Origin of the sequence: Pseudoalteromonas sp. AS71 (genome assembly GCF_038900275.1) — a bacterium.
GTDB lineage: Bacteria > Pseudomonadota > Gammaproteobacteria > Enterobacterales > Alteromonadaceae > Pseudoalteromonas.
The window spans coordinates 1-57,671 of the sequence record NZ_JBBMQZ010000008.1 but is presented as its reverse complement, the minus strand read 5'-3'; the positions used below and the strand labels follow the sequence as shown (position 1 = coordinate 57,671).

Genomic DNA, 57,671 nt, shown 5'->3' with positions numbered 1-57,671 from the left:
TACGAAGGGATTGCTCATTACTTATGGTTAACTTTAACTCATGCATTAGAGCGTTTATACCATGCGTTAGCCTGCTTATTTCGTCTCGCTTACCTTGCTTAAATTCTAGCATTGTCATGGTTTCGGGATTAGTAGGGTCAATCGTCGCAAAGCTGTCTGTTAGGTTTTGAATAGGCTGAGTAAGCCATTTGCGTACAACTAACGACACAAAAAAAGCGATGACGATTGATTGAATCAGCATTAAAAGAAATTCTTTTATAAGTGATGACTGTGCTTGCTGTTCAATAAATTTATCGTCGGGGTATATGGCAAGTACACCTATAAAGGAGCCTTCTATAAAGGGGTGAATTAATTTAATTAAAACAGCTTCATTTTTTTTGTTAGTAGAACCACTTGCAATAAATAACTCCATTTCGCCTTTTGCATTTGCTTCTCCTTCTAGGCTTGCGCCTTGTACTAAATCGTTACTTAGTAAGCCATTAATAATTTCTTGGCTTAATTCACGATCGTTTAAGTAGGCAGCTATTGCGGCTGTTTTTCCCATTGTTTGTGCTAACTGCTGCACGAGTAGGTAATTGGTGTTTTTCTTTTCTTTAAAACCCGAGTAATAAGAAAGAGTTGACGATACTAACGTAACTACAATAGCGACAATGGCGATTGATAGAGCAACGCGTACGTAGAGTGCTTGGCTAATTTTAATCAAATGTGTATACCACTTTTACTGCGTCTGTAACCTGCGATTGGGGAATATAGCCAATTGCAAATTGTGATGCCGCTATTTTGTTTAACGCGTCTTCAACGGATGTTGAGGGTGTTGGGGGCTTTGCGCGCCCTGAAAACAATAACCTAGCCCAATAAGCATTAATTTTTTGCTCATCTTTGTTGACCAGTTGTAGGTAAAAGTCATTTTTTAATGTTGATTGCGCCGGCAAATCGAGTGGTTTAGAGGTTTCACCATCAGGGAACGTTAAATAACGGCCCATGTAAATATCAATAACTTCGCGCTTAGACAAGGCGTTAATTGTATTGCTTTTATTTACCACCACTACAAATTCTGTAGATTTTGCATTAACACTAACAAGGAGCAGGCATAGCGGCTGCAACAGATAAAGGAGTACGTTACGATAGCTCATCATTGTTAAAACACCATACTAGCGTTCAAACTTAGCATATGTACTTTGTGGCCTTCGTCTACATCAGCCGGATTACTAAGGCTCCATAACCCCGCGCCTACGGGCTTTATATCAAAGCGGTCTAGTTGGGCTTTTAGCACTAAGCGCTCCGATAGCTGCCATTTTACACCTATGTTAATTGAATGCTGATGAACATAAGGCACTTTAATAGCAGCTTGTGTTGCAAGTGCTAGCTGTTGTATTGGTTCTGAAATTTGCTCGGGTGTGCCTGGTGAAAAAACAGGATCGTTTACTTGTATAACATCATGACGATTTCTTGCTGCTGAAAAGCTCGTGTAAAATATTGCATTGTTTACCCTATACCCAGTGCTAATATAAGTGCTGAAAACTGATGGTGCAATTATCCAATCGGATTCTGAAATACCTACTTCAGATTGAATAAGCCAATTATCATGATCGTAGGTAAGTCCAAACGCGGCATATTCTATACTGTGGCCTTTGGTATTAAATTTGTTAGATATAGTCTCTGCTTGTGGCCATATACTTTGTGGGACAGCGTCTAGTAAAGCTAAAAACTCATCTAGTGAGTCTAGCTTATAGTCACCAAAATCAGACTTTGATAGTGAAAATCGCACTGTCCAAGAATCCAGTGAATAGGTAGCACTTAAGGTTGTTAAATTATCAAAATCTATAAAAAAGTCTTTGTTGTATGCTTGCAGCTTTGCAGTAGAGCTCCCATAGGCGAGCTTTAAGCGTAAAAATCCTTCATCAATGGCTTTACTGTATTCAATATCCACGCCGTCGTAATTTCCTGCAATGTTTGCAAAAGAGTAGTATTCGTGAGGAGGGCGTATCCATAAGTAGGCGTATCCTACATAAGGATATTCAGAGAGTAAGTAAAGATCGCTATTTAGCCGACCAGCACGGATAGCCCAATGGCGTGAGGGGCGGTAACGTACAAAGGCGAGCTCTAAAAAGTTATCAAGACTTTTAAAGGTATGATCTTGTAAAACGACTTGTACCACGGAGTCCCAGTTTTTTGAGAGTGAGATATTAGCTTGCCCACCTAAAATTGAATCACGCGTTGCTGAAAAGCCTGTATCGTTTTCGTTTAAGTAATTAGATGCAAAGGCGATATCTGAATCGTCAGTGTAACTGAGTGTTAAGGATGCAAAACCGCTAAATTGCACGTCTATTTCATTTGCATAGCTTTTATTAGCAGCAGAAATTACCAATATAGCTATGGCAATTGTACCTCGGAACAACATGTTAGCGCTTATTTTTATGATATAGATAATAAAAAGATAGCACATTTTTTTAAATTACCAACTTTACTAACATACGTTTTTACCATAGGCATTAGGATGGCATGGACAGGCAGCTTACATTCTTTAGTGTTGGTTTTTAATTTAACTTAAATTGTAAATTTAAAACATAACACTATTCTAAGTTTCACATAAAAGAGGCTATTTTAAGTTGGTTTAATTTTTACCTCTCAAAGTAATATTATATTAACTACGTAACGTTGTTTATCTTATTTATTGATTTACAATGTTATATTGTTGCAATACATATTTGATATAGTATAACATTCACTCCTATGTAATTTCCCTAAATAGAGTTTTAGTGTGACAACACCTACCGCGATTAATAAAACACCACCAATTGAACAAAAAACGTTTGATAAACACGTTAGCAACACAGGCGCCGCTTTAAACGATACGATGATTGAAGTGAGCTCTTTAAATTTTAGTATTAAAGATAACGCTATTTTAAAAAACTTAAGCTTTAGTGTGGCTGCAGGCGAGGTGTATGCGCTACTCGGTGGTAATGGTGCAGGTAAATCAACTACATTAAAAACGTTACTCGGATTTAATAAACCAACTCAAGGCTCTGTAAAAGTAGCCGGTAAAGAGGTTACTCAAGCGCTTGATTTTGTTCGTGGCAAAACCGCGTATCTGCCAGAGTCGGCAACACTTTACCCGCATTTAACTGCTCGCGAAAATGTTGAATATTTTTTATCACTTGCTGATATTAAAAAATCAGATGAACAAATTAACGCAGCTTTTAATCGTGTTGCATTACAGCGCGATGCGTGGGACCGCCACATGCAAACTTATTCAAAAGGCATGAGGCAAAAAACAGCAATTGCACTTGCGATACTGCGTGAAGCTCCGATATTTTTACTAGATGAGCCTACATCTGGTCTAGACCCTGTTGCCATTGATGAATTTAATCAACTTGTACGTGAGCTTGCATTAACTGGTGCGACTATTTTAATGGTTACCCACGATGTATATGGCGCGTGCCAAGTGGCAAATCGTATTGGTTTACTTAAAAACGGTGAGCTGGTGGGGGAGTTTGATGCGCCTCAAAGTGGGCGTATTGATACCGAGCAAGTACACGCTGCATTTGGGCATCACGCTAATAGAGGTGCTTAATGAGTATAAATAACTTTTCTAAGGTGGTGATTGTTGCCAAAGATGAGTGGCGTTATTGGCTTCGCTCAAAATTAGCAATGACCGTGCTTGCTATTGGTTTGGTGCTCACGGTTGCCTCGGTGATTGTAACGGCTATTACCATGATGGAGCTAAGCCACTCACGGCATGAATTACAGGCAACTAGCGATAAAAGCTTTGTTGATCAACCCGACCGTCATCCACACAGAATGGTGCATTATGGGCATTATGCATTCAGAACGCCTTCACCACTTAGTACGCTTGACCCGGGTATTGATGCCTACACAGGCAACTCTATATTTTTAGAAGGGCACAGACAAAATAGCGCAATGTTTGCAGATAGCCGCCAAGGAACTGCATTAACTAAATTAGGTAGTTTAACGCCTGCATTTATTGTACAAACACTCGCACCTTTATTACTGATATTAATTGGCTACAGCGGTATTAGCCGCGAGCGTGAGTCACAAACGCTCTCGTATTTGTTATCGCAAGGTACATCGGGCGCAACGCTTATTGCAGGTAAAGGATTGGCGCTACTTTCTGTTGTGGGTTTAATTTTAACTCCGCTGACGGTATCGGCTTTATTTACACTTGGCTCAGGCGAAGGCTTACTTGCGGTTGCAAGCTTTGTGCTTGGCTACGCTTTATATTTAATTGTGTGGGTGCTGCTTATTTTACTGGCATCGAGTGTGTTTAGTAAAAACAGCGGCAGCTTTACAGCACTTGCCTTTGTTTGGATTTTACTGTGTATTGTAATGCCACGTGTAGCAAGTACAACAGCCTCCACGGCAGTGCCATCAGCAGGCAAAATAGAAACCGACTTTGCTGTAAAAGCCGAACTTAGAAAACTAGGTGACGGCCACAACACAAACGACCCCGCATTTAAGCAATTTAAACAATCGCTCCTTAATAAATACAACGTTAGCAGTATTGATGAGTTACCCGTTAATTTTAGAGGGCTAGTGGCAAGCGAGTCTGAGGCTAAACTCACAAGCGTACTCAATAAGTTTGCTGAGCAGCGTATGCAAGCTGAACTTAAACAAACACAGGTATCGCGTTATTTTGGTTGGGTTTCACCTATGGTGGCTATTCGGTCGTTATCGATGATTGTGGTAGGTACGAGTATTGAAACTCATCATCGCTTTTTACGCGAAACCGAGCAGTTTCGCTTTGATTTTGTGCAAGGGCTTAACAAAGTTCATGTAGAAAAGCTTAGCTACCAAGACGACATGAACCGCAATGCTGATACTGCTGCAACCCAAAAGGCACGTGTAAGTGCTCAAAATTGGCAAATACTGCAAGACTTTACTTTTAATGTAGACAGCTCAAAAGCTAGAGCGCAGCGAAGCATACCTGCTTTTTTACAGCTACTACTTTGGATTGCGGTGCTGTTAGGCGGTATTAAATTTGTAGGGAGGCGTTTGATATGAGTTACCTATTAAAACAGCTTGCGCGTGAATGGCGTTTTTTACTTCGTCAAAAATACTTAGTGGTATTACTGGTGTGTACCTTTGTAATGTCGGGGTTTGCAGTTTTCAGCGGGCTTAGTGAAGTAACACATCAAAAGCAAACCATTGAGCGCTTAAAAGCCGCCGATTTAACAGACTTAACTAACGTTCAACATAAATACGAAGACCCAGGCTCGCTTGCCTATTACAGTTTTCACTTAACGTATTCATCGCCTTCAAATTTAGCGTTTGCTGCTTTAGGCGAGCGCGATATTTACCCGTGGAAACACCGCTTAAATTTACTTGCCCTAGAGGGACAAATATACGAAAGCGATGCGCAAAACGCAGAGCTAGCGCAGGCAGGTAAAATTGATTTTGTATTTGTAGTAAGTGCATTAGCACCGCTGATAGTTATTTTACTATTTCATGATTTATTTGCTAATGAGCGAACAAGCGGTAGGCATGATTTATTAGTAACTACTGCTAGGTCTTACTTTGCATTATGGGGGGCGCGAATAGCAGTGAGGTTGATTGCAGTAATAGTGTGTTTAATGCTGCCATTTTATATAGGTACATTGCTTAGTCATTCGGCCCTTGCTGATGTGGGGTTTGTTACTTTTATTTGTGTAATTTACATTGCGTTTTGGACTGCGCTCAGTGTGTGGTGGGGTAAAAACGCCAGCAGTGCGCCGCGTGTTGCTTCAACGTTAATTGGTTTTTGGGTGTTAGTTGCTTTTATTATTCCTATTTTAGGCGATTTAGTTATAAACAAAACGGTGCACTCACCAAAGGGCGGCGACATTGTGCTTACTCAAAGAGAGGCCGTTAACGATGCATGGGACTTACCAAAGAAGACCACAATGGATGCTTTTGTTGCTTCAAATCCACAGTGGAAAGATCACGTTGATATGCAAAGCGAGTTTGAGTGGAAATGGTATTACGCATTTCAGCAAGTTGGAGACGAAAAAGCAGGTGAACTTTCACATGCGTATCGTGATGCAGCGCATACAAAGTATCAATTAGCGGGAATTGTATCGTGGTTTTCACCGCCATTGCTGTTACAACGCAGTTTTACACGACTGGCGAGCACTGATGCTTTAGCTGCATTTAGATACGAATACCGTATGCGAGGATTTCATAAAAGTTTAAGGGAGTTTTACTACCCTTGGCTCTTTATAAAGGGTAACCCACCAAAAGCGGCGCTTAAGAATATGCCTAGCTTTAAAAAAACAATGCTTAATGAAATGGATGAGCCTGAAGTTACAGGCGTTAAGCTAAAAGAAAATTTATCAGTTAACTAATTAACAAGGTTTATAATGAATACCAATAATAAAGGGCTAAAGCTCACCTATTTAAGCGCATGCTTAGTCAGTTTATTTAGCAGCCATGCTATGGCAGTTGAGCAAAACCAAAAAGATGACAGCGTTAATAATAGCCCTATTGAAAGATTGGCTGTAATTGGTTCGCGTCAAGCGTATCAAGGTAAATTTAGTGCGTTAGAAACACCGCAATCAGAACTGAAAATAGATTTAGAAGCCCTTGAAAACGCAGGTGCGATAGATTTAAATCAAGCGCTTGATTTGTCGGCGTCGGTTGCTCGTCAAAATAACTTTGGTGGACTTTGGAATAGCTTTGCGCTGCGTGGTTTTGTAGGCGATGAAAACTTACCAAGTAATTACCTTGTAAATGGGTTTAATGCCGGGCGTGGTTTTGGTGGCTCACGTGATTTATCGGGTATTGAGTCGGTTGAGGTTTTAAAAGGCCCACGCGCGGCTTTATTTGGCCGTGGAGAGCCTGGTGGTACAGTAAATTTAGTTACTAAACGCCCAACGTTTGATACAAGTGGCGAGCTAAAACTAAGCGTAGGCAGCTTTGATACCTACCGCGCCGATGTAGATTACACAACACCTCTTAATGATGATGTGGCAATTAGACTGGTTGGTTTTTATGAAGACGCAAAAAGCTTTCGCGATACGATAGAAACAACTAAACAAGGCTTTAGCCCATCAATAACGTGGAATATTAATGATAATAGCCAACTAATATATGAGCTTGAATACAGCGACCAAGAAGTCCCTTTTGATAGAGGTGTATTAGCCATAGATGGTGAACTTGGTTTAATACCAGAAAGTCGCTTTTTAGGAGAACCAGGTGATGGCCCAATAGAGGCAGATGTACTTGGTCATCAATTAGAGTTTGTTCATGACTTTAATGATAACTGGAGCGTGTTGCTGGGCGCTAACTACCGAGATACATCGCTTGAAGGGTTTGCAACCGAAACCGGTTTTGCAGGTGTTGTTGATGGTGAGGTAAATCGTTTTAGGCGTTATCGTGATTACGATGCTAAATATCAGGTGTTTAGAGCTGAAGTAACCGGTAATTTAGAGGTTGCAGGGTTAGAGCATCGTTTAATAATTGGTGTGGACTCTGATAAATTCGAAAATGATCAATTTGTTCTTCGCGTGCGTGGCGATCAGTTTATTAATGTATTTAACCCCGTGTATGGTGCGTATGAGTTACCTACGCCAACGGCCAATACCGATAAGTTAGAAGTGCAAGAGTCGTTAGGTATATTTATACAAGACCAAATAAGCCTAACCGATAAGCTTGATATACGTATTGGTGCACGCTTTGATGACTACGAACAAACACTTAATAACCGCTTAGCGGATACTCAATCTAAGCAAAACGAATCGCGTGTTAGCCCGCAGTTTGGTGTTGTGTATGAGGCGAGTGAGTTTTTATCTGTTTATGCCGCTTATGGCGAAAACTTTAGGCCTTTATCAGGCACTGATACAAATGGCGATGGTTTTGAGCCAAATCAATCAACGTCGTCAGAGGTAGGCGTTAAATTTACTTTAAACGATGGCGCTCTGTTTGGCACCGTTGCTGTATTTAAAGTAGAACAAGACAATATGCTGGTAGTTGACGATCCGACTGCATTTACTTTTGCTGCAATTGGCGAAGCACAAAGCAAAGGCATAGAAATTGATATAAACGGTGATCTTACTGATGATGTAAGCCTTTGGTTATCTTATGCGTATGTTGATGCAACTATTGAAAACTCATTTTTTGATGCGAACTTTGGTTATACAGTAGAAGCGGGAAGCTCTTTATTAAATATTCCTGAGCATCAATTTAGTTTACAGCTAGTTAAATCGTCTGAGTTATATGGTAAAGCCGTTAAATTTGGTGGAGGCTTGGTTTATGTAGGCTCACGAAACGGCTTTTTTGGTACCGATTTTGAGCTGCCAAGTTATACAACAGCGCGTACATTTGTTGATGTTGACGTAACTAAAGCATTTGGTTTACGCGCAGAGGTAGATAACCTGTTTGATGAAACCTATTACACTAACTCATTTGCTGATGCGTGGGTTCAACCGGGGACACCGCGTAGCGTAAGGTTAAGTGCGAATTTTAAGTTTTAAACGTACACATTACAATGATACAAATGAAAAGGCTGCTTTATTTAAGCAGCCTTTTTACATTGGTCATACATCGTTAGGTTTTTAGGGTCTGTCTAGCGCTGTTTTGCATCAATAAGTAACACTTAACTTAATAACAAAGGCTTTATGAAATAGACGGTGGATAAGTAAACCATTATTATAAATTCCTTGTTTTGCCAATGTTATAGCTAGGATTTAATAGCAATATAAAATGGAGATTAATTGTGGAAGATAAATTAAAAGAAAAAAGTGTGACACAGAAATTTTTTGGTGAATATTCTTGGATGTATCAAGTTTCAGCGTTTCTTGCTTTTATTATGGTTATTTACATTAGCTTTAATGGAGAGGGAAGTGTTTGGACACAGCTTGTGAATGGTGATTTTAATTCTGCTTTGCTTGTTAGCATTGTTGGTTATTTATCTGAATTTAGATATCGATTTATTAAAGAATCTCGAAATAACTAATAAGATTAAAAAGCGACTAATTTAAGCGGCTTTTTAATCTTTTACAGTGAAATACCTAATTAGACGTAATTAATGAGTTGCTCTGTCGCCCCAAATATCTTCTAGGCGGCTATCTCGACCACAACGCCAGCGATAGGTATTGTATCGGATTGGGTTGTTTTTGTAGTAATCTTGATGAAAGCTTTCTTTTCCTTTAATAGGGTAAAAGGTACTTGCGTTTAGTATTGGTGTAACCACAGTTTGATTAGGGAACTCGGCAACTACTGCAGCTTTTGTTTTTTCAGCTAATTTACGTTGTTCGTCGTTTTCAACAAATATAGCACTTAAGTAACTAGGGCCTTTATCGCAAAATTGGCCTCTGGCATCAAAAGGATCAATATTAACCCAGTAATGATCAAGTATGCCTTTGTAGCTTACTATGGCTGGGTCGTAAGTAATTTCTACGGCCTCGTAATGGCCTTTATGATTACCATTGTACGTTGGGTTTTTAAGTTTACCGCCAGTAAAGCCCGATATTACATCGGTTACGCCTTCTAGTTTTTCAAAGTCGCTTTCCATACACCAAAAGCAACCTCCAGCTAAAACGGCTTTTTCGGTTTTAGCTGCATGAGTAAATGTGCTAAACAATATTGCGGCAGATGTTAATGCTAATGCGAGTGATTTTTTCATAAAATTATCCACCTGTGGAGTGAGTTTATAAATGCTTGTAAAGTTAGACCCGCTAAGTGCTAATACTATTTCATTGTAGAGGCATTGTATTAGCAGGCTAACACTTATCTATGGTGCAAAATAATGTGCTTAAGTAAGTTTTATAGTGATAGGGCTTGTCGTTAGATCACTTTATAAGTGAGCAGCATGGTTTAATTAGTTTAGCCATATAAGTGTTATTTATTGGGGTGTTGAATTATGCTGGCTTGTTCATTAAAGTGACAACATTCGAGATATAAATTAGCAGGTGATAAATGAACCAGTTAACTGAAAAATCAATAAGCTGCCCTTATTGCGGCGAAAGTATAGAAGTATTACTTGATGCAGCAGATATTGATGAGCAATACATAGAAGACTGCCAAGTATGCTGTAAGCCTATTTCGTTTGTAGTATTTGAAGATGAAGACGAGTTAAACGTTAATGTTTATAGCGAAGACGAAGCGTTTTAACTAGTTAATTAAATACTAGGGTCTGTTGATCTTTCAAGGTTAAATTTGCAGCAGTCTGTTTGGTATTTAGGCAAGGCAGAGCCTATACAGTGTGGTTATTCCCCATAAATAGGCGATAACGTAGCATTAATGCCAAACAGGCGCTGCCCAAAGGGTTCTTCCTAGGGGCTATTTACTCTTTGTTGCTCGGTTTTTACTTAGCCCACTAGGTTACAAACCTCGCGCCGCGATTAAATAGCCCCTAGTTTGAACAAATTTCAATCCGCAAAGATCAACAGACCCTAGGCTGCAATTTTGCAGCCTTTTTAATGCGTATGTGTTTGGTTAGCTATTTTGTTCTCGCGCTAGTTGGTTAGGGAGAAGTTCTTCTACTATTTCACGTGCTGGAAGTGTATAGCGTGTGCCGTCAAACATTACTGAGGTAAACTCGTTAATATTAGTAATGCCTGTTAAGGTCCAGCCTTCGCCGCGCTTTGGGCAATATACTGTGGTAGTGGGTTGTATTACTTTAAAATCGTCACTCATTACGTTATCTACTCTTTTTGCTTTAAAGATAATGCTTGTTAATGGGGTATGGTAAGTTAATAATGCTTGCCCATAAAGAGCTAATTTAACTAACCACTTAAATAAAATGTTTAATACCACAAAGCTTGAACGCGTTACGCTGCGCTTAATTACCCACAAACACGCTGCGTGTTTATTTAATATTTTAAATCATCCGCACGTGTCAGAATTTAACGACTACGATACACCCCTTACCAAAACACAAATTAAGCAACTAATACAAGATGATATTAGCGCCTATTACGAAGGCGAAGTGATTAGAGTTGCAATTGAACATAATATATCTGGAAAGTTAATGGGTACTTGTGGGCTTTATAATTTAACGCCCTGTAAAAGTAATGCATTTATAGGATTTGAGCTGCACCCCGACTTTTGGGATAAAGGTGTAATGTTTGAAGTAGTCACTGGTTTCACTAAAGAGTTACTTGAGCATATTCCGCTTAAACATTTATCGGCTGAGGTGAGTGCACACAATGCACGCTCTCATAATTTACTTATGAAGTTAGGCTTTAGTTTAAGAGAAAATTCTATTTGGCATAAATCGCTTTAACGTAAAACGACAAATTTTTAAATCTTTGCGAGTGTAAATAAAATACAAAAAATAACGGCTTTCTATTATAGTTAAGCGTAAGCAAATGAATTTGTTACCCGTGTTTTATTAAATATTTACGCTTAACAAGGATTTTATATGCTAGAAAAACTCTCTCAAGATGCACTTGTTATTTGGGCTACCATTGACCCAATAGGCACGATGGCGTTGTTTGCTGCGCTTACTTCTCACTTAACCGATAAACAACGTCGTAAAACAGCTTTTAAAACGGTGCTTTATGCAGGCTGTGTATTATTGGGTTCTATTTTAATAGGGCAGCTAATACTCAATGCGATGGGAATTAGATTGGTGTCGTTTCAATTAGGTGGCGGTATTATATTGTTTTTGTTTGGCCTGCAAATGATTTTTGGAAACGATTCTAACAAAGCTAAACAAGACCCTGAACACGATATTGCGGTGTTTCCGCTAGCTATACCAGCAACTGCGACCCCTGGTGCTATTTTGGCGGTGATACTACTTACCGATAACCACATACACCCAATTACCACTCAAATAGGCACAGCGCTTGTTACACTTGGTGTGCTTGGCATTACATTAATATTGTTGCTGCTTTCGGGTAAAATAATTAAGCTTATTGGTACTGGTGGCGCGTCTATTTTAACGCGTGTTATGGGGATGATTTTAGCCGCATTTTCGGTTGAGCTTATTATGACCGCGCTTGAAATAAAACAATGGGTTAAGCTCGATTAAATAACTCCTAAACATTTAAAGGAATGCCGCATGGCAATAAAAATAACAAAACACTATTTTATTAATTTAAGTTTAGCCGTAGTCATTTTTGCTATCGGTATTTTAGCTATACGTTATTACAACCATTATGTATCGGCCTATACCGATGTAACAATTAACTCAAGTGTGCTTAATGAGTCGCGCAAAGTATTTATAAGATTACCCGCTAATTACAATCCTAAAAAAGCGTATCCGTTAATTATTAAAACCGACGGTAACTTTAATTTAGATACATGGGATAAAGCACTTACAAAACAAGCTAAGAGCGAAAAAGGGGATAAGGCTATATTGGTGTCTATTCCTAATTTGTTTTTTACAGATACACGTAATCGCGATTTAGTTCCTCCTTATGCTCGCCAAGATGTAAATACACAAGCGCGACCAGAAGGTGAAACACTTATAGAGCCAAATGGTGAAGCCGACAAGTTTTTAGCGTTTATTGAAACTGAATTACTCCCTTATTTATCAGCAAAATATAAGCTTAGTAATAACCGCGTATTAAGTGGTTTTTCGGCAGGTGGTAGCTTTGTACTTTATACACTGCATACTAAGCCTGAGCTGTTTAATGGCTACTTTGCCTTTAGCCCAGCGGCTTGGTATGACGATATGACAGTGGTTAATAATGTAGAAGCATTTTTAACTACTCAAGCAAATAAAATTAAGTCGCCTACTTATTTATACCTTTCTGTGGGTGGAGCAGAGCATCCGTTAATGTTAAAAGCGTTTGATAATTTAGAGTCTGCCTTAACAGCAAACCCTAATAATAACCTTGTGTGGCAAAGCGCTATAAACAAAGGTGCTGAGCATTCAGATAATCCAACACTGAGTGTATCAAAGGCATTAGCTGGTTTTAGTGCGTTTATTAAAAAGTAGGTTAGATAGGCCTTAGAGGTAACTGTATGCATATACAGTTACCTGTGTTTTAACTATTTATGATAACGAATCAGCTTCATAGCACTTTACTTAGTTTAATGTTATTAACGACTTACAAAGGGAGATGTTTTAATTTATTTTTACACAGTAAATACGCACACTGTGTTTATATACAGCACGTAGGTGTTGAGTTAGAATACAGGCAGTACCTATGAGCATATGTGATCAGCAATAATCAGTGCAAGCACTTTGCAATTTCAATGTAGTTTCACCATCTTTATATACTCTGAATGCAATTAATATAATTAAGCTGGTGGCTTTACAGAAAGAACACATCATACTAAATGTTATTATAATGCTAAACTTAGCAATAGAGTCAAATTAAAAAAAAGTAATCAGGAAAGTAGTGCAAATAAAGCAGGAGGTTTAGATAAAAAAAGAGCATTTATAAAAATGCTCTTTTGTAAGTTACGACTACTTTGCTTTGGTCGGTTTAAAAAACAATACCAGTGCAATTATAAATGCTGAAACGCTACAAATTATAAATACGTTTTTCTCACCACCAGGTATATATTCCATAAATGAGGTAAAAAACTGACCCGAGAATACAGCCATCGTAAAGTACGATAAGTTACGGCCGCGTACTTTCACATCGCTGAGCTCTACCGTCATATGGTTTAAAAGCGGAATACTAAAACCAAATCCTATACCTATTAATATTGCGCCTACAATTAAAAGTAGGGTGCTTACTTGTGTAAAACAAATATACGATAAACTAAACGCTAAAAAGGCAAATGCCAAAACCTTGGGCTCACCAAGCTTCTTTGTTATTTTAGGCATAAAGCCTGCAGTAACTACAGCCACTAAAGATATAAATGCGAGTAGTTGGCCTATTTGTGACTCGTTAAAGTTTTGCTGGTTCATTGTAATGGGCAGTAAAACGGTTGATGTAAAAAATATGGTCATCGCAAGTGTTGAAATTACATAAACGCTTTTTAACGAGAGGCCATTGTTAGCTTTGTGGTGTAGATGTTCTGGCGCTTCATCGTTATTACTAACCAGTGAGTTTTTACTTGGCACAAACAATAAAAGCATAGCCAAAAATACCCACGCTATTAAATAAAGTGAAAATGGCAGCGCCCAAAATTGCGAGGCTAATAATCCACCTAAAAATAAAAATATAACACCGCCTAACTCTATCGCCATACCTTGTTTTGCAATCATGCCTAGGCGTGCTTCGCCTCTGTACCATACAGAAATTAAAACCGTACAACTTGCCATTACCACAGCAGTTATACCGCCAAGTAAAAATCTGTTTGCAAATACAAGTGTTGGACCATTTAAAAAATAAGCGCTTGCACCTGCCAGTCCATATAAAAATAAACCAATTATTAAAAGCTTATAAGCGCCGTACTTATCAATTAATTTTCCTGCTAAGGGCGCAAACACCACAGCCCCCAACGATGGCAACGTGATTAAAAGTACGGTGTTATCGGTTATACCTAATCCTTGTGAAATACTGACTAAACCTGGTGCAAGTAGGGTTCCCACCATAATAGTTAAGCTCGCAATACACAATAATGTAAAGCTACCCGCTGTTTTCAATGTATTCATTTTTACTCCTTAAGTTTTAAGCGATTATTTTTTTGCAAATGAATTGAAAACAGCACTTAGCAAAATAAATATAATGCTTACACCAACAACGCCAGGCCATTGATAAAGTGCAAATGCCTTAACACCAACCATTGAGCCTAAAGCGCCTCCAATGTAATAACCCAGCATGTAAATTCCATTTATGCGACTTTGCGCAGTGGGGTCAATACTAAAAACACGCACTTGGTTAGCCACTTGCGCACTAAATATAGCAAAGTCGATTAAAATAATGCCAATAACTAACGACGCTAAACTGCCATTAAACAAACCTGTAATAGCAAAGCCGATTGCCGCAAGTGTAAGTGCAATCATAATTAGAGCTTTAGATCCTAGTTTGCTGACCCATTTACCCGATGACTTAGCCCCAATTACACCAGCCAATGCTATTACACCAAATAAACCCGCTTGTTGAGCGTTGTAGTTAAATGGATCGTTACTTACATAAATTGCAAGTGTTGCCCAAAGCACGTTAAATGATGCAAACCAAAATGCGCCCGAAAGTGTAAAATGCTGTAGTGATTTATGTTTAATAAACAACGCCAACGTACTTTTAATGAGAGGCCAGTAACGCAAATTAGTGTGTGGCTTATTGCCAGGTAAAAACACGCGCAGTAATATACCAAATAATGCTGCGAGTACTGCTGACATTAAAAATACACTTCGCCAACCAAATTGCTCACCTACAAATCCACTTAACGTTCTTGAAAGTAAAATACCGATAGTTAAGCCCATCATTAATGTGCCTAACGTGGCACCTTTTTGCTCGCTCGATACAAGCGATGCTGCAAAGGGTATTAATTGCTGGGTTATATTGGCGCTTACACCAATTAAAAATACCGATATAAGTAATAAAGGTAAGTTAGGTGCAAGCATTGCTGCACTACAAGCCACTACTAATAAGCTCGACAAAATAGTAATTAAACGCCTGCGAGCAATCGAGTCACCCAAAGGAGAAATAAATAATAACGCAAACGCGTAACCAATTTGTGTAAGCGCGGGAATACTCCCAAGCTGTGAATCAGTTAAATTAAATTCGTTCGCTATAAGCGGTAAAATAGGCTGGTTGTAGTATAAGTTTGCTGCTGTTGCGGCAATTGCAGTGGTCATTAGTAATAAAATAAATCGACTTAATGACTGATTTTGTTTGGGTTTGGTCATAGCTGTCTAGTGTTGTTAACTCATGCCGCTATGGTATGAGTTCTTTACCTATAACAAAAATGATATTATTTTATAGAATCTATACAAAAAATGTATTTAAGGTGCGTAATGGATATTAAAATATTAAAAAGTTTTGTCAGCGTGGCTAAGCATCAGAGTTTTTCAGAAGCGGCCAAAGAGCTACATACCGTGCAACCTGCAATAAGTAGGCATATTGCACAGCTCGAAAGCGAGCTTGATGTTGTGCTGTTTATAAGAAACTCACGTGATGTTGCAATAACTCAAGCGGGTGAGCAGCTATTAAAAGATGCACGCGCTATTCTGGCTCTAGCTGACAAAGCTAAAACTCAGGTTAAACGTGCCCACAACGGGCAGATAGGTACACTTAATATTGCGCACTTAAGCTCGGCATGTTTAACCTTTATGGCAGCTCTGGTTCGTGAATATAAACAGCAATACCCACGCGTGCACGTTACATTGTTTGAAATGACTGCAACTGAGCAGATACATGCGTTTAAAAATGATTTAATTGATGTAGGTTTTTCACGGCCTTTACCTGATTCAATTAATGATGAATTTGTAAGTCATACTATTTATGTAGATTCTTTGGTGGCCATAGTTAACCAAGACCATACGCTGGCAAATTATAAAAATATTGATTTAGTTAAACTAAAAAATGAGCCATTTATTATTTTTAATAGAGAGGAAGCACTTGGTCTTTTTGATGAAACCATTTTGCAATGCAAACAAGCTCATTTTTCACCGAACATTATTAGCCAACCTCGGCATATGCAAACATTAGTTACCGAAGTGGCTGCAGGCCTTGGTGTGGCAATTGCGCCTTATTGCGTACGTAAATTATATAGTAAAGGGTGCCATTTTATAAAACTGAGCGATGTATTTACGCAGATTCCGGTGCTATTACAATTTAAAAAAGCAGATACCAATGCGGCTGTTAATGCATTTGTTGAAATAGCCTTAAATGCAAAACCAAGTATTCAACAAAGCATGGCGGAATAAAAAAAGCCCAGTTAAAAAAGTTAAAAGGGCTAAAAGGGTTGTGCTTAGGGAAGTTGTAGTCGTTTTTAAACTTATATTTAGAGCTTATATTTAGAGCTTATATTTAGAACTTATATCTAAAACCAAATGCTATACCGTCGTCTTCCGACTGTTCCATTTGTGCTTGTTGATCGTCGTTATCACTTTCGAAGTCACTAAAGTCCTTACGCGCTTCTATGTAGGCAATAGTGGCTTCGTCAATTAGGTAATGAAGGCCAATAACAGCAAACTGACGCTTAAATACATCGTTAGGATCGGCGTTAAAGTTTGGCTGAATTACGTAATCATCGCCGGCATCAAACACGTTGTAGGCAATAAAAGGGCGAAAGTCGTTATCAAAACGGTATGATGCGAATGTTTCTATACCAATTGCGTCTTTAATTAAGCGACCAATGTTATCTGTGTCGTGGTTTTTGTTTTTATTTACGTTGGCAGCAACGTAAAGGCCGCGCTTATCAATGCTGCCCCACATAATACCGGCACCATAAATTAAATCTTCAACATTACGAGTAGAGCCATCACCAAACGTTAAATCAAACTCACCTCGGTTAACACCTGCCGTAAGCGTTAGCATATCGGTAGGGGTATAAGTTACAGACGCACCAAATGTGTAGTTAAATTCAACTTCTTGAGCTGCACTATCGCCAGAGTTCCAAAGCGTTTCGCATTCTTCTTCTGAAATATCGCTTACGTCACAGGTATAAAACTCGCTGTTTTTAAGCTGCGCTTGTACTGCAAAGCTAAAATCGTTATAGCTATTGCGGTACTGGACTAACTTATCACCACGGCCAGTGCCATTTACAGCGCCATCGTCTTTGTTATAAGTGTAAACACCTGCTGCATTACCATCCCATACAAAGCTATTATTTGTGCCGTAAACTACGTCGTACCATGCACCCCATTGTTTACCAATGGTAAGTTGACCGTACTTTTCGTGTGAAAGGCCTGCGTAACCTAAGCGGTTATACAAAAATTCGTCCTGAATTGACTCAAAACGATTGTTATAAATAATATCGCTACTACCAACAGGGTTTACTCCCCATTCTACAAGAGCAAGGGCAGTCCAATCTTTCTTTAGCTCTCTAGTAAAACCAAAGTTAATGCGCGAAGTACCGTTAACAACTTCGGTTTCGTTTTGTGTGTTAATTACACGCACATCAAGATATCCACCTACTTCTAGAGTGTTTTTGTCATCTTTGTATAACTCTACCGCCGAGACAGCGGGTGCGAATACAATAATTGCGCTAATCAGTGTCGCTAATTTTTTGCTCATCTTGTGTGTTGCCCTGTGCAAATTTTTAGTGTTTTTACGTAGGTAAAAATTCAGATTTGAAGACTAACAAAGCAATAAAGAGCTCAAAAGTGAAAAATACTCAACAAAATTGACAGGCAAATTCTATTGATATTCACTAGAGGTTAATTTTATTTTTCAGGTGTTGCAGAAGTTTGTTTTTATATTGAATATATAGGTAAATAGGATGGTAAATTTGTGGTGTGTTAAAAATTTAATTTGAATTAATTTCATCTTGTTCAAAAAGTAGCAACTAGTGCAAAAGCTCTAAAAGTGCTTTATTTTCATAAATATAACTTTTTATTGTTACTGCATGTACAAAAATGAGTTAAGTAAACACACAAACACGTTAAAAGTGTTTTTACTCTAATTCAGTATACGTAATTCTAAACTCCCTGGACGTATTAAAGTGAATATATTGATGAATTTTTACTTGTGTAAGCTGAATAAAAATTTACAAAACCATTTAATTTAATCTGTTATTTGAGTTACCCACTATACAGTGCTAATAAATGGCTAAAACGCGTTAGTTTGCCTTTAAACTTTCATAGAAAAACAGGCCATTTTGGTTTAAACTGCGCGCAATTTAATTACATCCATACTCCCTTGGAGGGTAGCGCTATTATTAGTACAGCTAATGTCACCATGCAATTTGGTGCTAAACCATTATTTGAAAATATCTCAGCAAAATTTGGCGATGGAAACCGTTACGGTTTAATCGGTGCGAATGGTTGTGGTAAATCAACATTTATGAAAATTTTAAGTGGTGAGCTTGAAGCGTCTTCAGGTAATGTTAGTACTGATCCTAATGAACGCGTTGCTAAACTAAACCAAGACCAGTTTGCCTACGAAGAATATTCAGTAATTGATACTGTGATCATGGGTCACAAAGAGTTGTGGAAAATTAAACAAGAACGCGACCGTATTTACTCTTTACCAGAAATGAGTGAAGACGACGGTATGAAAGTAGCCGATCTTGAAACTGAGTTTGCCGAAATGGATGGTTACTCTGCTGAATCTAAAGCAGGCGAGCTTCTATTAGGCGTAGGTATTGGCACAGACCAACACTTTGGCCCAATGTCTGAAATAGCACCAGGTTTTAAACTGCGCGTGCTACTTGCACAGGTGTTGTTTTCAGACCCGGATATAATGCTACTTGATGAGCCTACCAATAACTTGGATATTTACACCATTAAGTGGTTAGAAGACGTGTTAAACCAACGCGACTGTACCATGATAATCATCTCGCATGACCGTCACTTTTTAAACTCTGTTTGTACACACATGGCCGACATTGACTACGGCGAGCTACGTATTTACTCAGGTAACTATGACGAATACATGTTTGCAGCAACGCAAGCACGTGAGCAACTACTTAGCGAAAACGCGAAGAAGAAAAACCAAATTGCTGAACTTCAACAGTTTGTATCACGTTTCTCTGCTAACGCATCTAAAGCTAAGCAAGCAACATCGCGCGCTAAACGTATCGACAAAATTCAGTTAGATGAAGTTAAAGCCTCTTCACGTCAAACGCCGTTTATTCGTTTCGACCAAGAAAAGCAGTTATTCAGAAACGCACTTGAAATGAATAGCCTAACGCAAGGCTTTGACGACAATACGTTGTTTTCTGGGCTTGAAGGTTTAGTCGAAGTTGGCGAGCGTATTGCTATTATTGGTGAAAATGGTGTTGGTAAAACAACATTACTTAATACATTAGCAGGGCGCTTAGCACCTAAAGCCGGTGAGTTTAAGTTTTCTGAAAACGCGAACATTGGTTACTACGCGCAAGATCACGCAGATGAGTTTGCAACCGACATGAACTTGTTTCAGTGGATGGAACAGTGGCAACAAGAAGGCGACGACGAACAAGTGGTTCGCAGCTTTTTAGGTCGTATGTTGTTCTCTCAAAACGATATTAAAAAGTCAGTTAAAGTAATTTCAGGTGGTGAGCAAGGTCGCATGCTGTTTGGTAAAATTATGATGCATAAACCAAACATATTGTTAATGGATGAGCCAACTAACCACATGGATATGGAATCTATTGAAGCGCTTAACTTAGCACTTGAAGCCTACGAAGGTACATTAATGTTTGTATCGCACGATCGTCAATTTGTATCATCGGTAGCTACCCGTATTTGGGAAGTTAAAGATGGTAAAATTATTGACTTTAGAGGCAACTACGCAGAATACCTAGCGAGTAAAGAAGCTTAATTAGCTATTTACCCGTTAACCCTAAAAAGCCATGTTTAAACATGGCTTTTTTTGTTTTTGTGGCTTTGTATTAGTCGCAATTAATATGGCTTTGGGTATAATACCCGGCTTAAACAGGACATAAGTCCGCTATTTTGAAAATACATTACTGAGGAGTATTTATGACTGTTGGCATTATTATGGGTTCTAAATCAGATTGGCCAACCATGGAACATGCAGCACTTATGCTAGAGCATTTTGGCATTAAGTACGAAACTAAAGTCGTGTCTGCACACCGCACTCCTCAATTACTTGCTGATTATGCAAGTTCAGCCGCAGAACGCGGGATTAAAGTTATTATTGCAGGCGCTGGCGGCGCTGCGCATTTACCGGGTATGGCTGCTGCTTTTACGTCGCTTCCTGTACTGGGCGTGCCTGTAAAATCAAAAGCATTAAATGGTGTTGATTCACTTTTATCTATTTGCCAAATGCCTAAAGGCGTTGCAGTAGGCACACTTGCAATTGGTGAGCCGGGCGCAGCAAACGCAGGTTTACTAGCCGCGCAAATTTTAGGGTGTCAAAATCCAGAAATTTTTGCAAAAATTGAAGCGTTTCGTAAAGCTCAAACCGACACTATATTAGCTAATCCAAACCCTGCAGAGTAATAATGAATATTTTAATATTAGGTGCAGGGCAACTTGCACGTATGATGAGCCTTGCAGGCGCGCCGCTTAATTTAAACGTAGTGGCGTATGATGTAGGCAGCAAGCAAATTATGCACCCGCTAACTGGTGAGGTTTATAGCACGTCACTTGAGCAAGCAATATCAAACGCTGATGCAATTACTGCAGAGTTTGAGCACATTCCTGATGACGTACTAACACTTTGTTGTAACAGCAATAAATTTTACCCAGGTAAGGCCGCGATTAAAACCGGTGGCGATCGCTCGCTTGAAAAAGCATTGCTTGATAAAACAAACGTAACTTGTGCGCCATATCAATTAATTACTGAAAAAGCGCACCTTGAACACGCTGTTAAAACCTTAGGTAAGCCACTTGTTATTAAAACATGCCAAGCGGGTTATGACGGGAAAGGCCAATGGCGTTTAAAATCAGATAGTCAAATAGACGAAATTTGGTCACAAATGGCTGATTTTATTGCATCGGGCACAGAGCTTTCGCCACATACAATTATTGCTGAAAGAATGATCCCGTTTGATCGTGAAGTATCTATTATTGGTGCGCGCGATAAACACGGTAATGTTGCTATTTATCCGCTAACAGAAAACGAGCACACTAATGGTGTATTAACGCTTTCTATTGCCGGTAAAAATAATCAAAGTGTTGAAGCGCAAGCAAACGATGCCTTTACAAAAATAGCAAACGAGCTTAACTACGTTGGCGTATTAGCTATTGAGTTTTTTGATGTACAAGGTACGTTACTCGTTAACGAAATTGCTCCGCGTGTACATAACTCAGGCCACTGGACGCAACAAGGCTGCCATTGCTCACAGTTTGAAAACCACATGCGTGCTGTTGCAGGTTTACCGCTTGGTAATACAGAGCTTAAACACATTACCGCGATGATAAACGTACTAGGGCAACCTAGTATTCCAGCTGACGTACTAAAATACGCAGATGTGACTAGCCATTGGTACGGTAAAACTGCAAAACCAGGTCGTAAAATGGGCCATATAAACGTATCGGCCACTAGCATGAACGACCTAGCAGATAAATTAGGTGAGCTTACTGAATATTTACCTGAGCAAGACTACCCAGGTATTTTAAAATCGGCAGCTAATTTAATCCTTCATTAAACGGCTAAATACTCGTTTTATTAAATGCCGAGCTTGCTCGGCTTTTTTATGTTTAAAAAAGGCGCGTGGATACCCAGTTTGTGAAATAATGATTGAGTCTAAAATTTTACAGTGAAATTATTTAATGAAACTTAAAGCAATTTATAGCGCACTCCTTGTTGCCGCTTCTTTTAGTACTTTTTTTAGTAACAGTGCATTTGCATCAGACTCTCTTCGTGTTGCTACTTTTAATGTAAGTATGGATGCAACTAATCACACGCCTAAAGGTGAGCAAATTAAAAGTGATGCTTTAGTTAATGCACTTAAAGCAAACCACCAGCAAATTAAAAACATAGCCGAAATTATTCAACGTGTTCGCCCTGATATTATTTTACTTAACGAATTTGATTACATCCCAAAAGAGCAGGGCATTGAATACTTTAATAAGCATTATTTAAATGTAGGTCAGCAAAAACAAGCGGCTATTAACTACCCTTACACTTATATAGCCCCGGTAAATACAGGCCTAGCCACCGAGTTTGATTTAGATAACGATGGCAAAAAAAATGGTGTTATGGGTGATGCACAAGGCTTTGGCTTTTTTGAAGGGCATTACGGTATGGCTATTTTGTCAAAATACCCAATCGATTTTGATAAAGTTAGAACCCTTCAAACCTTTAAATATAAAGACATGCCAAATTCACTAATGCCAATGATGCCTAAAACAGGTGAAAACTGGTATAACGCTCAAGAATGGGAAGCGCTTAGACTCAGCTCTAAATCGTTTTGGGATTTACCTATTAACGTAAACGATAAAACCATTCATGTTATTGCATCTCACCCAACACCGCCTGTATTTGACGGTAAAGAGGATAGAAACGGCAAGCGTAACCATGATGAAGTAAGGCTAATTGCCGATTACGTTTCAAACGCTAAGTATATTTACGATGATAAAGGCGAAAAAGGCGGTTTAAAAACTTACTCTCGCTTTGTTATTTTAGGGGATTTAAATGCCGCCCCTGAGGGTGATAAAGCCCGTACAAACACCACAGATCAACTACTTAAAAATCCACTTATTAACGCTCAATTTGTTCCAAAAAGTGAAGGCGCTAAAGAGCAGTATGACGTGCCTTATGCACAAAATTACAGTGCTAATTGGCAAGCGCGTGTTGATTACGTACTACCGTCAAACTATGGCTTAAAAATTAAGGACGGTGGTGTATTTTGGCCTACTAAAACTAGTAGTGAATATCGTTTAATTAAAGATAGAAACGCATCGAGCGATCACCGGATGGTGTGGCTTGATTTAATCGTTGAATAACGTCCACTAATAAAGGGGGCGTTAGTAAACTGAGCTTTACCCTGTTTAATGGCTATTTATCTTAAAAAATTGCAATAACTTGAGTGCTTCTGCTTAAATACGGCTTAATTATAATAACCGTATAGAAGCACTATGATTTTTAATCTTTCTTCATCTAAAACGTTAGTGGCCTTAGCTGTTGCCTCAAGTGTCATGCTTGCAGGTTGTAGCGCGACCGCTAATACCTCTTCAACACAGCAAAGTGCTTTACCAGCAACCAAGGTTGCTGCGGTTGAAAACACGCCAGCAGATATCGGCTCACAAAAAATAACGCTAGAACAAGCAATGGCCGATCCGGATTGGATGGGTAATCAGCCAGAGGGTGCTTACTGGGCGAGCGATTCGTCTACTATTATTTATGCTCAAAAAGAGCAGGGTAATACACTACGCGATTTATTTAGCCAATCGGTTACTAGCCAAACAGCAGAGCAAGTAGCTCTTAATAAACTTCATACTGTGGGTTCAAATAAAGCCGTTTATTCTAAAAATAAAACAATGGCGGCCTACACATTTAAAGGCAATGTATTTGTTAAAAACCTAAAAACCGGCGAACTTAAACAAATTACAGCTACATCAGCGGGCGAGTCAAAGCCACAATTTTTAAATAATGGCGATTTAGTTTACCGCCAAGGCAATGTATTTTTTAAAGTTGATTTAAAAACAGGCTCAACGAGCGAGCTTGCTAACTTAAAACTTGCTGATGAGCCAAAAGGTATTGAAGAGCCAAGCACGTATATTGCTAAAGAGCAGCATAAATTGATTAAATTTGTGGCGCTTCAACAAAAAAATAAAAAAGATAAGCAAGCTCGCAGTGAGCAAATTAATGAACAAAACGATTCAATTGCTAACACAGCTTATTACTTAGGCGAAGGAAATACCGTTGCAGAAGCGCAGCTTTCGCCAAATGGTGATGCGCTGTTAGTCGTTGTACAAAAGCAAACAGACTGGCGTAGTGATGGCGATATTATGCCTAACTACATTACAAATGACGCCACTATAGAACCTAAAAAAGCACGCCGCCGTGTAGCCGACGCTAAAGAAGAAACCTCAAAGCTTGTCTACATCAATTTAACTAACAAAGAGCAAACATCACTTAGCTTTAATACCTTACCGGGCTTTGACGAAGATGTTTTAGCCTCAGTTAAAAAAGAAAATTATGCACGTGATGGTAAAACATATAAGTCTAAAAAGGCACCTCGTGGTATTAACCTTATTATGGACTGGGGTTTTGAGCAAAGCCCAATAGTATGGAACGACGATGGCTCGCAAGTAGCTATAATGCTAGAAGCGTGGGACAACAAAGACCGCTGGCTTGCAACGGTAGATTTTAAAAACAACAAACTTGTGTCGCAACACCGCCTGCATGACGATGCATGGATTGCTTACGCATTTAACGACTTTGGGTGGTTACATAACTCAAACACGCTTTATTACCTATCGGAAGAGTCAGGTTACAGCCAGCTTTATAAAAAGCCTGTAAATGGTAGTGCAACCGCACTAACACAAGGCCAATTTGAGGTTTCTAACTTAACGCTTACCAGCGACGACAGCGCAATTTATTACAAAGCGAATGTTGAGCATCCAGGGCTTTACGAAATTTACCGCGTTAACCCGCAAACAGGTAATAGCGAGCAAATTACTGACTTAAACGGCATGACTGACTACACGTTAAGCCCAGATGAAAATAAGTTACTCCTTAAGCACTCTACAATTACCATGCCTAATGAGCTTTACGTAGCAGATGCTAAAGCCAATACAAAAGCAACGCGCTTAACGCATACTGTGTCGGATGAGTTTTTAGCTAAAAAGCTAACAGCCCCTAAAATTGTTGCCGTACCATCGAGCCATACTGATCAACCAATATATGCAAAAGTATATTATCCAGCAGATTACGTTGAAGGTGAAGTAGGTAAAAATCGTAAAGCGGTTATTTTTAACCACGGCGCGGGTTACTTACAAAATTCACACATGGGGTTTTCGGTTTATTTTCGTGAATTTATGTTTCATTCATTGCTCGCTGATGAAGGTTACATAGTAATGGATATGGATTACCGCGCATCTAAAGGTTACGGGCGTGATTGGCGTACCGCGATTTATCGTCAAATGGGCACGCCTGAAACACAAGATTTAGCCGATGGCGTTAAATGGATGGCGCAAAATGCCAACGTTGATACCAAAGCAGTCGGTACTTATGGTGGCTCTTACGGCGGTTTTATGACCTTTATGGCATTGTTTACCGCGCCTGAGTTATTTCAATCGGGTGCGGCACTTAGACCTGTTACCGATTGGGCGCATTACAACACAGGTTATACGGCTAATATATTAAACCACCCTGATGTTGACCCGATTGCGTATGAGCGCAGCTCGCCAATTTATTATGCTGAGGGTTTAAACAAGCGTTTATTAATTAACTCACCAATGGTTGACGATAACGTGTTTTTTCAAGATTCAGTGCGTTTAGTGCAGCGCTTAATAGAGCTTGAAAAACAAAACTTTGAAACAGCTATATTTCCTGTTGAACCACATGGTTTTGTACAGCCTTCAAGCTGGTTAGACGAATACCGCCGTATTCATAAGTTATTTAAAGAAACACTTTAATCTTTAACTCTTAAAGTATAAAAACAAAAACGCCGCATTAGTTTAGTTAACTAATGCGGCGTTTTTATTGGATTGAACACAATCTAACTTTATTTTTGCTTTTTAAAGTTCTTTTTAAAGAGCTCTATAGCCAATGGTATTGCAAGTAAAGTCCCGCCAATAACACCAATTAAATGTGCATCAATAGCTACAGTGGAGCTAATAAGCTTTCCTATATCAGCATTAGGGCCGCTAAATTGTTCAAACCCTATTTTAATCCATACGCCTATGAATAATAAATAACCCGATTTGAGTCCTACAGTTATATCTTTAACGGCACCCCAAATAATTACACCATGCAGTAGAGCACTTAATCCGGTATAAATATGTATGCTTGGGCAAAACCAATACACGCCGAGTCCACACCACAGTGCTAGCGCAGTTGTATTAAAAGCGTAGCGAGTAGGTGATGTGTACTCGCCATGTAAAAGCCATATTAATAAAACTCCACTGGCATTTAATCCCAAATGAGCCCAATTAGCATGAACAAATTGGCTTGAAAAGATTCGCCATAGTTCACCTTCATTAATTAGACTTCGGTTAAATTCAAGTAAACTATTTAAATCAAATGCAGCAAAAATGGTACTAAAAAGCAGCAGAATAATAGGCGGTAATATATAACGAGGTTGAATAGGTAAATTAAGCATTTTATTATATTTTTTTAGTCAAAATTTTTGCATATTGTGCCCGTTTAACTTTAAGATGCCAAATACAACTACGTAATTAAGTGTTTTTAGTATTTTTATGCATTTTAAACTTAACTCATTATTTGCCATTGGTCTGTGCGCAGTATCGCTGCCTTCATTTGCACAGCAAGCAACTCAAATTGAAACTCGCGAACCTGAAGCCGCTACCGGATTAATCCATAAAGAAGTAGTGCAGGGTAATAAATACATGGTTGCTGCGGCAAATCCATATGCCTCAAGAGCCGGTCAACAAATTTTAGCCCAAGGTGGCAGTGCCGTAGATGCTGCGATTGCTACTCAACTAGTGCTTACTTTAGTTGAACCGCAATCGTCAGGTATTGGCGGTGGTACATTTATGATGTATTACAACAAAGCTAACAATAAATTGACTAGTTTTGATGGCCGCGAAACAGCACCTGCAAATGCAGACGAAACGCTGTTTTTAGATAAGCACGGCAAAGCAGTTAAATGGATTGAAGCTGTAGTAGGCGGACGCTCTGTTGGTGTGCCTGGTATTTTACATGCCTTTGCAAGCGCGCATAAACAATACGGTACATTGCCGTGGGAAGCGCTTTTTAAACCGGCTATTGAACTTGCAGAGCAAGGCTTTGTAATTTCGCCGCGTTTACATGGCTTATTAGCACGCCAATTAAACCCTGGTGTATTGAGTATGCCGATTATTAACGAATACTTTTACCCAAATGGTAAGTTAATTGAAGTAGGTAGTGTTAAAAAGAATCAACCGCTTGCTGATTTATACAAAGACATTGCAAAGCAGGGCATTGATGCATTTTACAAAGGCGAAAACGCTAAACAAATGGTTAATGCTGTACAGCACTCTAAAATAGCCCCTGGTAAATTAAGTGTGCAAGATTTAGCAGATTACAAAAGTAAAGAACGCGATGCGGTATGTATACAATACCGTGCTTATAACGTGTGTTCTATGGCGCCACCAAGTAGTGGCGGTGTAGCTGTGCTACAAATGCTTGGCCTACTTGAGCATAAAGATATGAGCGCACTTAAACCAAATGGCGAAAAGGCGATTCATTACTTTAGCCAAGCTTCGCGTATTGCATTTGCCGATCGCGATATGTACATGGGCGATCCCGATTTCACGCAAGTACCTACAAAAGAGCTATTAAACAAAGATTACATTGCCTCACGCGCTAAATTAATTACCGAAACAGACCAAAAAGCCGTAGCCGGTAATCCAGTAGGGTACCTAAGTTATGCAATGGATGATTCATACGAGTTACCTTCTACTTCTCATGTCTCTATTGTAGATAGTAAAGGTAATGCCGTTTCGATGACTAGTTCAATTGAAATGGCGTTTGGCTCCACGGTTATGGTTAATGGCTTTATTTTAAATAACCAACTAACTGACTTTTCGTTATCGCCACGTAAAAACGGCAAGCTTGTAGCAAACCGTGTAGAGGCTGGTAAACGCCCGCGTAGCTCTATGTCACCGGTAATGGTATTTAATAAAGATGGCAGCTTACGTTTAATTGTAGGCTCACCTGGCGGTAGTCGTATCATAGATTACGTTGCACAAGTTGTTGTGGGTGTTATTGACTGGAATTTATCAGCGCAAGACGCTATTAACTTACCGCGTACAACAAATCGTAACGATTACACCAGCCTTGAAAAAGGCACAGCTATTGAAGCCATTGCGCCTGCGCTTACTAAACGCGGCCACAATGTACGTATTATTGACTTAAACTCGGGCTTACACGCAGTTGAAGTTAAAAATGACAAACTTTACGGCGGAGCTGATCCACGCCGTGAAGGTGTTGCGTTATCTGATTTAACTGATAATAACGCCACTATACAATTTTAAATTATGTATAATATACATGCGGGCAGTGAAGCCTGCATGTATTTTCTCTCAATGGTCTGACTAGCTTAATTGTCGTTGCAATTAAACCTTTAACACTGATAATGACAGATCATAACTTAAGACTCCGTTAAAGCCTGGAAATATGACAACTAATACTGATCCTAACTACTTATATATTCATCATTCTGGCCCTGGCCTAATTGAAACACCGCTATTAAATAAAGGCAGCGCCTTTAGTAAAAAAGAACGCGAAAATTTCAATCTTGCTGGTTTACTTCCTCCTCGCTTTGAAACAATTGAAGAGCAAGTTGAGCGTTGTTATCAGCAATATTCTAGCTTTACAGATAACCTTAATAAGCATATTTACTTACGTGCGATTCAAGATAACAACGAAACACTTTATTACCGTTTAGTGCGGGATCATCTTGAAGAAATGATGCCAATCATTTACACGCCTACAGTTGGGGATGCTTGTGAAAAATTCTCAGACATTTACCGCAGCGCGCGTGGCTTATTTATTTCGTATGAAGACAGATACCAAATTGACGACATTTTACGCAACGCTACCAAAGGTAAAGTAAAAGTTATTGTTGTAACCGATGGCGAGCGTATTTTAGGCCTTGGCGATCAAGGTATTGGCGGCATGGGTATCCCAATTGGTAAATTGTCACTTTACACTGCGTGTGGTGGTATAAGCCCAGCATACACATTACCTGTAATGCTTGATGTGGGTACTAATAACGAAAAGCTTTTAAACGATCCTATGTACATGGGTGCACGCCATAAGCGTATTGCCCAAGACGAATACGATGAGTTTTTAGATTTATTCATTAAAGCGGTTAAACGTCGCTGGCCAAATGTGTTACTTCAGTTTGAAGATTTTGCACAACCAAATGCAATGCCGTTACTTAAGCGCTACCGCAATGAAATTTGTAGCTTTAACGATGACATTCAAGGTACTGCGGCTGTAACGGTAGGTTCTTTACTTGCAGCGTGTCGCGTTAAAAATTCAACCCTTAGCCAACAAAAAGTAGTTTTTGTGGGTGCAGGCTCTGCTGGTTGTGGTATTGCTGAGCAAATTATTAGCCAAATGGTTTTTGAAGGTATTAGTGAAGCTCAAGCGCGTAGCCAAGTATTTATGGTTGACCGTTTTGGCCTACTTACAGAGGGTATGGAAGGCTTACGCGATTTCCAACAAGCACTTGCACAACCTCAAGGTTCAGTAAGTGATTGGACTTACAGCGGTGAATACGCATCACTTCTTGATGTTATGCACTGTGCACAACCAGACATTTTAATTGGTGTTTCAGGTCAACCTGGTTTGTTTACTGAACAAGCTATTCGAGCAATGCACGCCGGTTGTGAACAGCCAATTATTTTCCCATTAAGTAATCCATCTAAGCAGGTAGAAGCGCATCCTGCTGATGTAATTAAGTGGACTGACGGTAAAGCACTTGTTGCAACAGGTAGCCCATTTGATCCGGTAGAACACAACGGTGAAATTTTTCCAATCCCACAATGTAACAATAGCTATATTTTCCCGGGTATTGGTTTAGGTGTTATTGCCGCTAAAGCGACACGCATTACAGATGCAATGTTAAGTGTGTCTAGCGAAATGCTTGCAGAGTCGTCGCCACGTGCAAACACAGGTAAAGGTAGTTTATTACCAGCCCTTACGGAAATTGAAACGCTAAGTAAGCGTATTGCATTTGCCATTGCTAAAAAAGCAATCGAAGAGGGCGTTGCTCTTGAGATTACTGATGATGCGTTATGGGCAGCAATCGACAAAAATTACTGGTTACCAAAATACCGTAACTATAAACGTTGTAGTGTTTAATAACGGTACCCGTAATTTAAAGTAAATGAGGCTGTACGTTAAGTTACAGCCATTAACAAAAAACAGGCAATTGCCTGTTTTTTTGTGCTTGTTCATATTTAATTAACCACGTAAGGTCTTTAATAGCATTTACAAAATTAAAGGATCGACTTAATGAAAACACTGACTCTTGTTTTAGGTAGTGCACTGGCTTTTAACGTACTTAGTTTTGATGCACTTGCGGCAGCGACCCCCGATGCTCCTCATATTTATGTTAAAGGCGAAGCAACTCTTACCACAATGCCAGATTACGTACAGCTTAGTGTAGGTATTACCGAAGTTGATAAAGACTTAATTGCTGCTAAAAATAAAACCGACCTAACCATCGCTAAAGCAATTAAGCTCGTAAAAGAAATTGGTGTTAAAGAGGGAGATATAAACGCCGGACAAATTTCAATAAACCGTGATAGCCAATATAACCGCACTACCGGTAATCAAGAATTTAAAGGCTTTAAGGTTTCTCGTACATTAACTGTAAAACTTAGCGATATAAATAAATACCCTGAATTACTACAAAGCTTAGTTAACAACGGTATTAACGAAATTAATCAAACGCAATTTTTAGCAAGTAACTACAACGAGCTGCACAAAAAAGCGCAAAAGTTAGCAATTAAAGACGCACGGGATGCAGCAAAAGAGTTTAGTGAAGATTATGGCGTTGATTTAAAAGGATTGTACAGCGCATCACTGAGTCCACTCAATGTGCAGTCGCAGCCTTATATGCGCGCAGAAAAAGTAATGATGGCTGATAGCGCACCAAGTAACTATGTACCTGATGCCTACCATGCTGGAGAGATTAAAGTAACAGCTTCAAGCTATGCCGTGTACTACATAGATTAAATTTATTTTTGGTGGTGCTCAAAACGTGCCACCAACTTCTCACCTTGCTCTTGGCTAATGCGCGCTATTGAGTTGAGCATATTAGTCACTTCGCGTCTGTCGTATTCATTAGTTACATGTTCATTTATGTCATCAACAATCGCATTTAAGTAATTAAATAAACTGTTTCGTGCATCGGTATCTTTATGGGCAATAAACAAAATATTTTTAAATGCCTCAAGCACATTTGTCATTACGTATGCATCGCCTTTGGCGTAATTACGCAGCGGTGTAAAATTGTCATGTAATAACTCATCAAAGCTTGTTTCATGAAGGTACAACAATGGGGTATTATCATTGTGCTTAAACGAGTAGTTAATATCGTTAATTGACAGCCGTTGAATAAGTAAAATACTCAGCATATCAATTGATTTAACCGCAGTACCTGGATCGTTTATGCCCGGGCTCATTGCCTTAACTGCAATTTCTGATATTTGCGTTAACCCATAACGGTAATGATCGCTAATGTACTCTTCTATATAAAAAATAAAGCAGTCGAGAATTTTATTTATCAGCTCTTCATCGTTTGATATGTCTTTATTACATTTTAAAAACGGATAGCCTTTAACTGTAAAATAGCCTTGGTTAACAGAGATATACACCTTTATATCTTGCTCTGCCAAAATGGCACAGAGCTTATCGGTTTGCACGCCTTTGTAATATCCCTCTGTTTTACTGCTAACCGAATGCCACTTACTAAAGTCTGGAAAGTCTTCAACTGGGTTTTCTTGTTGTCTTTGTATTATTGTTTTAATTTCGTTTTTAGTTTGGCTAAACAAGCCATTTAATACGTTATCAACCTGAATGGCACGAGAGATTGAATGTATAAAAAATACAAATAAACCTAATGAAATCAATCCAAAAACAAGTGCGAACAACACACCAATTGAAGGAATAGCCGTACTGCCACCTTCAAGTTTATTAATATTTATAAGCATAATAATTGAGTAAATTATGCTGCCTAAATAAAAGCCCAAAACCATTTGATGTGATTTACGCGTAATAAGCCCAGGTACTACGCGGGGCGATAAACTCGCACTGGCCGAATTTAAAACGACCATTACCATTGAAAAACTAAACACGGTAAGCGAAATAATACTCCCCGCTAAGGTGCTTAAAATAGTACGTGCGTTTTCAGCGCTATCAACAAGTACAACCGATATAAACGATTTTAGCTGCTCAATAGGCGCTAAATATTCAACCGACATAGTAATAATGGCAAATGCTAAAAAGCCCACTGAAAGCATCGAAGGGTAAAAGCCAATACTGTTGATCATTTCACGGTAACTGTCGGCTACTTTGCGAGGTACAAACATAAAATCCTTATGTAATTTCTACTTACTTAATACCCTAGCTTAGCATAGGCATTTATTAAACTTCTGATAATGCTGCTCAAATTTATATGTTATTATCACGCCCACAATAATAAAGCGCATGCTTATGCGATAAAAATAACAGGAAAACGCCGTGATCATTTCAACTTATGCTGCATTACTTGCATTCTTTTACATTTATTTGAGCTTTAACGTAATAAAAGTGCGCCGCGCTGAGCAGATATCACTTGGTGATAACGGTAACGCAACGCTGCAACGTGCTGTACGTGCCCACGCTAACTTTATGGAATACGTGCCAATTGCTTTAATTTTACTCTTTTTGGCAGAGTACCAAGGACTTGCTAGCCATTACTGCCATATATTAGGTGGTGCGTTATTAATAGGGCGTGTATTTCAAAATTTAGGCATAGTAGAAAAAAGTCTGAAATATCGCCAAATTGGTACTATTGCTACATTTTTGGTGATTATTGTTAGCGCCTTTTTATTGCTAGTAACACGTGGCTAATTAAAGAAAAGCTAATGAGCAAAATATTTATAATAGGTTTACCGCGTACCGGCACAACGAGTGTGTGCCATGCATTTTTAGAGCTCGGCATTACAACGGCGCATACCGCGTATACTAATGCTTGTTTTGAAAATGCTAACGCGATTGCCGACACTCCCATATTTAATGACTTTAAAGCACTTGATATTCATTATCCAGACTCTAAGTTTATTTATTTAGAACGCGAACTGAGTGCATGGCTACCTTCAATAAAGCAGCTTTTAACACGTATGCACACTAATTTAACCCGTGCAGACGGGGGCTTTAATATTCATATAAAACGCTGTTATTTAAATGCGTTTAGTGAGCTTTCGCTTGATAATATTAGCGACGATAGTTACTTAGCAGACTGTTATGATACACATTTTAATGATGCTCAAACGTACTTTAATAACCGTGACGACGATTTTTTATCCATTGATATAGCAAAGCCTGATAGTTACAAAAAGTTGTGTAATTTTTTAGGGTTAGAAAGTGATAAAACTGATTTTGAAAAAATGAATATGGGCGGAAAAGTCACCGCATGGAACGATATTAAACACCCGTTAAAAGTTGAGTCTACGGCTAAAGGGCGCATAGATAAATTACTGCCTTACAAGATTTTTTAAATCAAATACGTTAAAATCCCCGCATTATTATTTAAGTTGTACAGAACATGTTTGAATTAAAATACCACACCCCATTTGAATGGACCGAAGTTGTCCTTGCTGACTTTAATACATTTTTACAAGATCATGCCGCTGCTGAAAAAAAAGCATCGGGTATGGCTATGTCTATGCTTTCGCATTATCCAGACAAACGTAAATTAGTAAAAGCCATGACCGATTTAGCACTAGAAGAATTAATACACTTTAAACAAGTGCTTAAGTTACTTTTAGAGCGCGATGTAAACTTAGGTGACGACAAAAAAGATCCGTACATAAAACAAATACGTGCACTATTTAGACACGGTCGTGATGGTTTTTTAATGGACCGATTACTAGTAGGTGGTGTAATTGAAGCACGTGGCCACGAGCGTTTTTCTTTAGTTGCACAAGCACTTCCTGAGGGTAAAGAAAAAGACTTTTATGTTGCTATTGCCAAATCAGAAGAAAAACATAAAAACCTATTTGTAGAACTCGCTTACGAATACTTTGAAAAAGAAGAAGTTGATGTTCGCCTAGAAGAGTTACTTATAGCTGAAGCAAAAATCTGTGAAAGCATCCCGTTTACAGCCGCTTTGCATTAATTAAAACTCGCGCAGAGCTTATTTTACTCGCTTTGCGCCATACCCCTATGCTCTTATTCCTTTGCTAATCTCTTCATGAATTGTTGATTTGCAATTTGCAAATCAAAATAATAAAAACCACATTTATAAACTTCAATCTACTGATAATAAAAATAAAAACCCTTGGTCTCATACTTGCTACCTATTCAATAAGCAAATTGAGGGAAAGGCTTATGTTAAAGTTTATTTTTATACTATTACTAATATCTTTTACCGCCATGGGCAGCGAAAGTCATTTAGATTATATAGAAAATGCAAATGGTGAGCGGGTACAAAAAGTATCGCACTTGGTTAAATGGACGCATACTCGCTTTGTGTTTACCCGTGATATTTCTCGCATTGCACTTGGCCACGAAACAACACTTGATGTGAACGTGGTTAATGGCCGTGAGCTACTAATTTTAGCTAAAAAGTTGGGCCGTACATCTATGATGGTGTGGTACGACGATAAAAGCTCTGAAACATTTTTACTTGGCGTAACCGAAGATTACAGCGTGCTTGAAAATGCCCTCAACGATATTCATCCTGACGTACAGCTAACCATAGCACCTGATCGCCATGCTGTTGTATTACGTGGTGAAGTACCGACTATAAATTATCGTCATGCCGCTTATGAAGCTGCAAAAAACTACCTTTATGCCAGTAGCTCACAAGCATCACAACCCGTTATTACCTCAAATCCTAACCAAGGTATGTTTAATTCACTTGCTCAACGCTTGCAAGGCTTAGGTAACGCAAACGGCGGCAGCTCTCAAAACTCGAGTAAAGTCGCTATTATTAATTTAATAAAAGTAACTCAAGCGCCCAAGCCAAAAGAAGAGCGTATTAACGAAGTAATTAAATCAATGGGTGCAGATAAAGTAACTATTAAGCGCATCTCGGTTGATGAGCTATCCAATGACGACAACGATGTATTTTTACTCTCGGGCTCTGTAAGAAATCAGATTGAGCTAGTGCGCTTATTAAATACAATTAATAAATTATTCGAACCAGAGCAAGCATTACAAACTCAGGGTTCTCCTCTTGATCCTAATAATTTAATGGGCGGCGCAACGCAGGATAAAAGCTCTGGTATTGAAGTACTTGCCAACGAGTCGGGCGGGTTAATAAACGATGCTACATCAGGATTAAACTTAAGTAATGTGAGTTCTAATATTGCAAGAGCAACGCTTCTTTCAGTGGCTGGCGGTAAGGTATTATCGAGCATTGAAGTTGAAGATTTACCGCAAGTGCGTGTATCGGTACAGTTATACGAAGTAAATCAACGTAGGTTAAAGCAATGGCGCCCAGATATCAGTGTGCTCTCAAATGGATACGAAAAAGAAGCAGGCTTGTTTGGCCGTGACGGTATGACTAATCGCGAATCTGGCTCTGCAACAATAGAAAATGCGCTGCAATTAATTGGTGGTCAATTAACTAATAACTTACAGCTTTCTACCTCACAGTTTGCCATTGATATGTTGTTTTCATTACTTGAACAAGAAGGTATATCGCGAACGCTTTCTCGCCCTACAATTACGGTTTTAGCCGGTGAAAGTGCCGTGTTTAAAGTCGGTGGTGAAGTACCTGTACCTACAAGTTATAGCCCATCTGGCATTACAAGCGGTCAGCAAGGTAGTAGTGGGTCGGTGTTTAGCGGTACGGAATTTAAATCATTCGGAGTTGAATTAAATGTACGCGCGATGGTTGACGACAAAGACAGAATAACACTTGATCTAAACCCAGTAATTTCACTACCCGATACCACGTTAACCGCCGAAATTGCACAAAGCACAGGCAGCAGTTTAAACAGTAGTGCATTTAATACACGCAGCATGCAAACATCAACGCGTTTAAAAGATGGGCAGCCTCTTATTATTGGTGGCTTAATTAGCACCGATAACAATGCAAGCCACGACTTTGTACCTGATGGCAACGGCAATAGCATGCTAGGCAAGTTAAGCGAAACAACCAGTAAAAGTGAAAACAACCGCGAGCTGATAATTGTTGTAACTCCAAACCTGGTGCGTGAACCAATTAACACATTACGTTCGTGGGAACAGGCAAATATAGACACCCAGGTACTTAGCTATATACAGGAGCAAGGGCTATGAAAATATTTTATATTATTTTACTGCTTACTTTATCGGGTTGCGCTCATATTGATTACAAGCCAACAGTAAATCCTTACAGTGCGTTGGGTGACATAGTAAAAAAATACCAATTAAATGCCCAACCATTAAAGTGCGAAGGTATTAATGCAAGTAACTGTTTGAACTTAGTCCATGAGGTGAATCAGCTCATGCTTGAACACCCTGATAACACAGCAATACTGTCGATATCGGCCTATGTACTTTATAAAAGTGGCCGTGCTAATCAGTCTCAACAAGTTATAAATACTCTGCTTAATAAAGCTAACCCGCCGTTAAACGCAATAACTTTAGGGGTTACGTTAGCAATAGAGCAAGGTAATTTAGCTAAAGCAAAAAGCATTGCTCAATACGGCGTTGATGTTTTTGGTACACATGCTTCACCATACCTACAAATGGCTTCTTTACATTATGCGCAGGGCAGTTACGTTATAGCTTCAAATTACTTAGAGCTTTCGGTTAAGTTTGGTTTAAATAGCACCGCCTATTTTTACCATAAAGGGTTAATTGAAGAAGCGAATGCTAATAATTTATTGGCCTGTGGCTACTATGAGCAAGTTTTACGTGCAGAACCCACACATCAAAAAGCACTGGCTAGGCGCGGAAAACTCTCCGTTTTAGGTAATTGCTACTCTTAAGGCCTCCGGGCCTTTTTTTATGTCTACAATTTTGCATTATTTAGGAGCCAAAACCACTTTATTATTTATTAAAAATAGGAGTAAACCTTTCGCTGATCCTAAGTTTTATACGTAACCCCACAAGACCGTTTTTAATATTTAACCCTTTTTGAGCACCTATTAGTTTTAATAATTTAACAGAGCATCTTTAGCATTAAGTATCTAAAAATTATTTTTTAATATTGATTTGCATTTTGCAAATCAAAAGTAAGAACAGCTCAAGAGCACACCACTAAAATAGATTAACCATCTGTATTAAAAGGGCTTTGTTAGTTGGCATGGTCCTCGCAATATATAAAGTGAGCATAAGCTCTTCTAATTTAAAGGCTACGATTATGAAAACTATTAAACATAACTTAAATAGCAAAAAGCAAAAAGGTTTTGTACTAACGTCAGAGCTAATCATTCTTTCTACTTCAATGGTAGCAGCACTTGTAATTGGTTTATCTACATTACGTGACTCGGTAACTAGCGAACTTGAAGATGTAGCTGAAGCAATTGGCTCACTTGACCAAAGCTATGTATTTGACGGAATGATTAACGCCGAAGGCACAGCTGAAGTGTCTGGTTCTGGGTTTGTAGATTCAGTTGACGTGTACGCAGGCGATGGTAGTTCATTCACGTTTGTTGCATCAGACTTTAGTGAAAGTGCCGCACTTGTTAATGCAACACCAAGCGGAGATGCTGCAACACGTACAGCAGCAGGCGGTTCACAAGGTAACTAACGCAACAAGGTAATCAATATAAGACAACCAGGTTTGAATACCAAGCTTAAGGCTCACTGCCACAAAAGTGTGGCAGTGAAAGTTACTCCGGAGGAATATTATGAAAAGTAAAAGTAACAAAGGCGCAACCACTGCGGCTCTCACATTACTCATCACCTCTGGCATGTTAGCTTCGGCTTTGGGAATTAGACAGGTAAACGATGAAAATAACGTAACAGCCTGGGTAGTAAACAAAAATATGTCGGCTGGTCAAACAGTAACCGTTCACGATGTAGAGCAAAAGAGTATAGATCCAAGTAACTATTCAAATATTGCACTGAGCGTTCAAAACCCACGTGCATTAATTGGTCAAAAATTAGCAACGAATAAAATGGTTGAACAACCATTATTTAACACCGATTTTATACGTGCTAAAAGCCAGAATCTATCGGAAGCAATACCAGCAGGTCGCGTTTTATACACTTTAAAGTTAAACAGTTTAGATATTCCGCTATCTCGTGTTCACAAAGGGGACCGTTTAGACATAGTCGCTAAAACTAATCGTCTAGTAAGAACCGTTGCCCGTGATGTACAGCTTATTGGTGTTTCAAAAGGTCCTAAATCGCAAGCCGCTAAAAGTGGCGTAATGGATAACTTAGCTAAAGAGTCTAATTCTGCTGCGGGCGGTGTTTCATTAGTACTCGCGGTACTTCCAAAAGATGTTTATTCGTTGGCAGGTATAGATAACGCCGACAAAGTTTCAATTATTGTGCATAGCGCTTATGACATTGAACAAGGTCGTTTGCAAAACTTTTCACGCTTACAAACCAGTCGCACAATCGAAGTGGTTAAAGGCGTTAAAAATGAAGCTGTATATGTAGCTAAGTGAGTTTTTATGTTTAATTTATCAAGCAAACATGAAGAAGTTCAAACCAATTTAAGTACCTTTGAAGAGCTTAAAAAGCTATTGCATGATGCCGTTATCGAAGAGTACGAACAAGAACCGACCGCGCTTTTATCAAATAATGTTCTCGAAAAAATCTCTGCACTGTGCAGTGAAATTCAGCAATTCAATCAATCTTCATTTAATCAGCATCAAAAAGAGCAGGTTGTTCAGGCTGTATTTGATGAAATTCAGGGTCTGGGTCCTATTGCACAGTTTATGCTGGACGATCAGGTAAGTGATATTTTAATAAACGACACGCAAGATATTTGGATTGATAAGCAAGGCAAACTACTTTGCACAGCCAGTAAGTTTGATAACGAACGCCATTTACGCCGATTTGTTGATCGCTTACTTGATGGCTGTGGTCGCCAGGTAAATGCGCTTATGCCAATTGTTGATGGCAAACTAAAAGACGGTAGCCGAGTTCATATTATTGTACCGCCTGCGTGTACCAACGCCGCGATTGTATCGATTCGTAAGTTTAATCATAAAAAAATAAACGATGACTTTTTAGTTAATAACCATTTTTTAGATAAAAACATCTTATCATTTTTAAAAAGCGCAGTTAAAACAGGCGTTAATATTTTAGTGTGTGGCAATGCAGGTGCAGGTAAAACATCATTATTAAACGTACTTGCTAACTCAATTAATCCAAACGAACGTGTTGTAACCATTGAAGAAAGCGCTGAGCTTAATTTGCATCACAACCATGTTGTGCAATTGGAAGCCCATGACACAAACAGTGATGGTAAAGGTGCAGTAAGCTTAAGAGATTTAGTAAAAGCAGCCCTTAGAATGCGCGCAGATAGAATACTTGTAGGTGAGGTACGCTCTGGCGAAGTAATTGATATGCTCCAAGCAATGAACTGTGGCCACCAAGGTTCGATGACTACCATACATGCTAACAGTGCAAATGATGCCGTTATTCGTTTATCTACCTTGGTGCAGTTACACAATGCACAACTGAGCGATACCCATACAAGTTCGCTAATCGCGTCGAGTATTCAGCTCATAGTTCATGTTTCTCGCTCAACTAATGGCATCCGCACTCTAAAAAGTATTGGTGAAATTAAGCGTGTTAATGGCGGGGCACAATTTAGTCCGCTTTATAGTATTAACGAAGCAGAACCAGTACAAAGTGATTTAATAGATAACTCAAGTGTTATTGAGTTTATGAAAGGCCAAGGCGCAAATGCAAAAGAATTAAAAGCATTACTGCACAATAACCCGGAGGCTAACAATGACCAAACTTGATTATTTATTAGCTATTGCGACGGTTATAACTTTTGTACTTGCTGCGAGTGTATTGGCTTCTTTGTATGTGAATAATAAAAGCACCCAAAGCACTAAAAAAGCAGATATTTTAGAAGAAAAAGATGTCCTTACTCTGTCACTAAGAGTGCTTGGTTTAAATATTAGTAACGCCTGGTTTATAAGTATGGCGTGCTCGCTCTCTAGTAGTTCATGGTTTTTAGCTAAATTATATTACCCAGAGGCATCAACCAGCGCGTTTATTATTTCAATCGTGGTTTTTGTAACCTGTTTTATAACTGTGATTGACTTGGCTCATTATAAATTAGCAAAATTTGAGCATCATTTTTTAGAATTTATTGAAACCGTACAATCGTGTTTAAGTACGGGGCTGTCGCTACAACAATCAATGCAGTTTGCTGATGAACATGTAGACCCATATATAAAAAAACAAAGCTCTTTGCTATTACAACGCATGAGCATGGGTAGTGATGCAGAAACATCGTTTGCTCCATTAATTGAAAGATACAACTGCGAGACCGTAAGGTTATTTGCTCATAGCATCATCACACATACACAAAGCCAGTGCGATTTAACTGACATGCTAAAAAGCGTATGTAACATGATGTCGCTAAGAACTCTCGACCGCCAACAGTTAAAAGCTAAGCTTTCGGGTACTAAATACGCTGCTGTATTTAGTGGTTTTTTACCTTACGCACTAATTCCTTTATTTAGCTATACCGATCCAACCTGGTTTGAACCATTATTAAACGATCCTAATGGGATTGCATTTATAACGGTTGCGCTTCTTTGTCAGCTATTTGGCTTTTTATGGCTACGCCTTAGCTTAAGGGTAACATTATGATTGATATACTTTTACTTATCGGGCTTTTAGTAAGTATGGGCTCATTTATCCATATTCATAGGCAATCGCTTAAAGTCGAATTAGATAAACCCGATACTAAAAACATTAACTGGTATCCGCTAATTATCATCTCTAAACGTCAACTAAGACAAGCAGGGATTCAAATTAATAAAATATTAATAAGCCTGTACTGCTTTAAAGTGGCTGCTACTTTTAGTGCATTTACGGTTATAGAGTTATCAGGCTATGACGTAAGCCGAACATTAACATTATTACTTTGTTTTATTAGTTTTTTCGCACCTGAGCTTTGGTTTTTTGTACGCAAAAATCAACGCAAAACCATTATAAATAATAGCTTAGAGTTTTTTTTACGCGTGTTACTGGTTTATATGCGTGCTGGGTTTTCGTTAGAACGTTCATTTGCACTGGCGGTTGATCATGGGCTAAGTCAAAAACACCCATTATATAAAGAGCTAAAGTTATTTTTATTCGAACTAAGTGCAGGTAAAGACCGAGAGTTTGCATTTACTTCTCTTTATGAAAGAACGGGTGTAATTGGTATAAAAAAACTAGCTAACTTAATGTTAATTGGATCTAAGTTAGGCACCCCTCTAATTCAAGCTGTAGAAGCTCAGTTAGAAAGTTTAGCGTTAAAAAAGAATATTTTATTAGCTAAAAAAGTAAATAAAAAAGCCATGCACACAACCTTTCCAATCATATTAATTTGTTTTCCGATGTTTTTGGTTTTAGTGTTTTTTCCCGCAGCATTGCAAGTGATGAATGTACTTAAAATGCTTGTAGAAGTTTTATAGGAGCGTGTAATGAAAAAATATTATCAACAAGGTTTCATTCTCACAATTGAGCTTATTCTAATAATTACAATATTAATCATCGGCTCTATCGGCGGTGTTATTTTAGTTAGAGATGCACTTATTAAACGCCACCAAGTTAAAGTAGATAATCAGATTACCGTAGTCGATGCAAACAATAAAAGGTTAGGTATTGCTATCGGTTTTGATGAACACCAAGCGCCACTCGTTTTTTACACTGACCGTGAAGCAAATAGTACATACCGCGCATTAATTGGAATACGGGATGACCGTTTTACCTCACGTGAAGCCGTATATTACGATGCCCCAAATTGCCAAGGTAATCCATGTTTAAAAGGATTAAGTGACGAAGCAACAGACAGTCAAGGTGTTAGTAAGCTAAATAATACCGGTAATGTAAGTTATATAAATGCTCTACAACAGGGACCTAACTATGCAATAGGGCAGTTGGGTAATTCAGTAATAGGACAGCTATTAAAAAGCACAGCCCAAGCATGCCCAGCAAGTGGAGATGAAATTGTATCTCGCTATATGTCGCAAAAAGTAGTTACCGGCTCACCATGTGAAAGCTTTGCTATAGACAAACAGCTTGCAGACAGTAGTTGTTTTGTTGGCGCTACCGCATTAGGGAATCCATTATTGGGCACAAGTGATGAGCCACTTTCGCAATCATGTGATAGTTGCCAGACAGGGTATGAACCACAAGGCGACATACTTGATTTATATATACCAAGTGTAGAGCCATTATTAAATACAGCGCTTAATGCATTATCACTTGTAGGAATTGGTACTAATGTTGATATAGAACTTGGCACTATTTGTTGCCCCGAAGGTACAAACCTAGAAGAGGATGAAAATATAGTAGAAACACTGGTCTTTACTATTTTAAAAACCACATTTGAATTAGCAGGAATTGACTTAGCAAATAATATAGTTATTACAGAAACACTAAGTTTGATAGGTATAGAACCAGGTGTTACATATTGTACAACAACACTAAATTTAGTTTCTGCACAGCAAGTAATTAATATAGCCACTAACGAACCGGCATTGAATAACTTAACAGCTCCATTTAGCGTTTTATTGCCAACTCATCGCGGTCAAAACAGCACTACTTGGATACATACCCCACCTACTGGGGAAGGAGCACGTCAATGAACGCCTCAAATATAGTTGAAAACCAAGCTTACTTTCCTAATGAACAAGCTAAAGAAACCGCTAAAGATATAAAAGAAACACTCACATTACTAAAGCAATTTTACGACGTGCCTATTGTTAAGTTTACTGATTTTAGTAACCAGTTATCTAAAAAAATTATTACTTGTGACGACTCAACTATTATTGAGAACGAACTAACTCATTATCAACAACGTTGTACTGAAGAAAAACTTTATTTATACGAAGATACATTTTTTGATGGTGTATTTAATAATGACAATAATAGAATCCGTTTTTATGCTCAGTTCCCAATATATAGCAATAATAATACTTTAATGGGTTTATTAATAATCGCCAGTTTAGCGCCAAAAAGCTTAGCTGGTTCTCAAAAAGACCAATTTATTTCCTTTGCTCAGTTACTGCAAACACAGATTAATAAAAGTACCAAGCCAAGCCAAGAGACTCAATCGTCAAAGCAAAGCAGTAGCAAACGTAAAAACTATATTCATATTTTTAGTTTGGCACCTGTGTCGTTTTTAATTGCATTAGTTTTATGTGCGTTTACAGCTGTACTGCTTTATAGCCTTGAGAAAAAAGAATTACAAAATGAATATAATCAACAAACCCAGCAATTACGAGAAACCTTATTTAATGCGTTAGAGCGCTTTGATAATCAAGGGTTATACATATCTCAAAAAGATTTAATAGTTGCTGGTTTTTTACAAAGTCAGAGCAGCTACACAAAAGAGCAACTTAATAACTTAGTGCAATCACAAGCAGTTGGGAATCTAACATATAAAGGGTACGTTGTTTTTGACTCTGAGTATAACCAACTTGCCTTTTGGTCAAAAAACAACTTCAATCTAGCTGCTTATGGATTTAAAAATTGGTTAAGTAAATTCAATAATAGATCAAATAAAAACACAGTTGAAGTTTTTACAGTTGCAGATACAGCGTTTTTAGTGTCAGAAATAAAAATAAATGATAGATCAATTTATACTATAACTGCATTTGATTTAGGTAAGTTTTTAAAATCTATAATCGGTAAATTAAACACACAAAATTATGATATTTATATTTCTACACCACAGTTTACTTTAGGTAAACAAGGTGAGGTTAGCCCTCGTGTTATTACCCATAGTATAAGCGCATTGAGTAATCGCTTCCCACCAAAATGGCGATTACATGTTCAACCAATTAAAAAAATAACACCCCCAATTACTACAAAATATAGTTTATTTAGACTTGGATTTATTACATTTTTAGTATTTATGTCAGTATATTATTTTTTACGATTACCAAGGCGTTTACATGATGAGCTTAAACAAAAGAACCAATTAATACTTAATCGAGAAAAGTTGTTTTCAAGTTCTATTAATGCATTACCTCATGGTTTTGCCATTTTTAATAGTAATGAACAACCTGTTATTACAAATGATGCATTTAGCCAATTGTTTTCAAAAATACACAAGCAGAACAATCAATTATCTTATACAAAGTTAATAAGTATTGCTCAACAACATAATATTATTAACCATTATCATGAGCATAATAAATTAGATAATGAACATAACCAACTAATAGACATTGGATTTACTGATGGAAAATGGATTACTGTACTTCAAAGACATACTAATTTTGGGGGCTTCGTATGCTATTTTCGTGATGATACAGAAGCACATCAAAAAGAGACTTTACTTGCTGATGTACTTAAAAAGTCGAAAGAATCTAATCAGTTAAAAGAAAAATTTGTAACTAGATTAAGCCAGCAATTAAAGGCTCCAGTTACAACTCTGAAATCAATAATAGAGGTTTCAAAAAAGCCTATGAGTTCAGCTGACTTATCTATGTATATAAGTAATATATCAATAGTAAGTGAGCAATTAGAGTGTGTTATACAACAAATTATTAATATTAATAAATCAAAAAAAGGAAAATTAAAACTAAAAGTAAAACCGATTAATTTAAATAAAATACTAAACAATATATCTACAATTTTAAATAAAGACGTAACAAATAAAAATGTATTAGTTAATAACAATATTAATGATGATATATCTATAATTAGTGATGAAAAATTAATATCACAATTGATTCTTCAGCTTTCATCAGAGTTTATAGGAAGCTCTTATAAATCAAAACTTACTATAAATACGGAAGTTACCAAGCAAGATAAAAAAGACTTTTTAAATATACATTTTTCAATAGATAACTTAGCAAACAGTAATGATTTTTACGAACAGTTAAGAGAAGTTGTGACTAACGACACATTAAATAGTAATGATGACATTGATAGCTCATTAGAGATTAAATTTTTTATATCAGTATTTAAAATATTGGGTGGGCAAAAGTTAGATATTAATGAACGCAATAAAACGACAACAATATCACTTTGTTTATTGATTAGTGTAACTAAACAGCCATTATTAGAAGCACTTAGTCCTATTGTTAGTGATGAAATGCCTATAAAGCAAAAGGTTGAAACAGCAAAAACGTTACTGTTAGTTGATGACGAACCGTTAGTTGAAATTGTTATTAAAGCCATGCTTAAAAATGAAAATATAATTATAGATTACGCATGTAACGCAATTGAGGCGATGTTGTTAGTCTCTCAGAATAACTACGACATAATTTTAATGGATATTGTTATGCCAGAGTTATCCGGAACAGATGCCATGTTAAAAATAAAAAAACATGTAGATTCAGGAACAAAAATAATAGCGCATACATCAAATTTAGATACAGATTCTAAATATGTAAAACTTGGGTTCGACGATACACTATTAAAACCAGTTAAACAGGCTGTGTTAATAGAGAAAATAGTGCGCTTTTTACAATAAAAATGTGACTAAAAATAGTGAACAATTTAATACTATTCTTAAAGTGATTAGCTTTTTGCTTTGCATTTTGCGAATTTAATAAATGAAAACAGGATGAAATTAATATCGTATTGATATTTAATGATAAATAATTGGTCTTATAATTGCTTTTGTATTATAAGAAGTAAATAACTAATACTTTAGTTAGGTAGCTTTTATTAAATGAAATGGTATTAATTTTTTATATAATAAAACACCTCAACTAATTTTATCTAAACATCTGGAGTAATTACTATCTCAGCTATCAAGCAATCAAAAAGTATAATTAAAAATTCGCCTGTGCTAGTTAATCCTGTATGCATGTCATCAGAAAAAAACGTTATAGACATAGCAAAATCAAAATCGATTGAAATCAGCTCTTTAAACGTAGTACCAATAAAGTTGAAACAAAAAAAATCTAACCACATACTTTTAGTTGATGACGATCCACTTGTTGAAGTTGTAATAAAGGCGATGCTAGAAGAAGAAAAATTCACAATAGACTATGCGTGCAGTGGCATCGAAGCGCTGCTTATGGTATCTCAAAATGACTACAACATTATTTTAATGGATATAGTTATGCCAGAGCTTTGTGGAATTGAAGCAATGAAAAAAATAAAAAACCATACAGAAAATGCATCAATAAAAATTGTTGCACATACATTAAATGAAAGCGCGAAAAATGATCCTGAATATAAACAACTGGGGTTTGATGGATTGATTTTGAAACCTGCAAATAAAAACATCTTAATTGAAAATATAAAATCTTTATTAGAGTGATCAGCACCGTAAAGTAGGGTGGTTGTAACCCTTAAATATAATATATTAAAACTATAAAACACTAAGCTAGAGCTTAGTGTTTTATTTTTAACTTATAGTTATTTCTAAATATGTTAAATAACCGTACCAACCTATAAATCCTGCTTACTCGTTATTATTAAAAAATAACTAATATAATATCCTCCCCATATTTAAATTATTCCATAAACTTTTAAAGCGAAAAATTGAAATGATAATTAGCTGTTATTTTGTAATTATTTCAAATATAAAAAGCTTTGTTACACACTTTGTTATAGCCAGTTGATGGGGCTGGCTATTTTTTCAAACTAAAACGACTTACTTATATTTTATTTTTTCCTTAGAACCCTTATATAGCAAGGCTTAAAAGGTTTAAGTATTCTGATAACTAGAAAACATACTTTGTATTAGTGTTGGGATGATTTTTGCTTTACTAAGTAACATTCCGTTTTAATATCATTAATTCTATTTGAAATTAACGAGGCATTAGTATGAACAAAACACAGTACGTAACAGTTGAAGATCATCAGATTGCTTACCAAGATTCGGGTGAAGGCACGCCTTTATTATTGATACATGGTATACCTACAAACAAATTATTGTGGCGAAATATAATACCAAAGCTTTCATCAAAACATCGAGTAATTGCTCCTGATTTACTAAATTTTGGCGAGTCAGATATGCCGGACAATACCGATGTATCTATAAATGCTCAATGTAGAATAATGTGTAAGTTTTTGGATGCACTTGGTATTTCAAAAGCTAACATTGCAGCACACGATATTGGTGGTGGTGTTGCCCAATTAATGGCTGTAAATTATCCTGAAAAAGTAAACGGACTAATTCTAATTGACAGTGTATGTTTTGATTCATGGCCTATACCAGAATTTGAACCTTTACTAGAACCTGGTGTAGAAGAAAAAACGAGCTTAAAAGAGTTTGTTGATACGTTAAGAGATTTCATGCCTAAAGGCGTATATGACTCAAACGTAATGACAGAAGAATTAATGAAAATGTATTTAACACCCTGGAGTAACGAGAAAGGAAAAGCTGCATTATTTAATAATATGCGCAGACTTAATAAGGAATATACCGAAGCGATTACCGGCGACCTTAAAAGCTTACCTCATGAAACACTCATAATATGGGGTAAAGAAGATCAGTTTCAAAAGCCAAAGTATGCACCAATGTTAGAAGAAGCGATTCCAAATTCATCACTGATTTGGTTAGATAAAGCCGCTCACTGGGTTGTTGATGAGCAACCTGAAAAAGTTGCTGAGCTGATTAGTGATTTCATGAATGATAAAACATTCTAGTGAATTAGCAGGAAGGCTAAAAAGCTTTTTATTTCAATGCGTTAAGTTTTACAAGGTAAAGTAGCGACTAGGTAATCATTGTAATACCGCTTAATTATATTAATAACTAAGCGGTATTTTTATATGCTTCTCTACGTTAATTAATGAAGGTGAGTAACTTAGTTATGTATTTATTTATGCTATTTAACATAATATAAATTATAGGTAGTAAATGTATATATAACAAGAGCGCTTAAATGCGCTCTTGTTATGTCCAATACTAGACGGTATCGGACATTAAGTGCTTTTATTACAATAACTGGTATTACTAATACGGATACTTTATTTATCAAATTGTTTAATCAATACTTAGTAAACGCTCAGCTGTATATTCGTTAGTAATTAATCCACTGATCATGTTTGACCTTACTGCGCCCAAAATGGCTAACACTTTTTCTTCACCAGCAGCTATCGCATAAATCTGTTTGTTAGCATTTGTTTTTAATGGCGTACTTGCTACGCGCTGATTAACTGTGCAATCTAAAAGCTTACCGTTTTTATCAAACACCCAACTAATCATTTCACCAACGGCACCAAGATCTTGCAACTCTTTAAGTTCTTGCGCATCAATAAAACCATCTATATGTAATGGCGACTTTTCACCTAAGCTACCAATACCCACAAATGTTACATCGGCATCTTTAGCGAGTTTTAAATTACCGGTAATATTTTGTTGTGCATGTAACTGTTCTTTTTCTTCAATACTTCTTGGTAAAACTGGCAATGGCATTGGGTAATGTTTTGCATTGGTGTGTTCGGCCATTCTTACTACAACATCATAAGGTGAAGCCGATCCATCTAAAGCCATATTACCTAACATTGCGACAATTTTATGTTGCGGACAATCAACGGTTCTAAGCTCATCGACACATGCACGTAAAACCCGACCGGTTCCCATAGCAAGTACTCTGGGTTGTTCTGATTTTAAATGGCGTTCTATTTCTGCCGCGCCAGCTTGAGCCAATCCTAATGTAGATGATGGCTCAGACGGATCGCTCGGTACAACTTCACACGAATCTAACCCAAAACGGCTTTTTAATTTTTCGGCCAAATCCATACATTTAGCAATCGGGTGGTCAAGTCTAACTTTAATTAATCCTTGGCTAACAGATAATGCGACCATTCTTTGTGCAGATTGACGCGATATATTTAGCTTTTTAGCAATTTCATCTTGTGTGTTACCGCCAACATAATATAACCACCCTGCTCTGGCTGCATCATCTAGCTTTCTAATTTCTGTATTTGATAGCTTTACCACGTAAACCTCTTAAAATAGAAGGAAAACCAAGTCCTTATTTTCATTACTTAATTTTAATTATATGTGCTGCTATATAAATTATTTTATTAATTTTGGAGCATCTATTTATCAATAACGTTTTTGTTATTTATAATTGTAAATATACCATTCCTTAATAAAAAATACCTAGGTTTCATAGGATTATGTAATTAGAATTTAGTTAATAGCACCCTTATAAAGGTGCTATTTAAGGTAATTAAAAATAGGCTTTAGCGAATTGTTAAACCGTTATTATCAAACTTTAATACTTTATCAGCCGGTGCGCTTAGGTAAATACTGTCGCCATATTTTAATGGGCAATCACCGTCTGCTTTTACTGTTACGGTACCTTTGCCTTCAATATTTATATGTAAAAAGCTCTCCGAACCTAAATGCTCAATTACACCTACGGTTCCAGCCCAAGTACCTTGCTCAGTAGAGAGTGTTATATGCTCTGGTCGTATACCAATACAGCTAACATTCGCATCTTCATTTTGTGGAGCATCTATAAAATTCATTTTTGGCGAACCTATAAAACCAGCTACAAATTTGTTTACAGGGTTTTTATAAAGCTCTAAAGGTGTGCCTACTTGTTCAATAATACCGGCATTAAATACCGCGATTCTATCTGCCATTGTCATGGCTTCAACCTGATCGTGCGTAACATAAATCATTGTTGTAGCTAAACTTTTATGTAATTCAGATATTTCTAAACGCATATTTACACGTAATGATGCATCAAGATTCGAAAGCGGTTCATCAAATAAAAATGCCGAAGGCTGACGTACAATTGCGCGCCCTATTGCTACGCGCTGACGTTGACCGCCCGATAATTGCCCAGGCTTTCGATCTAAATAATCGGTTAAATTAAGAATTTTAGCAGCGTTAGCAATTTTACTCTCAATTTCTGCAGGGCTTACCTTGGCTCTTTTTAAAGGAAAAGCAATATTGTTACGCACGCTCATATGCGGGTATAACGCATAGGATTGAAACACCATAGCCAAGCCTCTTTTTGCAGGCGGTGTTTTTGTGGCATCAATGCCATCAATTTCTATATTGCCACTGGTGGTATCTTCAAGACCTGCGATCATACGAAGTAATGTAGATTTACCACAGCCCGATGGCCCAACAAAAACGATGAACTCACCGTCTTTAATTTCTAAGTCGAGCGGTTTAATTACGTTAACTTCATCAAAGTTTTTAGTGACTTGTTTTAGTGTGATGCTGCCCATGTGTATTCTCCTATTTTACTGCGCCGAAACTTAATCCACGCACTAATTGTTTTTGACTAAACCAACCAAGTATTAAAATTGGCACAATGGCCATGGCAGATGCTGCCGATAACTTAGCGTAAAATAACCCCTCAGGGCTTGAGTAACTGGCAATAAATGCCGTTAAAGGTGCAGCATTTGCAGCGGTTAAAATAAGTGTCCAAAACGCTTCGTTCCACGACAAAATAACATTGAGTAATAGCGTTGAGGCTATACCCGGTAAGGCTATTGGCAATAAAACATGGAATATTTCTTCACCAATTGTTGCGCCATCCATACGAGAAGCTTCAAGTATTTCGTTTGGTATTTCTCTAAAGTAGGTGTAAAGCATCCATACCATTATTGGTAAGTTAATGAGTGTCATTACAATAACCAAACCTAATTTTGTATCGAGTAATGCAAAGTCGCGAAACAATAAATAGATAGGAATAAGTACGCCTACTGGTGGTAACATTTTGGTTGAAAGCATCCACATTAATAAGTGCTTTGTTTTTTTAGTTTGCACAAACGCCATAGACCACGCAGCAGGTACCGCAATTAATAACCCCAGTAAACTTGAACCTAGTGATATAACTACAGAGTTCCAAAAATGGTTAAAGTATGGCGAGCGCGACAGTACATCGCGGTAATTTTCGAGCGTCCAATCAAACGCATATAAGCTTGGGCTTGCTGAAATTGCTTCGGCTTCCGTTTTAAAACTGGTGATTAACGTCCATAAAATTGGAAAGAAAATCATGCCGCTTATTGTCCATGCAGCAATGGTATAAATTAGTTTGGAACGACGGCTATCTTTTAAAGTCATAATTAACCCTCCAAGTTTTTGCCAATTAAGCGCATTAAAAATATAGCGACTATATTTGCAATAATAACTGCAACTATGCCCCCTGCCGAACCGCCGCCTACATCAAACTGAAGTAGCGATTGCGTATAAATTAAGTACGTTATATTGGTTGACGAATAACCAGGACCGCCACTGGTTGTAACTAATATTTCAGCAAAAATTGACAGTAAAAATATAGTTTCGATTAATATAACCGCAGTTACAGCGCGCGATAAGTGCGGTAAAACGATGTAAAAGAACTTACTAAATGGGCCAGCTCCGTCTAAATCAGCCGCTTCTAATTGTTCACGGTCGAGTGATTGTATTGCTGTTAGCAGTATTAAAGCTGCAAACGGTAACCACTGCCAAGACACAATTATGATGATTGAAAATAGCGGCATTTGAGCAAAAAAGTCGATAGGTTCAAAGCCAAGCCAAATAGCAAAGTGTGCAAATAAGCCATTAACTGGGTTCATTAGCATGTTTTTCCATACCAATGCCGACACAGTTGGCATTACAAAAAATGGGGCTAGTACCATAATGCGAACGTAGTTTCGCCCCCATATTGCTTGGTCTAGTAAAATAGCTAAGCCAATACCACCACAAATAGTGATAAGTAAAACCCCAGTTACTAGGTAGAGCGTGTTAAAAAATGATTCAAAAAAAGCCGGATCAGTTAGGAAAAATTCATAGTTTAAAAAGCCTACAAACTCTTTATCCCCTGGTACTAATAAATTGTAATCAATAAAAGAAAAATACAGTGTCATACACAGCGGAACTATCATCCAAGCAAGTAATAAAATTACACTTGGAAGAAGCATAAACCGAGCAAGCGTGCGCGAGTTAGTTGTTGCCATAAAGGTGACCTTAAAAAAGCCAATTCTATTTACTTGTTAACTATCAAGTGAAAATCAGAAACCCTTGATAGCGTTTATAACTAACAAGTAAATAGAATTGACATAAAATATTGGGTAAGTTTGAGTACTTACCCGCCCATTACATGCTATTTAGGATAGCGAGCTTTACGCATTGTTCGCTCAACGAGGTGCTGAGACGTACTAAGCGCTTGCTTAACGGTCATTTGGCCAGTTAAAGCTGCTGAGAATTGTTGCCCAACAGCTGTACCAATTCCTTGAAACTCAGGAATAGCAACAAACTGAATACCTACATAAGGCACCGGTTTAACGGTTGGATTTTTAGGATCTGCAGATTGGATAGAATCTAAGGTAATTTGCGCAAACGGTGCTGCGTCCATGTACTTTTGATTACTGTAAAGTGATTTACGTGTACCTGGCGGTACTTTTGCCCAACCTTTTTTGTCAGCTACAAGTTGAGTGTATTCTTTTGATGTCGCCCAGCTAATAAATTTCATTGCGGCATCTGGTTTTTTGCTGCTTGCCGGTACGGCTAAAGTCCAAGACCATAACCAGTTACCGCGTTTACCTAGACCATTATCTGGCGCAAGTGCAAACCCTACTTTATCGGCAACTTCTGAGTCTTTTTTATTAGTAACAAATGCGCCTGCAACGGTTGCATCAATCCAAATACCACATTTTCCGGTTTGGAATAGTGCAAGATTTTCGTTAAATCCGTTTGCAGATGAACCAGCAGGTCCCGACTCTTTCATTACATCGACATAATACTGAAGGGTATTTTCCCACTCTGGGGTATTAAACTGTGGCTTCCAATTTTCATCAAACCAACGAGCACCAAACGAATTAGCCATTGATGTAATAAGCGCAACGTTTTCGCCCCAACCTGCTTTACCACGTAAACAAAGGCCGTAAACACCTTCTTTTTTATCTGTCATCGCTTTAGCAGCTTTGCGTATAAAGTCCCATGTTGGGGCTTTAGGCATTTTCAGCCCCGCTTTATCCATTAAATCGGTGCGGTACATAACCATTGAGCTTTCGCCATAAAATGGGGCAGCATAAAGTTTGTCTTTAATCGTTAAACCGCTTCGGATTGCTGGGATTAAATCGTCTAAATCGTAATTTTCACCTAAATTATCTAACTCTTTCAACCAATTTTGTTTGCCCCAAATTGGTACTTCATAAGTACCGATGGTCATCACATCGTATTGGCCGCCTTTTGTTGCTACATCGGTAGTGACACGTTGGCGAAGAATGTTTTCTTCTAGAGTGACCCATTTTAGATCTATATCAGGGTTTTGGCTGGTAAAGTCACTGCTTAATTCTTTCATGGTGATCATGTCACCGTTGTTAACAGTCGCTATTGTAATTGTTTCTTTTGCCGCAGCGCCCATGCTTATGAAGCCACACGCGAGCATAATTAATTTATTTTTCATCGGGTATTCCCCATACACGTTATGTTTTAACAAGTGCTATTAAATTTTAATCTATTGCCAATTCTATTTATGGCAGTTTTAAAACATAAAACTGCCCGCAAAGTGCCTTTTTAGGTTCTTTGTACAAATAGTTAGACTAGTCGGTTAACGACTTAAAATTTAACAGAGATCTCAGAAGTGAAGCCGTCAAATCCTTTACCGATTTGGCCGCCCGAATTAACACCTTCTTCTTGGTTAACATACTCAACTTTTAAAAGCGTTTTATCGTTAAACCAGTAACCTGCAGCTACTTGAATACGCTCTACTGTGTTGTCTGTTTGTTCAATTAAGTCGGAAGTGTTTTCGGCTTCTGCATAACGAGCCGCTACATATAGTTTTTTAGGGATTAAATATTGTTGTGCTTCAAACACGAAGTACTCAACCGATGAGTCACCTTCTATTACACTGTTTGAATCAAAAGTAGTGCCGTTTTCATCAGCTATGCCATTAGTACCAAAGTAGGTAATACCGGCAACTGCATTACCAGCTGCATCTGCGAACGTATAATCATCAGATGATTTACCAATCATAAAAATTAAGCTAGTTTCGTCAGATGGTTGATAAGCTAAATTTAACTGGATAATTGATTGCTCAAGGCCAGGCATGGCGCCAACATGTGTGTCACGCTCGTTTGAAGGTGACGCTGAGAAATTGTAGTTTTCACCATCGCCGAAGCGATAGTTTGTTGTGGTTACACCATCAAGGCTGGCTACACCATTTTCAAAACGTAACTGGTCGCCTTGATTCGCTTTTAATAAATTTAAGCCTGCTTTAAAACCACCTTCAAATTCTAGAGTACCTTGAAGTCGGTAATTGTAACCTCTGTCTTCTTGAAACGCTTCACCGAAACTAGAAGTCGTAATGTGACCTGTAACATTATAAGCACGTACGACACCACTATCGAAAGTTTCGCTGTAACTTAACTGTGCGCCGTTTTCTGCGGTTGCGTAATCGGTAATACCATTACCAATAAGTGCATTACTTTGGTTATCTGCGCCGTCTTGAAAACCTTTAAATTGAAAAGGTGAGCCACCAATGTTACCTAAACGCAGTGTTAAATTAGCGTTTTCTTTTGGTGTGCCATAAAGACCTAGTAAATCAAACTCAACACCTGCGAAATCGTTGTGAAATGAAAAGTCACGATCTTCGCCACCAAAGTCATTAGGCTCTTCTGCAATATCTATATCGGCAGTGATGAACTCGTTAATATGAAATTTAAGCATTAGATTAGCTCTAATACGGCCAAAACCTGATTCTTGTTCTTCATCTTCTGGACGAAATGCGCCGCCTTTAGCTTGAATTGACTGAAAGTTTTGCATTAGTAAAAAGTCTACGTCAACGCGATCTAAATATTCAGAAATATCAGCCTGTGCTGGTGCTGATGTAGCCATAGCTGCCGCTATGAGAGAAATTGCAAATTTAGTCTTTTTATTATTCAACATAATAAGCTCTTTATTTAGTGTGGTGTGTGATGCCAACTTTATTAAATTACATATGCATTTAATGAAATTGGTATTAATTCAGTGTGTATAGATGAGGCTATCTGAGCAAAACATTAAATAGTTAATGAAGTTGCACTTGTGAGCATAAGCCCATCTGATGAGCATAATCACAGAATGAATTTGGAAGGTCAACGATTTTTTATTACAAAACGTTTACAAAAAATCGAATTTATATGTAAATATTTTTGAATCAATAAGTTAAGTAGCAAATTTGTTACATCAAACTTTGAGGAAATAAGGTGTTGGGTTAACGAATTTATTGTAGATGCGTCATTATTGTTCAATACAATTAATGTATATATAAGTTAGTAGAAGATATAAAAGCAGGTAATCCTTTAAAAATAGGCTGTTGGGCAAACCTATAAACAGTTTATTTATTAGTGTTTTTTAAGTAACGTTCTTGAGCTTATGATGGGGTTAGCTTAGTATTAAAGCACTTAGATGTATTCAAAATAGAAGTAACCTACATATGGAATTTGTTCGCCCGCTAGAGCCCATCCTCATTATTGATGACGTTAAGGAAATTCGTGATTATCTAAACCAAATTTTAACTGACTTAGGGTTTGAAGATATATTAGAAAGCGCTGATTTTAGCTCTGCTAAACCTATTATGGACAATAAACCGCCAGGCGTAATATTTGTAGATGTCGATTTACCTGACTCTAACGGTGAAGAGATATTGGAATACATTAATAGTGCTTACCCACACACTCATGTTGTTATGTGTTCGGGCCACAATAGTCTCGAAAACGTACAAAACACGTGGGAAATGGGTGCTAAAGGCTTTATTGCAAAACCCTTTAACACAAAAAAAGTCGACACTGTAATGAAGCGTCTTGAAATAATAGAATAATAATAAGGTTAGCATGCATAGTACTGTTACTGCGATTATAGAAGATCTTTCGACTGTTATATTTGGTAAACAACAGCAAATAAAACTGGCACTTACATGCTTATTTAGCGAAGGGCATTTACTCATTGAAGATTTGCCTGGTATGGGAAAAACCACTCTCTCTCATGCATTGTCAGCTGTATTAGGTTTATCGTATCAACGTATACAATTTACTAGTGATCTTCTTCCTGCTGATATTCTTGGGACTAATGTATTTAACTCTACCGAGCATAGCTTTACGTTTCATAAAGGCCCTATTTTTAGCCAAGTAGTTTTAGCAGATGAAATAAACCGCGCAGGCCCCAAAACACAAAGTGCGTTGCTTGAAGCAATGGAAGAGCAACAAGTAACAGTAGATGGAAAAAAATATACGCTGCCAAATCCATTTTTTGTTATCGCAACACAAAACCCGCTGTATCAATCGGGTACTTATCCGTTACCCGAGTCACAATTAGACCGTTTTTTAATGCGCATAAGCTTGGGGTTTCCTCCTAAAGATGCCGAAAAACGCTTAATTTTGAATATGCAAAAACGAGATTATAGCCAATTACCACAGCGTATTAACCAACAAGAGTTAGCGGCAATTCAAACCCAGATAAGCCAAATTACTTTAAGTAGTCCAGTAGTTGACTACGTTATTGAACTCGTTAATTACACACGCACAAGCAATGCGTTTGCAGCATCGTTATCACCTCGTGCCAGTATGGCTCTCGCTAAAGCGGCTAGGTCGTGGGCCTTTATTGATGGCCGTGACTTTGTAATGCCAGAGGATGTTCAAGCCGTATTTTCAAGTGTGTGTCAGCATCGATTAGGTTTACATAATGAGTCGGGTGAGGCGCAGGTAAATGATATTTTAAAAAACGTTTTAGTTCCGGTATAAGCTTTTATGCCAAAAAAAACAGCTAAGCGCCCTTCTTTATTTAAGTCATTTAAGCAAAGTGTATTTAATAAGTTATTAAAAAATAAGCATTTAAAAAACTCAATTACACTTGAACACAGAACAATTTATGTATTGCCATCATCCCTTGGTTGGTACTTTGTAATTGTGGCTATTTTAAACTTTGTAATGGGCATTAATTATCAAAATAATTTAATTTTAATAATGTCTTATCTTATGTTTGTGGTTATGATTATTGCTGTATTAATGGGCTACAGTAACGCTAAAGGCTTAACAGTTAAATTTAAAGATGCATTTAACAGCTACGCTCCTCAAAAACCGAGTATTGTATTTGAATTACAAAGTCCTACAGTTACCCAATCTATTAATTTAACATATCAAGGTAGTGAGCAAACTCACAAATATACCGACGAAGTTGATAATAAACCTCAGATACTCACTCTTTGCTTACCCTACAGCTCACGCGGTAAATACACAGTGCAACGTATTAAAATAGCGAGTAACTATCCATTTGGTTTAATAACTGTTTGGAGCTACATTCAATTACAGACAGGTGTATTTGTATACCTGTAGTGGTCAATAAAATTTGGCCACAGTTTTAGAATCCTTGTATCTAATCTCAGATTCATTTGGCGCTAAACCGGC

51 protein-coding genes (1 of these 51 running past the window's edge) are annotated in these 57,671 nt (G+C 37.8%); 35 read left to right on the top strand and 16 right to left on the bottom strand.

Annotated features, from left to right (window positions below; all coding sequences use genetic code 11):
* The 3 genes in view from WNY98_RS07830 to WNY98_RS07820 are tightly spaced (at most 2 nt apart) and all read right to left on the bottom strand, a layout consistent with a single transcriptional unit that may run on beyond the window.
* Nucleotides 1-703, bottom strand: partial view of a sensor domain-containing diguanylate cyclase gene (locus WNY98_RS07830; RefSeq protein WP_342877568.1) — the 5' end (the start) only. It extends 926 nt beyond the left edge of the window; only the first 703 of its 1,629 coding nucleotides appear in the window; the start codon lies at nucleotides 701-703; its stop codon lies off the left edge, out of view.
* Nucleotides 696-1,136, bottom strand: a complete 441-nt coding sequence (locus WNY98_RS07825) for a hypothetical protein (protein WP_342877567.1) — start codon at nucleotides 1,134-1,136, stop codon at nucleotides 696-698. Before WNY98_RS07825 ends, WNY98_RS07830 begins: the two co-directional genes overlap by 8 nt.
* Before the next feature lie 2 nt (nucleotides 1,137-1,138).
* Nucleotides 1,139-2,401 (bottom strand): hypothetical protein, encoded by a 1,263-nt coding sequence (locus tag WNY98_RS07820; RefSeq protein ID WP_342877566.1) that lies wholly within the window; start codon nucleotides 2,399-2,401, stop codon nucleotides 1,139-1,141.
* A gap of 360 nt (nucleotides 2,402-2,761) precedes the next feature.
* Here WNY98_RS07820 and WNY98_RS07815 point away from each other — a divergent pair, with 360 nt between their 5' ends.
* The 5 genes from WNY98_RS07815 to WNY98_RS07795 all read left to right on the top strand — a co-directional run bounded on the left by WNY98_RS07815 (nucleotide 2,762) and on the right by WNY98_RS07795 (nucleotide 8,950).
* Complete coding sequence (locus tag WNY98_RS07815; RefSeq protein ID WP_342877565.1) at nucleotides 2,762-3,574, top strand: ATP-binding cassette domain-containing protein; 813 nt, start codon at nucleotides 2,762-2,764, stop codon at nucleotides 3,572-3,574.
* The gene (locus WNY98_RS07810) at nucleotides 3,574-5,022 is read left to right on the top strand and encodes a DUF3526 domain-containing protein (RefSeq protein WP_342877564.1); all 1,449 of its coding nucleotides are present in this window, start codon (nucleotides 3,574-3,576) and stop codon (nucleotides 5,020-5,022) included. Before WNY98_RS07815 ends, WNY98_RS07810 begins: the two co-directional genes overlap by 1 nt.
* The gene (locus tag WNY98_RS07805) at nucleotides 5,019-6,341 is read left to right on the top strand and encodes a DUF3526 domain-containing protein (protein ID WP_342877563.1); all 1,323 of its coding nucleotides are present in this window, start codon (nucleotides 5,019-5,021) and stop codon (nucleotides 6,339-6,341) included. Before WNY98_RS07810 ends, WNY98_RS07805 begins: the two co-directional genes overlap by 4 nt.
* Before the next feature lie 15 nt (nucleotides 6,342-6,356).
* Nucleotides 6,357-8,468, top strand: coding sequence for a TonB-dependent siderophore receptor (locus tag WNY98_RS07800; protein ID WP_342877562.1), 2,112 nt, complete (start codon nucleotides 6,357-6,359; stop codon nucleotides 8,466-8,468).
* Nucleotides 8,469-8,710: 242 nt separating this feature from the next.
* Nucleotides 8,711-8,950, top strand: coding sequence for a hypothetical protein (locus tag WNY98_RS07795; protein WP_342877561.1), 240 nt, complete (start codon nucleotides 8,711-8,713; stop codon nucleotides 8,948-8,950).
* A 69-nt stretch (nucleotides 8,951-9,019) separates the two neighbouring features.
* On the opposite strand, the gene msrA is transcribed toward WNY98_RS07795, so the two are convergent.
* A complete protein-coding gene (gene msrA, locus WNY98_RS07790; RefSeq protein ID WP_165735155.1) occupies nucleotides 9,020-9,619 on the bottom strand; it encodes a peptide-methionine (S)-S-oxide reductase MsrA in 600 nt (199 codons plus the stop codon).
* A gap of 293 nt (nucleotides 9,620-9,912) precedes the next feature.
* On the opposite strand from msrA, the gene WNY98_RS07785 reads away from it, so the two are divergent.
* Complete coding sequence (locus WNY98_RS07785) at nucleotides 9,913-10,107, top strand: CPXCG motif-containing cysteine-rich protein (RefSeq protein WP_024593951.1); 195 nt, start codon at nucleotides 9,913-9,915, stop codon at nucleotides 10,105-10,107.
* Nucleotides 10,108-10,431: 324 nt separating this feature from the next.
* Here the strand turns inward: WNY98_RS07785 and WNY98_RS07780 are convergent, their stop codons facing one another.
* Complete coding sequence (locus WNY98_RS07780; RefSeq protein WP_002962626.1) at nucleotides 10,432-10,632, bottom strand: hypothetical protein; 201 nt, start codon at nucleotides 10,630-10,632, stop codon at nucleotides 10,432-10,434.
* A 106-nt stretch (nucleotides 10,633-10,738) separates the two neighbouring features.
* On the opposite strand from WNY98_RS07780, the gene WNY98_RS07775 reads away from it, so the two are divergent.
* The 3 genes from WNY98_RS07775 (at nucleotide 10,739) to WNY98_RS07765 (ending at nucleotide 12,883) form a co-directional block, all read left to right on the top strand.
* Nucleotides 10,739-11,221 carry a GNAT family N-acetyltransferase gene (locus WNY98_RS07775; protein ID WP_342877560.1) on the top strand — a complete coding sequence of 161 codons (483 nt, stop codon included), beginning with the start codon at nucleotides 10,739-10,741 and terminating at the stop codon, nucleotides 11,219-11,221.
* Nucleotides 11,222-11,359: 138 nt separating this feature from the next.
* On the top strand, nucleotides 11,360-11,971 hold the full coding sequence (locus WNY98_RS07770; protein WP_076924648.1) for a MarC family protein: 612 nt from the start codon (nucleotides 11,360-11,362) through the stop codon (nucleotides 11,969-11,971).
* 30 nt (nucleotides 11,972-12,001) lie between these two features.
* On the top strand, nucleotides 12,002-12,883 hold the full coding sequence (locus tag WNY98_RS07765) for an alpha/beta hydrolase-fold protein (protein ID WP_342877559.1): 882 nt from the start codon (nucleotides 12,002-12,004) through the stop codon (nucleotides 12,881-12,883).
* Nucleotides 12,884-13,357: 474 nt separating this feature from the next.
* Here the strand turns inward: WNY98_RS07765 and WNY98_RS07760 are convergent, their stop codons facing one another.
* Entirely contained in the window at nucleotides 13,358-14,497 is a 1,140-nt protein-coding gene (locus WNY98_RS07760) for an MFS transporter (protein WP_342877558.1), read from the bottom strand.
* A 24-nt stretch (nucleotides 14,498-14,521) separates the two neighbouring features.
* Entirely contained in the window at nucleotides 14,522-15,694 is a 1,173-nt protein-coding gene (locus WNY98_RS07755) for an MFS transporter (protein ID WP_342877557.1), read from the bottom strand.
* 108 nt (nucleotides 15,695-15,802) lie between these two features.
* Here WNY98_RS07755 and WNY98_RS07750 point away from each other — a divergent pair, with 108 nt between their 5' ends.
* Nucleotides 15,803-16,714 carry a LysR substrate-binding domain-containing protein gene (locus WNY98_RS07750; RefSeq protein ID WP_342877556.1) on the top strand — a complete coding sequence of 304 codons (912 nt, stop codon included), beginning with the start codon at nucleotides 15,803-15,805 and terminating at the stop codon, nucleotides 16,712-16,714.
* 103 nt (nucleotides 16,715-16,817) lie between these two features.
* On the opposite strand, the gene WNY98_RS07745 is transcribed toward WNY98_RS07750, so the two are convergent.
* Nucleotides 16,818-18,026 carry a porin gene (locus tag WNY98_RS07745; RefSeq protein ID WP_342877555.1) on the bottom strand — a complete coding sequence of 403 codons (1,209 nt, stop codon included), beginning with the start codon at nucleotides 18,024-18,026 and terminating at the stop codon, nucleotides 16,818-16,820.
* A 639-nt stretch (nucleotides 18,027-18,665) separates the two neighbouring features.
* Here WNY98_RS07745 and WNY98_RS07740 point away from each other — a divergent pair.
* The 5 genes from WNY98_RS07740 to WNY98_RS07720 all read left to right on the top strand — a co-directional run bounded on the left by WNY98_RS07740 (nucleotide 18,666) and on the right by WNY98_RS07720 (nucleotide 25,987).
* Nucleotides 18,666-20,255, top strand: coding sequence for an ABC-F family ATPase (locus WNY98_RS07740; RefSeq protein WP_342877623.1), 1,590 nt, complete (start codon nucleotides 18,666-18,668; stop codon nucleotides 20,253-20,255).
* Between the two features lie 161 nt (nucleotides 20,256-20,416).
* The gene (gene purE, locus WNY98_RS07735) at nucleotides 20,417-20,899 is read left to right on the top strand and encodes a 5-(carboxyamino)imidazole ribonucleotide mutase (protein WP_002962540.1); all 483 of its coding nucleotides are present in this window, start codon (nucleotides 20,417-20,419) and stop codon (nucleotides 20,897-20,899) included.
* 2 nt (nucleotides 20,900-20,901) lie between these two features.
* Nucleotides 20,902-22,050: a 5-(carboxyamino)imidazole ribonucleotide synthase gene (locus tag WNY98_RS07730; RefSeq protein ID WP_342877554.1), complete on the top strand. Its 1,149-nt coding sequence runs from the start codon at nucleotides 20,902-20,904 to the stop codon at nucleotides 22,048-22,050.
* A 124-nt stretch (nucleotides 22,051-22,174) separates the two neighbouring features.
* Nucleotides 22,175-23,350: an endonuclease/exonuclease/phosphatase family protein gene (locus WNY98_RS07725; protein ID WP_342877553.1), complete on the top strand. Its 1,176-nt coding sequence runs from the start codon at nucleotides 22,175-22,177 to the stop codon at nucleotides 23,348-23,350.
* 132 nt (nucleotides 23,351-23,482) lie between these two features.
* Nucleotides 23,483-25,987, top strand: coding sequence for a prolyl oligopeptidase family serine peptidase (locus WNY98_RS07720; RefSeq protein WP_342877552.1), 2,505 nt, complete (start codon nucleotides 23,483-23,485; stop codon nucleotides 25,985-25,987).
* Between the two features lie 89 nt (nucleotides 25,988-26,076).
* Here WNY98_RS07720 and rrtA read toward each other — a convergent pair whose 3' ends face one another.
* The gene (rrtA, locus tag WNY98_RS07715) at nucleotides 26,077-26,673 is read right to left on the bottom strand and encodes a rhombosortase (RefSeq protein WP_342877551.1); all 597 of its coding nucleotides are present in this window, start codon (nucleotides 26,671-26,673) and stop codon (nucleotides 26,077-26,079) included.
* A 97-nt stretch (nucleotides 26,674-26,770) separates the two neighbouring features.
* On the opposite strand from rrtA, the gene ggt reads away from it, so the two are divergent.
* From ggt to WNY98_RS07700, 3 genes are all read left to right on the top strand, one after another.
* On the top strand, nucleotides 26,771-28,549 hold the full coding sequence (ggt, locus tag WNY98_RS07710) for a gamma-glutamyltransferase (protein WP_342877550.1): 1,779 nt from the start codon (nucleotides 26,771-26,773) through the stop codon (nucleotides 28,547-28,549).
* A 142-nt stretch (nucleotides 28,550-28,691) separates the two neighbouring features.
* A complete protein-coding gene (locus WNY98_RS07705) occupies nucleotides 28,692-30,386 on the top strand; it encodes an NAD-dependent malic enzyme (protein ID WP_170070897.1) in 1,695 nt (564 codons plus the stop codon).
* A 153-nt stretch (nucleotides 30,387-30,539) separates the two neighbouring features.
* On the top strand, nucleotides 30,540-31,265 hold the full coding sequence (locus WNY98_RS07700; protein WP_024598391.1) for an SIMPL domain-containing protein: 726 nt from the start codon (nucleotides 30,540-30,542) through the stop codon (nucleotides 31,263-31,265).
* A gap of 2 nt (nucleotides 31,266-31,267) precedes the next feature.
* Here WNY98_RS07700 and WNY98_RS07695 read toward each other — a convergent pair whose 3' ends face one another.
* On the bottom strand, nucleotides 31,268-32,620 hold the full coding sequence (locus tag WNY98_RS07695) for a DUF2254 domain-containing protein (RefSeq protein ID WP_342877549.1): 1,353 nt from the start codon (nucleotides 32,618-32,620) through the stop codon (nucleotides 31,268-31,270).
* A gap of 151 nt (nucleotides 32,621-32,771) precedes the next feature.
* Between WNY98_RS07695 and WNY98_RS07690 the strand changes: the two genes are divergently transcribed.
* The 14 genes from WNY98_RS07690 (at nucleotide 32,772) to WNY98_RS07625 (ending at nucleotide 47,981) form a co-directional block, all read left to right on the top strand.
* Complete coding sequence (locus WNY98_RS07690) at nucleotides 32,772-33,143, top strand: MAPEG family protein (RefSeq protein ID WP_024604385.1); 372 nt, start codon at nucleotides 32,772-32,774, stop codon at nucleotides 33,141-33,143.
* A gap of 14 nt (nucleotides 33,144-33,157) precedes the next feature.
* Nucleotides 33,158-33,790, top strand: coding sequence for a sulfotransferase (locus WNY98_RS07685; protein ID WP_342877548.1), 633 nt, complete (start codon nucleotides 33,158-33,160; stop codon nucleotides 33,788-33,790).
* A 47-nt stretch (nucleotides 33,791-33,837) separates the two neighbouring features.
* Complete coding sequence (locus WNY98_RS07680) at nucleotides 33,838-34,410, top strand: tRNA-(ms[2]io[6]A)-hydroxylase (protein ID WP_007586685.1); 573 nt, start codon at nucleotides 33,838-33,840, stop codon at nucleotides 34,408-34,410.
* Between the two features lie 212 nt (nucleotides 34,411-34,622).
* A complete protein-coding gene (locus WNY98_RS07675; RefSeq protein ID WP_342877547.1) occupies nucleotides 34,623-36,542 on the top strand; it encodes a pilus assembly protein N-terminal domain-containing protein in 1,920 nt (639 codons plus the stop codon).
* Nucleotides 36,539-37,216, top strand: a complete 678-nt coding sequence (locus WNY98_RS07670) for a hypothetical protein (protein ID WP_342877546.1) — start codon at nucleotides 36,539-36,541, stop codon at nucleotides 37,214-37,216. The genes WNY98_RS07675 and WNY98_RS07670 overlap by 4 nt, the downstream gene beginning before the upstream one ends.
* Before the next feature lie 374 nt (nucleotides 37,217-37,590).
* Nucleotides 37,591-37,980: a hypothetical protein gene (locus WNY98_RS07665; RefSeq protein WP_010552792.1), complete on the top strand. Its 390-nt coding sequence runs from the start codon at nucleotides 37,591-37,593 to the stop codon at nucleotides 37,978-37,980.
* 100 nt (nucleotides 37,981-38,080) lie between these two features.
* Nucleotides 38,081-38,848: a hypothetical protein gene (locus WNY98_RS07660; RefSeq protein WP_342877545.1), complete on the top strand. Its 768-nt coding sequence runs from the start codon at nucleotides 38,081-38,083 to the stop codon at nucleotides 38,846-38,848.
* Nucleotides 38,849-38,854: 6 nt separating this feature from the next.
* Nucleotides 38,855-40,159 (top strand): ATPase, T2SS/T4P/T4SS family, encoded by a 1,305-nt coding sequence (locus WNY98_RS07655; protein ID WP_342877544.1) that lies wholly within the window; start codon nucleotides 38,855-38,857, stop codon nucleotides 40,157-40,159.
* On the top strand, nucleotides 40,146-41,021 hold the full coding sequence (locus WNY98_RS07650) for a type II secretion system F family protein (protein WP_342877543.1): 876 nt from the start codon (nucleotides 40,146-40,148) through the stop codon (nucleotides 41,019-41,021). The genes WNY98_RS07655 and WNY98_RS07650 overlap by 14 nt, the downstream gene beginning before the upstream one ends.
* Complete coding sequence (locus WNY98_RS07645) at nucleotides 41,018-41,833, top strand: type II secretion system F family protein (protein WP_342877542.1); 816 nt, start codon at nucleotides 41,018-41,020, stop codon at nucleotides 41,831-41,833. The genes WNY98_RS07650 and WNY98_RS07645 overlap by 4 nt, the downstream gene beginning before the upstream one ends.
* 9 nt (nucleotides 41,834-41,842) lie before the next feature.
* Entirely contained in the window at nucleotides 41,843-43,009 is a 1,167-nt protein-coding gene (locus WNY98_RS07640) for a hypothetical protein (RefSeq protein WP_342877541.1), read from the top strand.
* Nucleotides 43,006-45,849, top strand: a complete 2,844-nt coding sequence (locus WNY98_RS07635) for a response regulator (RefSeq protein WP_342877540.1) — start codon at nucleotides 43,006-43,008, stop codon at nucleotides 45,847-45,849. Before WNY98_RS07640 ends, WNY98_RS07635 begins: the two co-directional genes overlap by 4 nt.
* A gap of 339 nt (nucleotides 45,850-46,188) precedes the next feature.
* The gene (locus WNY98_RS07630; protein ID WP_342877539.1) at nucleotides 46,189-46,647 is read left to right on the top strand and encodes a response regulator; all 459 of its coding nucleotides are present in this window, start codon (nucleotides 46,189-46,191) and stop codon (nucleotides 46,645-46,647) included.
* Nucleotides 46,648-47,156: 509 nt separating this feature from the next.
* On the top strand, nucleotides 47,157-47,981 hold the full coding sequence (locus tag WNY98_RS07625; protein ID WP_342877538.1) for an alpha/beta hydrolase: 825 nt from the start codon (nucleotides 47,157-47,159) through the stop codon (nucleotides 47,979-47,981).
* A gap of 337 nt (nucleotides 47,982-48,318) precedes the next feature.
* Here the strand turns inward: WNY98_RS07625 and WNY98_RS07620 are convergent, their stop codons facing one another.
* From WNY98_RS07620 to WNY98_RS07595, 6 genes are all read right to left on the bottom strand, one after another.
* A complete protein-coding gene (locus WNY98_RS07620; RefSeq protein WP_342877537.1) occupies nucleotides 48,319-49,278 on the bottom strand; it encodes a sugar-binding transcriptional regulator in 960 nt (319 codons plus the stop codon).
* 248 nt (nucleotides 49,279-49,526) lie between these two features.
* The gene (locus WNY98_RS07615; RefSeq protein ID WP_342877536.1) at nucleotides 49,527-50,528 is read right to left on the bottom strand and encodes an ABC transporter ATP-binding protein; all 1,002 of its coding nucleotides are present in this window, start codon (nucleotides 50,526-50,528) and stop codon (nucleotides 49,527-49,529) included.
* 10 nt (nucleotides 50,529-50,538) lie between these two features.
* The gene (locus tag WNY98_RS07610; RefSeq protein WP_197186195.1) at nucleotides 50,539-51,369 is read right to left on the bottom strand and encodes a carbohydrate ABC transporter permease; all 831 of its coding nucleotides are present in this window, start codon (nucleotides 51,367-51,369) and stop codon (nucleotides 50,539-50,541) included.
* A 2-nt stretch (nucleotides 51,370-51,371) separates the two neighbouring features.
* Nucleotides 51,372-52,244, bottom strand: coding sequence for a sugar ABC transporter permease (locus tag WNY98_RS07605; protein WP_002960879.1), 873 nt, complete (start codon nucleotides 52,242-52,244; stop codon nucleotides 51,372-51,374).
* 146 nt (nucleotides 52,245-52,390) lie between these two features.
* Nucleotides 52,391-53,695, bottom strand: a complete 1,305-nt coding sequence (locus tag WNY98_RS07600; protein WP_342877535.1) for a sugar ABC transporter substrate-binding protein — start codon at nucleotides 53,693-53,695, stop codon at nucleotides 52,391-52,393.
* Between the two features lie 152 nt (nucleotides 53,696-53,847).
* A complete protein-coding gene (locus tag WNY98_RS07595) occupies nucleotides 53,848-55,176 on the bottom strand; it encodes a hypothetical protein (RefSeq protein ID WP_342877534.1) in 1,329 nt (442 codons plus the stop codon).
* Between the two features lie 529 nt (nucleotides 55,177-55,705).
* Here WNY98_RS07595 and WNY98_RS07590 point away from each other — a divergent pair.
* The 3 genes from WNY98_RS07590 to WNY98_RS07580 are packed head-to-tail and all read left to right on the top strand — an operon-like array spanning nucleotide 55,706 to nucleotide 57,599.
* Nucleotides 55,706-56,089, top strand: coding sequence for a response regulator (locus WNY98_RS07590; RefSeq protein ID WP_096793086.1), 384 nt, complete (start codon nucleotides 55,706-55,708; stop codon nucleotides 56,087-56,089).
* A gap of 13 nt (nucleotides 56,090-56,102) precedes the next feature.
* The gene (locus WNY98_RS07585) at nucleotides 56,103-57,008 is read left to right on the top strand and encodes a MoxR family ATPase (RefSeq protein WP_076925994.1); all 906 of its coding nucleotides are present in this window, start codon (nucleotides 56,103-56,105) and stop codon (nucleotides 57,006-57,008) included.
* A 6-nt stretch (nucleotides 57,009-57,014) separates the two neighbouring features.
* Nucleotides 57,015-57,599 (top strand): hypothetical protein, encoded by a 585-nt coding sequence (locus WNY98_RS07580; protein ID WP_342877533.1) that lies wholly within the window; start codon nucleotides 57,015-57,017, stop codon nucleotides 57,597-57,599.
* Nucleotides 57,600-57,671 lie beyond the last annotated feature (72 nt).

Excerpts from the sequence above, each read along its gene's own strand:
- WNY98_RS07825 (WP_342877567.1), bottom strand. The coding sequence starts at position 1,136 with ATGATGAGCTATCGTAACGTACTCCTTTATCTGTTGCAGCCGCTATGC.
- WNY98_RS07820 (WP_342877566.1), bottom strand. The coding sequence starts at position 2,401 with ATGTTGTTCCGAGGTACAATTGCCATAGCTATATTGGTAATTTCTGCT.
- WNY98_RS07810 (WP_342877564.1), top strand. The coding sequence starts at position 3,574 with ATGAGTATAAATAACTTTTCTAAGGTGGTGATTGTTGCCAAAGATGAG.
- WNY98_RS07805 (WP_342877563.1), top strand. The coding sequence starts at position 5,019 with ATGAGTTACCTATTAAAACAGCTTGCGCGTGAATGGCGTTTTTTACTT.
- WNY98_RS07800 (WP_342877562.1), top strand. The coding sequence starts at position 6,357 with ATGAATACCAATAATAAAGGGCTAAAGCTCACCTATTTAAGCGCATGC.
- msrA (WP_165735155.1), bottom strand. The coding sequence starts at position 9,619 with ATGAAAAAATCACTCGCATTAGCATTAACATCTGCCGCAATATTGTTT.
- WNY98_RS07785 (WP_024593951.1), top strand. The coding sequence starts at position 9,913 with ATGAACCAGTTAACTGAAAAATCAATAAGCTGCCCTTATTGCGGCGAA.
- WNY98_RS07780 (WP_002962626.1), bottom strand. The coding sequence starts at position 10,632 with ATGAGTGACGATTTTAAAGTAATACAACCCACTACCACAGTATATTGC.
- WNY98_RS07775 (WP_342877560.1), top strand. The coding sequence starts at position 10,739 with ATGTTTAATACCACAAAGCTTGAACGCGTTACGCTGCGCTTAATTACC.
- WNY98_RS07770 (WP_076924648.1), top strand. The coding sequence starts at position 11,360 with ATGCTAGAAAAACTCTCTCAAGATGCACTTGTTATTTGGGCTACCATT.
- WNY98_RS07765 (WP_342877559.1), top strand. The coding sequence starts at position 12,002 with ATGGCAATAAAAATAACAAAACACTATTTTATTAATTTAAGTTTAGCC.
- WNY98_RS07760 (WP_342877558.1), bottom strand. The coding sequence starts at position 14,497 with ATGAATACATTGAAAACAGCGGGTAGCTTTACATTATTGTGTATTGCG.
- WNY98_RS07755 (WP_342877557.1), bottom strand. The coding sequence starts at position 15,694 with ATGACCAAACCCAAACAAAATCAGTCATTAAGTCGATTTATTTTATTA.
- WNY98_RS07750 (WP_342877556.1), top strand. The coding sequence starts at position 15,803 with ATGGATATTAAAATATTAAAAAGTTTTGTCAGCGTGGCTAAGCATCAG.
- WNY98_RS07745 (WP_342877555.1), bottom strand. The coding sequence starts at position 18,026 with ATGAGCAAAAAATTAGCGACACTGATTAGCGCAATTATTGTATTCGCA.
- purE (WP_002962540.1), top strand. The coding sequence starts at position 20,417 with ATGACTGTTGGCATTATTATGGGTTCTAAATCAGATTGGCCAACCATG.
- WNY98_RS07730 (WP_342877554.1), top strand. The coding sequence starts at position 20,902 with ATGAATATTTTAATATTAGGTGCAGGGCAACTTGCACGTATGATGAGC.
- WNY98_RS07725 (WP_342877553.1), top strand. The coding sequence starts at position 22,175 with ATGAAACTTAAAGCAATTTATAGCGCACTCCTTGTTGCCGCTTCTTTT.
- WNY98_RS07720 (WP_342877552.1), top strand. The coding sequence starts at position 23,483 with ATGATTTTTAATCTTTCTTCATCTAAAACGTTAGTGGCCTTAGCTGTT.
- rrtA (WP_342877551.1), bottom strand. The coding sequence starts at position 26,673 with ATGCTTAATTTACCTATTCAACCTCGTTATATATTACCGCCTATTATT.
- ggt (WP_342877550.1), top strand. The coding sequence starts at position 26,771 with ATGCATTTTAAACTTAACTCATTATTTGCCATTGGTCTGTGCGCAGTA.
- WNY98_RS07705 (WP_170070897.1), top strand. The coding sequence starts at position 28,692 with ATGACAACTAATACTGATCCTAACTACTTATATATTCATCATTCTGGC.
- WNY98_RS07700 (WP_024598391.1), top strand. The coding sequence starts at position 30,540 with ATGAAAACACTGACTCTTGTTTTAGGTAGTGCACTGGCTTTTAACGTA.
- WNY98_RS07695 (WP_342877549.1), bottom strand. The coding sequence starts at position 32,620 with ATGTTTGTACCTCGCAAAGTAGCCGACAGTTACCGTGAAATGATCAAC.
- WNY98_RS07685 (WP_342877548.1), top strand. The coding sequence starts at position 33,158 with ATGAGCAAAATATTTATAATAGGTTTACCGCGTACCGGCACAACGAGT.
- WNY98_RS07680 (WP_007586685.1), top strand. The coding sequence starts at position 33,838 with ATGTTTGAATTAAAATACCACACCCCATTTGAATGGACCGAAGTTGTC.
- WNY98_RS07675 (WP_342877547.1), top strand. The coding sequence starts at position 34,623 with ATGTTAAAGTTTATTTTTATACTATTACTAATATCTTTTACCGCCATG.
- WNY98_RS07670 (WP_342877546.1), top strand. The coding sequence starts at position 36,539 with ATGAAAATATTTTATATTATTTTACTGCTTACTTTATCGGGTTGCGCT.
- WNY98_RS07665 (WP_010552792.1), top strand. The coding sequence starts at position 37,591 with ATGAAAACTATTAAACATAACTTAAATAGCAAAAAGCAAAAAGGTTTT.
- WNY98_RS07660 (WP_342877545.1), top strand. The coding sequence starts at position 38,081 with ATGAAAAGTAAAAGTAACAAAGGCGCAACCACTGCGGCTCTCACATTA.
- WNY98_RS07655 (WP_342877544.1), top strand. The coding sequence starts at position 38,855 with ATGTTTAATTTATCAAGCAAACATGAAGAAGTTCAAACCAATTTAAGT.
- WNY98_RS07650 (WP_342877543.1), top strand. The coding sequence starts at position 40,146 with ATGACCAAACTTGATTATTTATTAGCTATTGCGACGGTTATAACTTTT.
- WNY98_RS07645 (WP_342877542.1), top strand. The coding sequence starts at position 41,018 with ATGATTGATATACTTTTACTTATCGGGCTTTTAGTAAGTATGGGCTCA.
- WNY98_RS07640 (WP_342877541.1), top strand. The coding sequence starts at position 41,843 with ATGAAAAAATATTATCAACAAGGTTTCATTCTCACAATTGAGCTTATT.
- WNY98_RS07635 (WP_342877540.1), top strand. The coding sequence starts at position 43,006 with ATGAACGCCTCAAATATAGTTGAAAACCAAGCTTACTTTCCTAATGAA.
- WNY98_RS07630 (WP_342877539.1), top strand. The coding sequence starts at position 46,189 with ATGTCATCAGAAAAAAACGTTATAGACATAGCAAAATCAAAATCGATT.
- WNY98_RS07625 (WP_342877538.1), top strand. The coding sequence starts at position 47,157 with ATGAACAAAACACAGTACGTAACAGTTGAAGATCATCAGATTGCTTAC.
- WNY98_RS07615 (WP_342877536.1), bottom strand. The coding sequence starts at position 50,528 with ATGGGCAGCATCACACTAAAACAAGTCACTAAAAACTTTGATGAAGTT.
- WNY98_RS07610 (WP_197186195.1), bottom strand. The coding sequence starts at position 51,369 with ATGACTTTAAAAGATAGCCGTCGTTCCAAACTAATTTATACCATTGCT.
- WNY98_RS07605 (WP_002960879.1), bottom strand. The coding sequence starts at position 52,244 with ATGGCAACAACTAACTCGCGCACGCTTGCTCGGTTTATGCTTCTTCCA.
- WNY98_RS07600 (WP_342877535.1), bottom strand. The coding sequence starts at position 53,695 with ATGAAAAATAAATTAATTATGCTCGCGTGTGGCTTCATAAGCATGGGC.
- WNY98_RS07595 (WP_342877534.1), bottom strand. The coding sequence starts at position 55,176 with ATGTTGAATAATAAAAAGACTAAATTTGCAATTTCTCTCATAGCGGCA.
- WNY98_RS07590 (WP_096793086.1), top strand. The coding sequence starts at position 55,706 with ATGGAATTTGTTCGCCCGCTAGAGCCCATCCTCATTATTGATGACGTT.
- WNY98_RS07585 (WP_076925994.1), top strand. The coding sequence starts at position 56,103 with ATGCATAGTACTGTTACTGCGATTATAGAAGATCTTTCGACTGTTATA.
- WNY98_RS07580 (WP_342877533.1), top strand. The coding sequence starts at position 57,015 with ATGCCAAAAAAAACAGCTAAGCGCCCTTCTTTATTTAAGTCATTTAAG.